General features: G+C 68.7%; 54 protein-coding genes (1 of these 54 only partly in view). 34 read left to right on the top strand and 20 right to left on the bottom strand.

The annotated features are described in order from the left end of the window. From recO to AAHM41_RS03325, 4 genes are all read left to right on the top strand, one after another. On the top strand, positions 1 to 258 hold the 3' end of the coding sequence (gene recO, locus AAHM41_RS03340; protein WP_342235085.1) for a DNA repair protein RecO. It extends 477 nt beyond the left edge of the window; the window shows 258 of its 735 coding nt (coding positions 478-735); its start codon lies off the left edge, out of view; its stop codon occupies positions 256 to 258. Between the two features lie 10 nt (positions 259 to 268). Beyond that, a complete protein-coding gene (gene parC / locus AAHM41_RS03335) occupies positions 269 to 2485 on the top strand; it encodes a DNA topoisomerase IV subunit A (protein WP_342235084.1) in 2217 nt (738 codons plus the stop codon). A 117-nt stretch (positions 2486 to 2602) separates the two neighbouring features. Further along, on the top strand, positions 2603 to 3184 hold the full coding sequence (locus AAHM41_RS03330; RefSeq protein WP_342235083.1) for a biotin transporter BioY: 582 nt from the start codon (positions 2603 to 2605) through the stop codon (positions 3182 to 3184). A gap of 138 nt (positions 3185 to 3322) precedes the next feature. Then, positions 3323 to 4414, top strand: a complete 1092-nt coding sequence (locus AAHM41_RS03325; RefSeq protein WP_342235082.1) for a TRAP transporter substrate-binding protein — start codon at positions 3323 to 3325, stop codon at positions 4412 to 4414. Between the two features lie 61 nt (positions 4415 to 4475). Here AAHM41_RS03325 and AAHM41_RS03320 read toward each other — a convergent pair whose 3' ends face one another. The 6 genes from AAHM41_RS03320 to AAHM41_RS03295 all read right to left on the bottom strand — a co-directional run bounded on the left by AAHM41_RS03320 (position 4476) and on the right by AAHM41_RS03295 (position 11811). Next, the gene (locus AAHM41_RS03320; protein ID WP_342235081.1) at positions 4476 to 6056 is read right to left on the bottom strand and encodes a TRAP transporter large permease; all 1581 of its coding nucleotides are present in this window, start codon (positions 6054 to 6056) and stop codon (positions 4476 to 4478) included. A 32-nt stretch (positions 6057 to 6088) separates the two neighbouring features. Next, entirely contained in the window at positions 6089 to 6637 is a 549-nt protein-coding gene (locus AAHM41_RS03315) for a TRAP transporter small permease subunit (RefSeq protein ID WP_342235080.1), read from the bottom strand. 167 nt (positions 6638 to 6804) lie between these two features. Next, complete coding sequence (locus AAHM41_RS03310; RefSeq protein WP_342235079.1) at positions 6805 to 7539, bottom strand: arginyltransferase; 735 nt, start codon at positions 7537 to 7539, stop codon at positions 6805 to 6807. A gap of 124 nt (positions 7540 to 7663) precedes the next feature. After that, a complete protein-coding gene (locus tag AAHM41_RS03305; protein WP_342235078.1) occupies positions 7664 to 8152 on the bottom strand; it encodes an AAA family ATPase in 489 nt (162 codons plus the stop codon). Between the two features lie 30 nt (positions 8153 to 8182). Further along, complete coding sequence (locus tag AAHM41_RS03300) at positions 8183 to 9415, bottom strand: threonine ammonia-lyase (RefSeq protein ID WP_342235077.1); 1233 nt, start codon at positions 9413 to 9415, stop codon at positions 8183 to 8185. An 11-nt stretch (positions 9416 to 9426) separates the two neighbouring features. Then, positions 9427 to 11811, bottom strand: coding sequence for a penicillin acylase family protein (locus AAHM41_RS03295; protein ID WP_342235076.1), 2385 nt, complete (start codon positions 11809 to 11811; stop codon positions 9427 to 9429). 218 nt (positions 11812 to 12029) lie between these two features. On the opposite strand from AAHM41_RS03295, the gene AAHM41_RS03290 reads away from it, so the two are divergent. Both AAHM41_RS03290 and AAHM41_RS03285 read left to right on the top strand, forming a co-directional pair. Further along, positions 12030 to 13181 carry a type III PLP-dependent enzyme gene (locus AAHM41_RS03290; protein WP_342235075.1) on the top strand — a complete coding sequence of 384 codons (1152 nt, stop codon included), beginning with the start codon at positions 12030 to 12032 and terminating at the stop codon, positions 13179 to 13181. Position 13182: 1 nt separating this feature from the next. Next, complete coding sequence (locus tag AAHM41_RS03285; protein ID WP_342235074.1) at positions 13183 to 14031, top strand: alpha/beta fold hydrolase; 849 nt, start codon at positions 13183 to 13185, stop codon at positions 14029 to 14031. On the opposite strand, the gene hemB is transcribed toward AAHM41_RS03285, so the two are convergent. Continuing rightward, positions 14028 to 15026 carry a porphobilinogen synthase gene (gene hemB, locus AAHM41_RS03280; protein WP_342235073.1) on the bottom strand — a complete coding sequence of 333 codons (999 nt, stop codon included), beginning with the start codon at positions 15024 to 15026 and terminating at the stop codon, positions 14028 to 14030. The two genes, AAHM41_RS03285 and hemB, sit on opposite strands and share 4 nt — an antisense overlap. Before the next feature lie 336 nt (positions 15027 to 15362). Here hemB and AAHM41_RS03275 point away from each other — a divergent pair, with 336 nt between their 5' ends. After that, positions 15363 to 15839, top strand: a complete 477-nt coding sequence (locus AAHM41_RS03275) for a MarR family winged helix-turn-helix transcriptional regulator (protein ID WP_342235072.1) — start codon at positions 15363 to 15365, stop codon at positions 15837 to 15839. A 76-nt stretch (positions 15840 to 15915) separates the two neighbouring features. On the opposite strand, the gene AAHM41_RS03270 is transcribed toward AAHM41_RS03275, so the two are convergent. Continuing rightward, a complete protein-coding gene (locus AAHM41_RS03270; protein WP_342235071.1) occupies positions 15916 to 17130 on the bottom strand; it encodes an acyl-CoA dehydrogenase in 1215 nt (404 codons plus the stop codon). A 102-nt stretch (positions 17131 to 17232) separates the two neighbouring features. Next, a complete protein-coding gene (locus tag AAHM41_RS03265) occupies positions 17233 to 17610 on the bottom strand; it encodes a MucR family transcriptional regulator (protein ID WP_342235070.1) in 378 nt (125 codons plus the stop codon). A 266-nt stretch (positions 17611 to 17876) separates the two neighbouring features. Between AAHM41_RS03265 and rpiB the strand changes: the two genes are divergently transcribed. The 9 genes from rpiB to AAHM41_RS03220 all read left to right on the top strand — a co-directional run bounded on the left by rpiB (position 17877) and on the right by AAHM41_RS03220 (position 26293). Further along, entirely contained in the window at positions 17877 to 18329 is a 453-nt protein-coding gene (gene rpiB / locus AAHM41_RS03260; protein ID WP_342235069.1) for a ribose 5-phosphate isomerase B, read from the top strand. A 43-nt stretch (positions 18330 to 18372) separates the two neighbouring features. Then, the gene (glyA, locus tag AAHM41_RS03255) at positions 18373 to 19656 is read left to right on the top strand and encodes a serine hydroxymethyltransferase (protein WP_342235109.1); all 1284 of its coding nucleotides are present in this window, start codon (positions 18373 to 18375) and stop codon (positions 19654 to 19656) included. Between the two features lie 107 nt (positions 19657 to 19763). Further along, positions 19764 to 20222 carry a transcriptional regulator NrdR gene (nrdR, locus tag AAHM41_RS03250; protein WP_342235068.1) on the top strand — a complete coding sequence of 153 codons (459 nt, stop codon included), beginning with the start codon at positions 19764 to 19766 and terminating at the stop codon, positions 20220 to 20222. A gap of 72 nt (positions 20223 to 20294) precedes the next feature. After that, on the top strand, positions 20295 to 20909 hold the full coding sequence (locus AAHM41_RS03245; RefSeq protein ID WP_342235067.1) for a riboflavin synthase: 615 nt from the start codon (positions 20295 to 20297) through the stop codon (positions 20907 to 20909). After that, the gene (gene ribB / locus AAHM41_RS03240; protein WP_342235108.1) at positions 20906 to 22039 is read left to right on the top strand and encodes a 3,4-dihydroxy-2-butanone-4-phosphate synthase; all 1134 of its coding nucleotides are present in this window, start codon (positions 20906 to 20908) and stop codon (positions 22037 to 22039) included. Before AAHM41_RS03245 ends, ribB begins: the two co-directional genes overlap by 4 nt. 1 nt (position 22040) lies before the next feature. After that, positions 22041 to 22523, top strand: a complete 483-nt coding sequence (locus AAHM41_RS03235) for a 6,7-dimethyl-8-ribityllumazine synthase (protein WP_342235066.1) — start codon at positions 22041 to 22043, stop codon at positions 22521 to 22523. A 3-nt stretch (positions 22524 to 22526) separates the two neighbouring features. Further along, positions 22527 to 23003, top strand: coding sequence for a transcription antitermination factor NusB (nusB, locus tag AAHM41_RS03230; protein WP_342235065.1), 477 nt, complete (start codon positions 22527 to 22529; stop codon positions 23001 to 23003). Between the two features lie 8 nt (positions 23004 to 23011). Next, the gene (gene thiL / locus AAHM41_RS03225) at positions 23012 to 23986 is read left to right on the top strand and encodes a thiamine-phosphate kinase (protein WP_342235064.1); all 975 of its coding nucleotides are present in this window, start codon (positions 23012 to 23014) and stop codon (positions 23984 to 23986) included. Positions 23987 to 24181: 195 nt separating this feature from the next. Continuing rightward, complete coding sequence (locus tag AAHM41_RS03220) at positions 24182 to 26293, top strand: sodium-translocating pyrophosphatase (RefSeq protein WP_342235107.1); 2112 nt, start codon at positions 24182 to 24184, stop codon at positions 26291 to 26293. A gap of 68 nt (positions 26294 to 26361) precedes the next feature. On the opposite strand, the gene AAHM41_RS03215 is transcribed toward AAHM41_RS03220, so the two are convergent. Next, positions 26362 to 26892, bottom strand: coding sequence for an outer membrane protein assembly factor BamE (locus tag AAHM41_RS03215; protein WP_342235063.1), 531 nt, complete (start codon positions 26890 to 26892; stop codon positions 26362 to 26364). A gap of 110 nt (positions 26893 to 27002) precedes the next feature. Between AAHM41_RS03215 and AAHM41_RS03210 the strand changes: the two genes are divergently transcribed. The 7 genes from AAHM41_RS03210 (at position 27003) to AAHM41_RS03180 (ending at position 31454) form a co-directional block, all read left to right on the top strand. Continuing rightward, a complete protein-coding gene (locus AAHM41_RS03210) occupies positions 27003 to 27554 on the top strand; it encodes a ubiquinol-cytochrome C chaperone family protein (RefSeq protein WP_342235062.1) in 552 nt (183 codons plus the stop codon). Beyond that, complete coding sequence (locus AAHM41_RS03205; protein WP_342235061.1) at positions 27554 to 28081, top strand: YceD family protein; 528 nt, start codon at positions 27554 to 27556, stop codon at positions 28079 to 28081. Before AAHM41_RS03210 ends, AAHM41_RS03205 begins: the two co-directional genes overlap by 1 nt. Before the next feature lie 108 nt (positions 28082 to 28189). Then, positions 28190 to 28378, top strand: a complete 189-nt coding sequence (rpmF, locus tag AAHM41_RS03200; RefSeq protein ID WP_342235060.1) for a 50S ribosomal protein L32 — start codon at positions 28190 to 28192, stop codon at positions 28376 to 28378. Positions 28379 to 28399: 21 nt separating this feature from the next. After that, positions 28400 to 29500, top strand: coding sequence for a phosphate acyltransferase PlsX (gene plsX / locus AAHM41_RS03195; RefSeq protein WP_342235059.1), 1101 nt, complete (start codon positions 28400 to 28402; stop codon positions 29498 to 29500). Continuing rightward, positions 29497 to 30474 (top strand): beta-ketoacyl-ACP synthase III, encoded by a 978-nt coding sequence (locus AAHM41_RS03190; RefSeq protein ID WP_342235058.1) that lies wholly within the window; start codon positions 29497 to 29499, stop codon positions 30472 to 30474. The genes plsX and AAHM41_RS03190 overlap by 4 nt, the downstream gene beginning before the upstream one ends. Before the next feature lie 140 nt (positions 30475 to 30614). Then, positions 30615 to 30929, top strand: coding sequence for an integration host factor subunit alpha (locus AAHM41_RS03185; RefSeq protein ID WP_342235057.1), 315 nt, complete (start codon positions 30615 to 30617; stop codon positions 30927 to 30929). Between the two features lie 3 nt (positions 30930 to 30932). Next, positions 30933 to 31454 (top strand): MerR family transcriptional regulator, encoded by a 522-nt coding sequence (locus AAHM41_RS03180; protein ID WP_342235056.1) that lies wholly within the window; start codon positions 30933 to 30935, stop codon positions 31452 to 31454. Positions 31455 to 31482: 28 nt separating this feature from the next. Here the strand turns inward: AAHM41_RS03180 and AAHM41_RS03175 are convergent, their stop codons facing one another. After that, a complete protein-coding gene (locus tag AAHM41_RS03175; RefSeq protein WP_342235055.1) occupies positions 31483 to 31881 on the bottom strand; it encodes a hypothetical protein in 399 nt (132 codons plus the stop codon). A gap of 234 nt (positions 31882 to 32115) precedes the next feature. After that, positions 32116 to 33624 carry a winged helix-turn-helix domain-containing tetratricopeptide repeat protein gene (locus AAHM41_RS03170; RefSeq protein ID WP_342235054.1) on the bottom strand — a complete coding sequence of 503 codons (1509 nt, stop codon included), beginning with the start codon at positions 33622 to 33624 and terminating at the stop codon, positions 32116 to 32118. Between the two features lie 137 nt (positions 33625 to 33761). Between AAHM41_RS03170 and AAHM41_RS03165 the strand changes: the two genes are divergently transcribed. Continuing rightward, positions 33762 to 34013, top strand: coding sequence for a DUF1127 domain-containing protein (locus tag AAHM41_RS03165; RefSeq protein ID WP_342235053.1), 252 nt, complete (start codon positions 33762 to 33764; stop codon positions 34011 to 34013). A gap of 75 nt (positions 34014 to 34088) precedes the next feature. Then, positions 34089 to 35027 carry a GNAT family N-acetyltransferase gene (locus AAHM41_RS03160; protein ID WP_342235052.1) on the top strand — a complete coding sequence of 313 codons (939 nt, stop codon included), beginning with the start codon at positions 34089 to 34091 and terminating at the stop codon, positions 35025 to 35027. Positions 35028 to 35088: 61 nt separating this feature from the next. Here AAHM41_RS03160 and rodA read toward each other — a convergent pair whose 3' ends face one another. Then, on the bottom strand, positions 35089 to 36240 hold the full coding sequence (rodA, locus tag AAHM41_RS03155) for a rod shape-determining protein RodA (protein WP_342235051.1): 1152 nt from the start codon (positions 36238 to 36240) through the stop codon (positions 35089 to 35091). A 220-nt stretch (positions 36241 to 36460) separates the two neighbouring features. Between rodA and AAHM41_RS03150 the strand changes: the two genes are divergently transcribed. Next, positions 36461 to 37381, top strand: a complete 921-nt coding sequence (locus AAHM41_RS03150; protein ID WP_342235050.1) for a glycosyltransferase family 2 protein — start codon at positions 36461 to 36463, stop codon at positions 37379 to 37381. Here AAHM41_RS03150 and betB read toward each other — a convergent pair. Both betB and betA read right to left on the bottom strand, forming a co-directional pair. Next, the gene (gene betB, locus AAHM41_RS03145; RefSeq protein ID WP_342235049.1) at positions 37345 to 38793 is read right to left on the bottom strand and encodes a betaine-aldehyde dehydrogenase; all 1449 of its coding nucleotides are present in this window, start codon (positions 38791 to 38793) and stop codon (positions 37345 to 37347) included. The genes AAHM41_RS03150 and betB overlap by 37 nt on opposite strands. 14 nt (positions 38794 to 38807) lie before the next feature. Continuing rightward, positions 38808 to 40460, bottom strand: coding sequence for a choline dehydrogenase (gene betA, locus AAHM41_RS03140; RefSeq protein WP_342235048.1), 1653 nt, complete (start codon positions 40458 to 40460; stop codon positions 38808 to 38810). A 212-nt stretch (positions 40461 to 40672) separates the two neighbouring features. Between betA and AAHM41_RS03135 the strand changes: the two genes are divergently transcribed. From AAHM41_RS03135 to dacB, 5 genes are all read left to right on the top strand, one after another. Beyond that, positions 40673 to 41611 carry a choline ABC transporter substrate-binding protein gene (locus tag AAHM41_RS03135; RefSeq protein WP_342235047.1) on the top strand — a complete coding sequence of 313 codons (939 nt, stop codon included), beginning with the start codon at positions 40673 to 40675 and terminating at the stop codon, positions 41609 to 41611. A gap of 70 nt (positions 41612 to 41681) precedes the next feature. Then, the gene (gene choW, locus AAHM41_RS03130; protein WP_342235046.1) at positions 41682 to 42539 is read left to right on the top strand and encodes a choline ABC transporter permease subunit; all 858 of its coding nucleotides are present in this window, start codon (positions 41682 to 41684) and stop codon (positions 42537 to 42539) included. Beyond that, positions 42539 to 43723 carry a choline ABC transporter ATP-binding protein gene (choV, locus tag AAHM41_RS03125; RefSeq protein ID WP_342235045.1) on the top strand — a complete coding sequence of 395 codons (1185 nt, stop codon included), beginning with the start codon at positions 42539 to 42541 and terminating at the stop codon, positions 43721 to 43723. The genes choW and choV overlap by 1 nt, the downstream gene beginning before the upstream one ends. A gap of 276 nt (positions 43724 to 43999) precedes the next feature. Next, the gene (locus AAHM41_RS03120) at positions 44000 to 44722 is read left to right on the top strand and encodes a sugar transferase (protein ID WP_342235044.1); all 723 of its coding nucleotides are present in this window, start codon (positions 44000 to 44002) and stop codon (positions 44720 to 44722) included. 157 nt (positions 44723 to 44879) lie between these two features. Then, positions 44880 to 46316, top strand: coding sequence for a D-alanyl-D-alanine carboxypeptidase/D-alanyl-D-alanine endopeptidase (gene dacB, locus AAHM41_RS03115; protein ID WP_342235106.1), 1437 nt, complete (start codon positions 44880 to 44882; stop codon positions 46314 to 46316). Positions 46317 to 46323: 7 nt separating this feature from the next. Here dacB and AAHM41_RS03110 read toward each other — a convergent pair whose 3' ends face one another. Continuing rightward, positions 46324 to 47613, bottom strand: a complete 1290-nt coding sequence (locus AAHM41_RS03110) for an NAD(P)/FAD-dependent oxidoreductase (RefSeq protein WP_342235043.1) — start codon at positions 47611 to 47613, stop codon at positions 46324 to 46326. Positions 47614 to 47821: 208 nt separating this feature from the next. On the opposite strand from AAHM41_RS03110, the gene AAHM41_RS03105 reads away from it, so the two are divergent. After that, entirely contained in the window at positions 47822 to 49597 is a 1776-nt protein-coding gene (locus AAHM41_RS03105; RefSeq protein ID WP_342235042.1) for a diguanylate cyclase domain-containing protein, read from the top strand. Between the two features lie 12 nt (positions 49598 to 49609). Here AAHM41_RS03105 and zigA read toward each other — a convergent pair whose 3' ends face one another. The 3 genes from zigA to AAHM41_RS03090 all read right to left on the bottom strand — a co-directional run bounded on the left by zigA (position 49610) and on the right by AAHM41_RS03090 (position 51468). Continuing rightward, positions 49610 to 50818 (bottom strand): zinc metallochaperone GTPase ZigA, encoded by a 1209-nt coding sequence (gene zigA, locus AAHM41_RS03100; RefSeq protein ID WP_342235105.1) that lies wholly within the window; start codon positions 50816 to 50818, stop codon positions 49610 to 49612. Positions 50819 to 50820: 2 nt separating this feature from the next. Beyond that, the gene (locus AAHM41_RS03095; protein WP_342235041.1) at positions 50821 to 51105 is read right to left on the bottom strand and encodes a hypothetical protein; all 285 of its coding nucleotides are present in this window, start codon (positions 51103 to 51105) and stop codon (positions 50821 to 50823) included. A gap of 114 nt (positions 51106 to 51219) precedes the next feature. After that, positions 51220 to 51468, bottom strand: a complete 249-nt coding sequence (locus AAHM41_RS03090; protein ID WP_342235040.1) for a DUF1272 domain-containing protein — start codon at positions 51466 to 51468, stop codon at positions 51220 to 51222. 188 nt (positions 51469 to 51656) lie between these two features. On the opposite strand from AAHM41_RS03090, the gene AAHM41_RS03085 reads away from it, so the two are divergent. After that, positions 51657 to 52187 carry an AP2/ERF family transcription factor gene (locus AAHM41_RS03085; protein WP_342235039.1) on the top strand — a complete coding sequence of 177 codons (531 nt, stop codon included), beginning with the start codon at positions 51657 to 51659 and terminating at the stop codon, positions 52185 to 52187. On the opposite strand, the gene AAHM41_RS03080 is transcribed toward AAHM41_RS03085, so the two are convergent. After that, on the bottom strand, positions 52184 to 53554 hold the full coding sequence (locus AAHM41_RS03080; protein WP_342235038.1) for a glutamine synthetase family protein: 1371 nt from the start codon (positions 53552 to 53554) through the stop codon (positions 52184 to 52186). The genes AAHM41_RS03085 and AAHM41_RS03080 overlap by 4 nt on opposite strands. A 183-nt stretch (positions 53555 to 53737) precedes the next feature. Here AAHM41_RS03080 and AAHM41_RS03075 point away from each other — a divergent pair, with 183 nt between their 5' ends. Beyond that, on the top strand, positions 53738 to 55078 hold the full coding sequence (locus AAHM41_RS03075; protein ID WP_342235037.1) for a glutamine synthetase family protein: 1341 nt from the start codon (positions 53738 to 53740) through the stop codon (positions 55076 to 55078). The last annotated feature ends 32 nt before the right edge of the window (positions 55079 to 55110 follow it).

The raw sequence follows: 55110 nt of genomic DNA, 5'->3' as shown, positions 1-55110 counted from the left end.
ATCAGCCCGCGGACGGGCAGGGCGGTGTCGCTCTCCGCCGCCGGGCCGTATCGCGACCGGCTGCTGCCGCTGCCCGGATTCCTGACCGGGCGCGAGCCGCCGACCCCCGCCGCGATGGCCGAGGGGTTGGCCCTGACCGGGCATTTCGTCGACCGCCACCTCTTCGCCCAGGCCGGGAAGGCGCCGCCCGAGGCGCGGACCCGGTTTGTCGAGGCGTACCGTCGAAGCGCGCTTCGGTCGGCCGCGCCGTTGCGCTAGAATCACGGACATGACCAGCAAGCCTTCCGAGTCGATCCTGCCGGTGCCGCTGCACGACGCGCTGAGCACCCGATATCTCAACTACGCGCTGTCGACCATCACCTCGCGCTCGCTGCCCGATGTCCGCGACGGGCTGAAGCCGGTGCACCGCCGGCTGCTCTACGCGATGCGGCAGCTGCGCCTGGCCTCGACCACGCCGCCGAAGAAATCGGCCCGTGTGGTCGGCGACGTCATCGGTCAGTACCACCCGCATGGCGACGCCTCGATCTACGACGCGCTGGTGCGCATGGCGCAGGACTTCGCCCAGCGCTACCGGCTGGTCGACGGCCAGGGCAATTTCGGCAACATCGACGGCGATAACGCCGCGGCGATGCGCTACACCGAGGCCCGGCTGACCGCCGTCGCCGAGGCGCTGCTGGAAGGGATCGACGACGACGCGGTCGATTTCCGCGAGACCTATGACGGCGAAGGGCGCGAGCCGGTGGTGCTGCCGGCCGCCTTCCCGAACCTGCTGGCCAATGGCAGCCAGGGCATCGCGGTCGGCATGGCGACCTCGATCCCGCCGCACAATGTCGGCGAGATCTGCGACGCGCTGCAGATTCTGATCAAGCGACCCGCGGCCACGGTCGACGACCTGCTGACCGTGGTCCAGGGCCCGGACTTCCCGACCGGCGGCGAGCTGGTCGAATCCGCCGCGGCGATCCGCGAGGCCTACGCCACCGGCCGCGGCGCCTTCCGCGTCCGGGCGCGCTGGGAGATCGAGAAGCAGCCGCTCGGCCTGTACCAGATCGTGGTCACCGAGATCCCGTACCAGGTGCAGAAGTCGCGGCTGATCGAGAAGCTGGCCGAGATCGTCACCGCCAAGAAGCTGTCGACCTTGGAGGATGTGCGCGACGAATCGGCCGAGGATGTCCGCATCATCCTGGTGCCGAAGAGCCGCAATGTCGAAGCCGACATGCTGATGGAGCAGCTGTTCCGGCTGACCGAGCTGGAGACCCGCTTCAGCCTGAACATGAATGTGCTGGACGCCGCCAACGTCCCGCGGGTCATGGGGTTGAAGGATGTCTGCCGCGCCTTCCTCGACCACCGGCACGAGGTGCTGGAGCGGCGGTCGCGCCACCGGCTGGCCAAGATCGAGCGGCGGCTGGAGATCCTGAGCGGCTACCTGATCGTCTTCCTCGACCTCGACGAGGTGATCCGCATCATCCGCGAGGAGGACGAGCCGAAGCAGGGGCTGATGGCGCGCTTCAGCCTGACCGAGCTGCAGGCCGACGCCATCCTCGACATGCGGCTGCGGTCCTTGCGCAAGCTCGAGGAGATGGAGATCCGGCGCGAGTTCGACGGCCTGTCGGGCGAGCGCGACGACCTGCTGGCGTTGCTGGCCGACGAGGGCAAGCGCTGGAAATCGATCGCGGCCGAGATCGGGCAGATCAAGAAGCGCTTCGGCCAGGACACCGAGCTCGGCCGCCGCCGCACCAAGATCGGCGAGCCGCCCTCGGCCGTGGTGGTCTCGATCGAGCCGCAGATCGAGCGCGAGCCGATCACCGTATTCCTGTCGGAGAAGGGCTGGATCCGGGCCCTGCGCGGCCACGGCCTCGAGCCGGCCGAGATCAAGTACAAGGACGGCGACGCCGAAGGCTTCGTGCTGCAGGCCGAGACCACCGACAAGATCCTGCTGTTCGGCAGCGACGGCCGTTTCTACACGCTGGGGGCCGACAAGCTGCCGCGCGGCCGCGGCTTCGGCGAGCCGGTGCGGATGATGGTCGACCTCGCCAACGATGCCGACATCGTCGCGCTGCTGGCCCATGTGCCGGGCCGCAAGCTGGTGCTGGCCTCGACCGACGGCCGCGGCTTCGTGGTGCCGGAGAGCGACGTGATCGCCCAGACCCGGGCCGGCAAGCAGGTGCTGAACCTGAACGACGGCGCCAAGGCGGCGGTCTGCCGCCCGATCACCGGCGACACCGTGGCGGTGGTCGGCACCAACCGGCGCCTGCTGTGCTTCCCGCTGTCCGAGCTGCCGGAGATGTCGCGCGGCAAGGGCGTGACGCTGCAGAAGTACCACGGCGCCGCGCTGTCGGACCTGACCACCTTCAAGCGCGAGGAGGGGCTGATCTGGCAGATGGGCGGCGGCCGCACCCGGACCGAGCCGGAGATCCCGGTCACCGCCCGCGGCCGCACCGGCAACCTGCCGCCGCGCGGCTTCCCGCAGAACAACAGGTTCTCATAAAACCAACCCCTCTATCGTCATTCCCGCGCAAGCGGGAATCTCTTCGGGTAGAACTGGCGAGAGATCCCCGCTTTCGCGGGGATGACGACTTCAGAAGAAGACAACCGGAGTCCTGACATGACCACCCGCACCCTTCCCCCGATGCTCTCGCTGTGGCGCGCCGACGGCCAGTCGGGCCTGCTGCGCTCTGCCGTGCTAGTGGTGCTGGGCACGGCGCTGATGGCGCTGTCGGCCAAGATCCAGGTGCCGTTCTACCCGGTGCCGATGACGATGCAGACCGCGGTGGTGCTGCTGATCGGCGGCGCCACTGGCTGGCGCCTCGGCGGCCTGACCATGCTGGCCTATCTGGCCGAGGGCCTCGCCGGCCTGCCGGTCTTCGCCGGCCTCGCCGCCGGCCCGGCCTATTTCGCCGGCCCGACCGCGGGCTACCTCGTCGGCTTCGTGGCCTCGGCCGCGCTGATGGGCCTGGCGGTGGAGCGCGGCTGGACCCGCAGCCTCGTCGGCATGGCCGCGGCCATCGCCGTCGCTTCGCTGATCCCCTTCATCACCGGCGTCGCTTGGCTCGCCGTGCTGGTCGGCCCGGCGGCGGCGATCTCTGCCGGCCTGGTGCCGTTCATCCCGGCGGCAATCCTCAAGGGCGCCCTGGCCGGCCTGCTGCTGGCCCAGATCGACGGCCTGGCCCAGCGCCGCGGCGCCTGAGACCAAAAGGACGCAACGCCGCTTCTGCGTCGTTGCGTCCCATCTCCGAGTTTCATTAGATGGCAGCAGCGCCGCGGCGGACGACCGCGGCGGCTTGCGGAAACCACGCTCGATGCGAACAGGGGGGAGAGCCCGTATATGAAGCGGCGGAATTTCATCGCGACCGCGGGGGTGGGCCTGGCGGCCGCGCCGCTGGCGGCGCCGGCGATCGCGCAGGACAAGCCCGAGGTCAAATGGCGTCTGGCGTCGAGCTTCCCGAAGTCGCTCGACACCATCTATGGCGGCGCCGACGTGCTGTCGAAGACGCTGTCCGACCTGACCGACGGCAAGTTCCAGACCCAGGTCTTCCCGGCGGGCGAGCTGGTGCCCGGCCTGCAGGCGCTGGACGCCACCCAGAACGGCACGGTCGAGGCGGCGCACACCGTGGCCTACTACTATGTCGGCAAGGACCCGACCTTCGCCATCGGCTCGGCGCTGCCCTTCGGACTGAACGCCCGCCAGCAGAACGCCTGGCTGTATCACGGCGGCGGCAACGAGCTGCTGAACACCTTCTTCGGCAATTACGGCGTGGTCGGCTTCCCCGGCGGCAACACCGGCACCCAGATGGGCGGCTGGTTCCGCAACGAGGTCAAGTCGCTGGCCGATGTGAAGGGCCTGAAGATGCGCATCGCCGGCCTCGCCGGCCGGGTGGTCGAGCGCATCGGCGTGGTGCCGCAGCAGATCGCCGGCGGCGACATCTACCCGGCGCTGGAGCGGGGCACGATCGACGCCACCGAATGGGTCGGCCCCTATGACGACGAGAAGCTCGGCTTCTACCAGGTCGCCAAGTTCTACTACTACCCGGCCTTCTGGGAAGGCGGCCCGACCGTGCATTTCCTGTTCAACAAGGAGAAGTACGAGGCCCTGCCGGACAGCTACAAGAAGGCGCTGGCGGTGGCCACCGAGATTGCCAACTTCAACATGCTGGCGCTGTACGACGTGAAGAACATCGCGGCGATCCGCAGCTTGGTCGGCAAGGGCGTGCAACTGCGCCCGCTGCCGCGCGACGTGCTCGACGCCGCCTATGTCGAGTCCTTCAAGCTCTATGACGAGCTGTCGGCCTCGAACGCCAATTGGAAGGCGATCTATGAGCCCTGGAAGAAGTTCCGCGGCGAGGCCTATCAGTGGTTCCGCGTCGCCGAATACACCTATGACAGCTACGTCTACGCCCAGCAGGCGGCCGGGAAGTAACCCGACCGTTCGCTGAACGGAAGAGGGGTCGGTCCTTTGCGGGACCGGCCCTTTCTCTTGGTTACTTGAAGTCGGGCGGGGGCAGCGGGTCGCCGGGCTGGGCTGGAGCTGGAGTGGGCGCGGGCTGGCCGCCGGGAGCCGGCGGGGCGCCGAAATCCGGCGGCGGCGGGGTGCCGAAATCGGGCGCGGCCGGGGCGCCGAACGGATTGGCGCCGTCGACGCCCGGCATCGGCACGTTGATGTTGATCGAGGTCGGATCGGCCTCGACCTGGCCCGACTTGTAGTGGGTCACCAGCCCCGGGAAGGCGATCACGATCGCGACCATCAGGACCTGGATCACCACGAAGGGAATGGCGCCCATATAGATCTGGCCCGTCGTCACCGGCGCGATCGTCCGCCCCGTGACCTTGTCGCGATAGGCCCGGTTCGGGGCCACCGAGCGCAGGTAGAACAGCGAGAAGCCGAAGGGCGGGTGCATGAAGGAGGTCTGCATGTTGACCGCCAGCAGCACGCCGAACCAGATCAGGTCGATGCCCAAGCTGGCGGCCGCGGCCCCCAGCAGCGGCACGATGATGAAGGCCAGCTCGAAATAGTCGAGAAAGAAGGCCAGCACGAAGACCAGGAGGTTGGCGACGATCAGGAAGCCGATGACGCCGCCCGGCACCGAGGTCATCAGGTGCTCGACCCAGAGATTGCCGCCGACGCCGTAGAAGGTCAGCGAGAAGACGCGGGCGCCGAGCAGGATGAACAGCACGAAGGCGGACAGCTTGGTCGTGGTGTCCAGCGCCTGGCGGATCATCGTCCAATTCAGGCGCCGGTTGAGCGCTGCCAGTACCAGCGACCCGACCGCACCCATGGCCCCGCCCTCGGTCGGCGTGGCAATGCCGAGGAAGATCGTGCCCAGCACCAGGAAGATCAGCACCAGGGGCGGAATCAGCGAGGTGACAACCCGGCCAGCCAGCGCCAGGCCTCGCAGCGTCCGCGCCTCGAGTGGCAGCGCCGGCGCGCTGTTCGGCCGGATGATCGTCATGATCAGGATGTAGCCGGTGTAGAGGCCGGTCAGGATGAGGCCCGGCAGCAGCGCGCCCTTATACATGTCGCCGACCGACTTTCCGAGCTGGTCGGCCATGATGATCAGCACCAGGCTGGGCGGGATGATCTGCGCCAGCGTGCCCGAGGCGGCGATGACGCCGGAGGCGAGCGACCGGTCATAGCCATAGCGCAGCATGATCGGCAGCGAGATCAGCCCCATCGAGATCACCGAGGCAGCGACCACGCCGGTGGTGGCGGCGAGAAGGGCGCCGACGAAGATCACCGCATAGGCCAGGCCGCCGCGGACCGGGCCGAACAGCTGGCCGATCGTGTCCAGCAGGTCCTCGGCCATGCCGCTGCGTTCGAGGATCAGCCCCATGAAGGTGAAGAACGGGATCGCCAGCAGCGTCTCGTTCTCCATCTGCTGGTAGAACCGGTCCGGGATCGCCCCGAGCAGGTTGAACTGCAGGACGCCGAGCTCGACGCCGACCAGATAGAACACGAAGCCGACGGCGGCCAGGGAGAAGGCGACCGAGTAGCCGAGCAGCAGCACGACCACCAGCGCGGCGAACATGAGCGGCGCCATGTTCTCGATCAGGAACTGCGACATGCGGACAAGCTTTCAGGTGCTGGTGGGCCGGCTCAGAGCGGGTCGGCCTCGTGGCCGTGCGCTTGGACGATGTCGGGAATGCGGCCCGACAGGATGGCGATCCGCTTGATCAGCTCCGACAGGCCCTGCAGCGTGAGCAGGATGAAGCCGGCCGGGATCAGGGCCCAGACCGGCCACCGGATCAGGCCATTGGCGTTGCCCGACGTCTCGCCGCTGGCGAACTTGTCCACCACAATCGGCCAGGAGTACAGGATGGCGACGACGCAGAAGGGCAGAAGGAAGAACAAGGTGCCGAAGATCTCGATCCAGATCTGGGTGTGGCGCGACCAGCGGCCGTAGAGGATGTCGACCTTGACGTGCTCGCCCTTCAGCAGCGTGTAGCCCGCGGCCAGCAGGAAGACCGCGGAGAACAGGTACCATTGCAGCTCCAGCCAGGCGTTGGAGCTGAGCGAGAAGGCCTTCCGCAGGATGGCGTTGCCGGCGCTGACCAGGATGGCGGCGAGCACGAGCCAGGATACGGTCCGTCCGACCCAGCCGTTCACCGCGTCGATGACGCGGCTGGCACCCAGCAAAGCCCCCATCTGACCTCCCCGTTTCTTGTACGCTTCAGCGCCGTTGATTGGATCGATGCAATTCGCTGCTGCGAAATATCAGCTTTCGCGCGCGAGACCAACCGGCGATTGGCATCGGCGGTGGCCCGAGCGTCGTCTCTACCGGCTTCTGCTGCGTCGCGGGGAAGGGCGGCGGCTCACACGTCCGGATCGAGCGTCATCCAGCCATTGTCAGTGAGGGCTTCCAGCGGCTGGAAGCGGGCCTTATAGGCCATCTTCTGGCTCTGCGCGATCCAGTAGCCGAGATAGACGTGGTCGAGGCCGGTCCGGCGCGCCTCCTCCACCAGGGCCAGGATCACATAGGTGCCGAGGCTGCGCTCCGGCACGTCCGGGTCGTAGAAGCTGTAGACGGCGGACAGACCGTCCTCCAGCACGTCGACCAGCGCTGCCGCGCGCAGGGCGCCGGTCGGGTCGCGGAACTCGATCAGCGCGGCGCTGCCGCTGCCTTCCTCGATCATGCTGCCGTAATCGGCCCGCGACATCCGCGCCATGTCGCTGTCGCCATGCCGGTGCCGCTGGTAGCGCAGGAACAGGGCGAACTGTTCGTCGCTGCCGATCGGCAGGGCCGAGCGGCGGCTGAGGTCGAGATTGGCGGTCCAGGCCCGGCGCATGCTGCGGCCGGGCGCGAAGCGCGCCACCGGGATGCGCACCGGCACGCAGGCGCGGCAGCCGGGGCAGACCGGCCGGTAGACGATGTCGTGGCTGCGCCGGAACCCGGCCTGCGACAGGGTGGTGTTCAGCGCCCGCGCGTCGCCGCCGTTCAGCCGGGTGAACAGCTTGCGCTCGACACGACCAGGGATATAGGGACAGGGCAGGGGGCCCGACCGGTAGAAATGCTGCAGACGACCGAGCTTGCCGTCGATGACGGACATCAAGCGCTCCTGGGCCGGGAGGCCAACCTCATGCCCCATACTGCACCACAGTGCCGGATCGTCGGCAAGCGACTCGGATGCCGGCCCGCCATGACAAGGCATGCGGACGGAATCCACCGCGGCCTCATGTCAGCCGCAGGATCTCGTCCACGGTGGCGGCGACCGGCCGGCGCGTGTCGATCTCGTGGTCGGCGGACTGGCGGAGCAGCGGCTCGATGGTCGCCACGAGTTCGACAACCTTCCGCCGGTCCTCCGCGGAATGGCCGTAGCCGTCGGGCCCGCGCGCAGCCAGCCGCTCGAGCAGCGTCGCGACCGGGGCGGAGAGCAGGATCACGACGTCGATCAGGGGTAGGAACCCGCCCATAGTCTCGCAGGTGCCGCTGATGAACAGCGGCCTGTCCCGCGGCGCGGACAAGAGGGCGCGGACGCGGTCCTCCCGCCAGACCCAGTCCTTGCCCTCGCCCGGCGTCAGCGTGTCGGCGGGGTCGGCATCGACCCATTCGGACCATTCCGGCGTGTCGAGGTCGCGGGCGTCATGCCCCCGCGCCACCAGCTCCCGGATCACCGCGGTCTTCCCGGTCCCGGACATGCCGGTGATCAGCACGCGCTTCATGCGTTCCCTGTTCCCGGCGCCGGCCGCCCCCTACGCCCCGACGTCGCTCAGCAGCGTCGCCGGATAGCCCCCCTCCATCAGCTTGCCGATGATGACGTCGACATGGGCCCGGTCGCGGGTCTCGACCACCACGTCGATGTCGGCCCGCTTCACCGGGATCTGGAAGAACAGCCGCTGGTGGTAGGTCTCGATGATGTTGCCGCCGGTGGCGCCGATGATGCCGGCGATCCGGCTCAGCACCCCTGGCGAGTCCTCGATCTCGATGCGCAGCCGGGCGATCTGCCCGTTGCGCACCAGGCCGCGCATCAGGATCGAGGCCAGGATGCGCGGGTCGATGTTCCCGCCGCAGACGACGACGCCGACCTTGCGCCCGGCGAAGCGCTCCGGATTCGCCAGCAGGCCGGCGATGCCGGCGGCGCCGGCGCCCTCGGCCACCAGCTTCTGCTGGGTCATCAGCTGGTGCACGCCCTGCTCCAGCACCGTCTCGTCGACCGTGACGATATCGTCGACCAGCGCCGCGATGATCTGCCGGGTCAGCACGCCCGGGCTCTTCACCGCAATGCCCTCGGCGATGGTGGCGCCGCCATAGACGCCGGTGCGGCCGGCCACCGCGTCGCTCATCGAGGCATAGAGCGCGGCCTCGACCCCGGTGATCCGGACCTGCGGCCTGATCGACCGGGCGGCGATGGCGATGCCGGAGATCAGTCCGCCACCGCCGATCGGCACCACCAGGTCGTCCAGGTCCGGCACGTCGGCCAGGATCTCCAGCCCGGCCGTGCCCTGGCCGGCGATGATGTAGGGGTCGTCATAGGGGTGGATCAGGGTCAGCCCTTCCGCGTCCACCAGCTTGCGGGCATGGCTCATGCTGTCGTCGAGGGTCTGGCCCACCAGCACCACCTTGGCGCCGTAGCCCTCGGTCTTCGCCACCTTGGTGAAGGGGGTGAAGGTCGGCATCACGATGGTCGACGGGATGCCCAGGCGGGTGGCGTGATAGGCGACGCCCTGGGCGTGGTTGCCGGCCGACATGGCGACCACGCCGCGCTTGCGCTGCGCCTTGTCGAGCGAGCGCAGCTTGTTGTAGGCGCCGCGGTCCTTGAACGAGCCGGTGCGCTGCAGCGTCTCCAGCTTCAGGAACAGCTCGCAGCCGAGGATGCCGGACAGTTGCGGCGCCGGGATGACCGGCGTCCGGGCCACCTGGCCCTCGAGGGCCGCGGCGGCGGCGCGGATGTCGTCGATGGTGACCGGCAGCGGGGCGGGGCTCATCTGAGGTCCTGTCATTGGCGCGGCTGCAGGGTCGTCAGCGACTCCCCGGCTGCGGCGAGATCAGCCTCGCCACCGGACAACGTCAAGTATCTTCCGTCTCGCCAATCCGCGACCAGGTCCCCCCAATGCGGCGACAGCGGGTTGCCGGACTGGCCTGTGGCGATCATGAAGCGCGACCGGCCGCGGTCGGCCAGGTCGTAGACGGCGCGGTAGCCGGCGCCATGCGTGTGGGCATAGGGCGCCTCCGGATTGGTGATCGTGGTGGCGCCCCGGTTCAGGGTATAGGGCCCGCCATCGGTCGGAATCGCCAGCGAGGTCAGGCCGCCGATCACCGGCACGCGCGACAGCACCTGGGCGCTCAGCGGCGCGATGTGCTCGGCGCCCCAGCGCCAGGCGGCGATGTCGGCGCCGTGGCGCTGCGCCAGCGCGGCCAGCGCCTCGCCCAGGGTCTGCCGCAGCAGGGCCGTGCAGTCTGCCGGCGGGGCCGAGGCCGCAGCGTCGCCGCACCAGGACGGGTCGCGGGTCAGGATCGTCGCCAGAACCGCCGGGTGGAGCCCGAAATAGTCCTCGGCCAGGGGGCCGAGCGGCGGGTCGAACACGGCATGGGCGAAGCGCCGCAGCCATTCCATGTAGACCAGCGGCTCCGGCCGGTTGCGGTCCATCCGCAGGTCCCAGCCGCGCAGCAGCGCCAGGGCCTTGGCCATGCGGTCGTCCGCGGGGGCGATCGCGGTCATCAGCGGCAGCAGGTCGCGCGCCTCGGTGGTCAGCGTGTCGGCCTGCATCGCCTGGCTGCGTGCGACCGTGTTCGGCCCGTCGGCGTCGAGCAGCTCGACGATGCGGCGGGCGCGGTAGGGCTCGTCATAGCCGTCGCCGAGGTAATGGGGATAGCCCGGCCCGGCCGGGGCATTGTTGGCGTTGGCGATGACGCCGCCGGGCGGGTTCAGCGCCTGGGGCAGGGCCTCGAACAGGATCGTGCCGGTCCAGTCCTGGGCACCCGACGCGCCGTCCGCCGGCAGCTTGCCGTTGCCGGAGCGGCGGATCGGGATCGCCCCCGGGACCAGGAAGCCGATGTTGCCGTCGCCATCGGCATAGATGACGTTCTGGATCGGGGCGCGGAAGTACCGCATCGCCGCCAGGAACTCCGGCCACGTGCCGGCGCGATTCAGCCGGTACAGCGCATCGGCGGAGGTGTCGCCGGGGGCCAGGGCGGCGAAGGCGAGAGCGACGACCTTGTCCTTGCCCGCCAGCTCGGCCATGCCGGGGTCGAGGTCGGACAGCACCGGCCCGTGCCGCGTGCCGCGGATGGTCAGCGTCACCGGGTCGCCGCCGGAGACGGCGATGGTCTCGCTCCGGGTCTCGAAGGCGGCGCTGCCCTCCGGCGTCCGGTAGCGGTTCGGGTCGGCCGGGTCGACCGTCTCCAGGAACAGGTCCTGCACATCCGCGCCGGTGGTGGTGAAGCCCCAGGCGATCCGCCGGTTCTGGCCCAGGATGGTCAGCGGCACGCCGGGCACGGTGGCGCCGGCGACCGACAGGGTCGGGGTCTCGATCCGCGCCATGTACCACAGGATCGGCGCGCTCAGCCCCAGATGCGGGTCGTTCGCCAGGATCGGCGCGCCGGTGTCGGTGCGGCTGGGCCCGACCACCCATTCATTCGATGCGGTGCGCGGCCCGAGCGGCGGCGGCAGCGCCTCGGCCAGCGCCGTCAGCATCGGCGCGGCCCGGTCGAGGGCGGAGAGGGTGGCGGGCGGCAGCGCGCCGAGATCCGGGAACAGGGTGTGGGCGCGCTCCGGCCCCAGCCTGGCGATTACCTGGGCGCGCAGGATCTCGTCGCGGTAATTGGCCGACAGCTGCAGCGTCATCAGCTTGCTCCAGACCAGCGAATCGGCTGGCCGCCACTGCTCCGGCCGGGTCCATAGCAGGGTGAATTCGGGTGGCAGCGCGCCGGGATGGCCGTCGATCCAGGCATTGACCCCGGCGGCGTAGCGGTCGAGGGCAGAGCGCATCTCCGGCGACTGGGCGGCGACATCCGCCTCCGCCAGGCGGTAGATGCCGAGTGTCCGCATCAGCTTGTCGAACCGCAGCCCGGCCCCGCCGATCAGTTCGGACAGCCGGCCGGCGCCGATCCGGCGCTGCATCTCCATCTGCCACAGCCGGTCACGGGCATGCAGATAGCCCAAGGCGAAATAGGCATCGCCGTCGCTCTGGGCGAAGATCGTCGGCACGCCGTGGCCGTCGCGGTAGATCCGGACCGGGCCGGACAGGCCGTCGAGCACGACGGTCCTCCCCGATTCGGCCGGCACCCCGGTGCGCAGCCACCACAGGCCGGCGCCGGCCAGCACCACGAGCAGCAGCAGGAGGCAGGCCAGCGCGATCGCGCCGCGGCGAAGCCATCTCATCGGTCATGTCTCCGTGCCGCCCGGGTCGGTCGCGGCGGTGCTGTGTTATAATAATCTGTCTGATTCGATGCGAGGCGCCATGGAGGCGCAGGGTCGAGCCGTGGCGCCGGATGCGCTTCGGTCTATTTTCGCGGGGGGCTAGCCAAGCGACCGGCGCTCCCCAGATGATGCAGTCGTGCCGCGCGTCCGGCGGCGGTCCAGCGTTCCAGGAGCGTTCGATGGAGTCCTTCGCCGACGCCCTCGCCATGGTCACGGCCCTTCGCCCGGAGGAGCCGGTCTACTGCCTGCGGCCCCGCGTGCTGCGGGAGTCGGCGGCGGAGTTCCAGCGCCAGTTCCCAGGCACGGTGATGTATGCGGTCAAGTGCAACGACCACCCGGCGGTGCTGGCCGGGCTGCACGCCGGCGGCCTGCGCCATTTCGACGTCGCCTCGCTGAGCGAGATCGAGGCTGCGGCGGCGCTGCCCGGCACCGTCTCGCACTACATGCATCCGGTGAAGAACCGCCAGGCGGTCGAGCTGGCCTATCGCCGCTACGGCATCCGCACCTTCTGCCTCGACCATGAGGAGGAGCTGGACAAGATCCTGGCCGTGACCGGCGGGGCGCGCGACCTGACCCTGGTGCTGCGGGTCGACATGCCGCGCTTCGATTCGGTCTGCGATCTCAGCGGCAAGTTCGGCGCCGAGGTCGAGGCCGCGCCGGCGCTGCTGCGCCGCGTCGCCGCCACCGGCAGCCGCGCCGGCCTGACCTTCCATGTCGGCTCGCAATGCCTCGACCCGGGCGCCTATGAGAGCGCGCTGACGATCTGCGCCGGCATCCTTGCCCGTGCCGGCGTGCCGGTGCCGGTGATCGATGTCGGAGGCGGCTTCCCGGCCGCCTATGTCGGCACCGAGGCGCCGCCACTCTCCGCCTTCGTCGCCGCCATCCGCGCCGGCCTGGCCCGGCTGCCGGCCGACCCCGACCGCGCCGTGTTCTGCGAGCCCGGCCGGGCCCTGGTGGCCGAGGCCTGCTCGCTGGTGGTGAAGGTCGAGTTCCGGCGCGGGCACCGCCTGTACCTGAACGACGGCGCCTATGGCAGCCTGGCCGACATGAAGCTGTTCCGCACCGTCTATCCGGTCCGCCTGCTGCGGCCGGGCGGTGCCGGCGGCAGGCTGGCCAGCTTCGCCCTGTTCGGCCCGACTTGCGACAGCTACGACAGCCTGCCCGGTACCTCGCCGCTGCCCGAGGACGTCCGCGAGGGCGACTGGATCGAATTCGGCCAGATCGGTGCCTATTCCAACGTGCTGCAGACCCGGTTCAACGGCTTCGAGGCCCGCCGCTTCGTCCAGGTCGAGGACGGCGCGCTGCGCCCGGCCGCGGCGCGGGCGGCCTGAGATGGAGCCGGTCGAGCATCAGTTCCTTGGGCTTGGCCTCGGCGGCTTCCACCGCCTGGCTTATGTTTCCTGGGGCGAGGATCGCGCGCAGCCGCCAGTGCTGTGCGTGCACGGGCTGACCCGTAACGGTCGCGACTTCGACAGGCTCGCGACGGACCTCGCCTGGTCCGGCCGCACCGTGGTCTGCCCGGACGTGGTCGGCCGCGGCCGCAGCAGCTGGCTCGCCAACCCCGCCCTCTACGGCTATCCGCAATATCTCGGCGACGCCGCGGCGCTGATCGCCCGGCTCGACGTGCCGGAGGTGGACTGGGTCGGCACCTCGATGGGCGGGCTGATCGGCATGATGCTGGCGGCCCAGCCGAACACGCCGATCCGCCGGTTGGTACTGAACGATGTCGGTCCGTTCATCCCGCAGGCGGCACTGCTGCGAATCGGGTCCTATGTCGGGCAGGACCCGGTCTTCGCCGATTCCGGCGAGCTCGAGGCCTATCTGCGGCGGGTGCACGCGCCCTTCGGGCCTCTGACCGACGGGCAGTGGCGGCACCTGGCCGAGCACAGCGCCCGGCGGCGGCAGGACGGCACGCTCGGCCTGGCCTATGATCCCGGCATCGCCGCCGCCTTCGCCGGCCCGGTCGCCGATGTCGATCTGTGGACGGTCTGGGACCAGATCCGCTGCCCGGTGCTGGTGGTCCGCGGCGCGGAGTCGGACCTGCTGACTTCGGAAACGGCCGAGCGCATGGCCGTGCGGCCGAACACCACGCTGCTCACCATTCCCGGCTGTGGCCACGCCCCGGCGCTGATGGCGGCCGACCAGACCGGTCCGATCCGCGACTGGCTGGCGGCCGGCTAGCCCAGCAGCTCCGCCGCCTCGATGGCGCCATAGGTCAGCACGCCCGAGGTTCCGGCGCGCTTGAACGCGGTCAGCACCTCGATCAGGGCCTTGTCGTAGTCGAGCCAGCCGTTCTGCGCCGCCGCCTTCATCATCGCGTATTCGCCGCTGACCTGGTAGGCGAAGACCGGCACGCCGAAGCCGTCATGCACCCGGCGGATGATGTCGAGATAGGGCAGGCCCGGCTTCACCATCACCATGTCGGCGCCCTCGCGCAGGTCGAGCTCGACCTCGCGCAGCGCCTCGTCGGTGTTGGCCGGGTTCATCTGGTAGGTCTTCTTGTCGCCGACCAGCACGCCGGTCGACCCGACCGCATCGCGGAACGGCCCGTAGAAGGCCGAGGCGTATTTCGCCGAATAGGCCATGATCTTGACGTCCTGCCGGCCGGCGCCGTCCAGCGCCGCGCGGATCGCGCCGATGCGGCCGTCCATCATGTCCGACGGCGCCACGATGTCGGCCCCGGCCTCGGCCTGGACCAGCGCCTGGCGGACCAGGATCTCGACCGTCTCGTCGTTCAGGACCCGGCCGTCGCGGATCAGCCCGTCATGGCCATGGCTGGTGAACGGGTCGAGGGCGACGTCGACGACGACACCCAGATCCGGCACCGCCGCCTTGATCGCGCCGATGGCGCGGCACACCAGGTTGCCGGCGCGGCAGGCCTCGGCGCCGTCCTCGCTGCGCAGGGCCCGGTCGATCATCGGGAACAGCGCCACCGCCGGGATGCCGAGGTCGCGGGCGTGGCGGCAGGCCTCGACCGCGCTGGCCAGGTCGAAGCGGGTAACGCCGGGCAGCGATTCGATCGGTTGCTTGCGATCGCCCTCGACCACGAAGATCGGCCAGATCAGATCGGACGGGCCCAGCCGGGTCTCGGCCACCAGCTCGCGGATCCAGCCGTCGGTGCGCAGGCGTCGCGTCCGGGTGGTCGGGTAGGCACCGGGGAAGGGCAGGCGGGACATCGGTCACTCGGCGGCTGGATCTGCGGGCGCACTCTAGGACGGAGCCTCGACCGGAAACAACTCCGTGCGGCGCGCCGCCACGCCACGCCGCATCCGGCGGGGAACGGAGTTTGCACGCTAAGGGTTGATAACTCCCCGCGAGAGGATCAAAAATGTCCTCTGTGGCAACCGGAAGCATCAATCTAGCGTGAATTCGTCCTGAATGCGGTGCAAATTGCAGTGAACACCTGTCCTGCTCACAACACTTTCGTTTTGGATGATTTTGTCTAAAGTGGCTTTATGAGTGGTAGAACGGCGGTCTAGATAGTACAAAGCGCCAGTGGGTCGGAGGTCTGAATGCATCATCCCTATTACCGCATGACCGCGCTCATTGAGCGGCTTCATCGCTGCTTTCTGGATGTGGTCAAGGTAGAGTTGGACCGCTTTGGCGTCCAAGACATCAACAACGTCCAAAGCCTGATTCTGTACAATATCGGCATGGACGAGCTGACGATCGGCGAGTTGACCGCCCGCGGCTACTATCTGGGCTCGAATGTCTCGTACAACGTCAAAAAAATGGTCGAGAACGGATATTTGGCGCAGGAGCGGTCGCAGCATGACCGACGCTCCACGCGGGTTCGTCTGACCAGCAAAGGACAGGCACTGCGGTCCAAGCTCGAGACCATGTTCAGCCGCCAGGCGGATGCGCTGGAAGGCACGGGCCTGCGCGGCGGCGACGTCGAGACGCTGAACGCCACGCTGCGGCGGCTCGAGGGCTTCTGGTCCGGCAACCTCGCCTATACCACCGACCAGCCGGTGACCAGCGCGGCCTGAGGCCGCCTGCCGTTTGGTTACGAAAAAGGCGCGTCCCGAGGGGCGCGCCTTTTGCTTGTCCGCGGCCTGACCGTGATCAGAAGGCGGCGAGGCCGGTCTGGGCCCGGCCGAGGATCAGGGCGTGCACGTCATGCGTGCCCTCATAGGTGTTGACCGCCTCCAGGTTCATCACATGGCGGATGACGTTGAACTCGTCGGCGATGCCGTTGCCGCCGAGCATGTCGCGGGCCTGGCGGGCGATGTCGAGCGACTTGCCGCAATTGTTGCGCTTCATCAGGCTGATCGCCTCCGGCGCCGCCTTGCCCTCATCCTTGAGCTGGCCCAGGCGATGCGCCGAGATCAGGCCGAGGGTGATCTCGGTCTGCATGTCGGCCAGCTTCTTCTGGATCAGCTGGGTGGCGGCGAGGGGGCGGCCGAACATCTTGCGGTCCATCGTGTACTGCCGGGCGGTGTGCCAGCAGAACTCGGCCGCGCCGATCGCGCCCCAGGCGATGCCGTAGCGGGCGTTGTTCAGGCAGCCGAACGGGCCCTTCAGCCCCTTGACGTTGGGCAGCAGATTCTCTTCCGGGACAAACACCTCGTCCATCACGATCTCGCCGGTGGTCGAGGCGCGCAGCGAGAACTTGCCCTCGATCTTCGGCGAGGACAGGCCCTTCATGCCGCGATCGAGGATAAAGCCGCGGATCTCGCCGCTGTCATCCTTGGCCCAGACCACGAAGACGTCGGCGATCGGCGAGTTGGTGATCCACATCTTGGCGCCGGACAGGCTGTAGCCGCCGGCGACGCTGCGCGCCCGGGTCTTCATCGAGCCGGGGTCGGAGCCGGCGTCGGGCTCGGTTAGGCCGAAGCAGCCGACGATCTCGCCGGTGGCCAGGCGCGGCAGATACTTCTGGCGCTGCTCCTCGGTGCCGTAGGCATAGATCGGATGCATCACCAGGCTCGACTGCACCGACATGGCCGAGCGGTAGCCGCTGTCGACGCGCTCGACCTCGCGCGCGATCAGGCCGTAGCAGACATAGTTCACGCCGGCGCAGCCATAGCCGTCGATGGTCGAGCCGAGGAAGCCCAGCTCGCCCATCTCGTTCATGATCTCGCGATGGAAGACCTCGTGCCGGTTGGCCTCGAGCACGCGCGGCAGCAGCTTTTCCTGGCAATAGGCGCGCGCCGCGTCGCGCACCATGCGCTCCTCCTCGGTCAGCAGCTCCTCGAGCAGGAGCGGGTCCTCCCAGGTAAAGGCGGCACGGCCGGTCTGTGCCGGCTTGGCGGCCGCAGTGGCGGCGGCGGAAGTCATAGGCGAACTCCGGAAACGATCAAAAGCGTGGGCGCATAACAGCACAGGGGCCGGGGCGCCGCCAGCCTTGCGCTGCGGCGTCCCGGCCCTGGGCGCGGACGATCAGCCGTGCCGGGCCTTGCCCAGGCCGATCTTCTTGGCGAAGGCGGAGCGCTGTTCCGCATAGTTCGGCGCGACCATAGGATAGTCGGCCGGCAGGCCCCACTTCGCCCGGTACTCCTCGGGCGACAGGTTGTAGGTCGTCCGCAGGTGCCGTTTCAGCATCTTCAGCTTCTTGCCGTCCTCCAGGCAGACAATGTAGTCCGGCTGGATCGATCGCCGGATCGGCACCGCCGGCTTGGCCGCAACCGTCGTCGGCGCGGCCGCCGGGGCGGATCCGACATTTCGCAATGCATCGTGAATGGTCTGGATCACCGTCCCGAGCTGGTCGGTCGGGATCGTATTGCGGGAAATATAGGATGTCACAATCTGGGTGGTCATTTGCACCAGATCGTCGGCGCTTCGACCGCTCATGCTTGCTTGATCCTCCATTGTTCAAATCCTTTTCTATCTGTCGTCAACAGCGACGCCGAGGTCGCATTTGATATGGCGCGTGTCAACGATAATGGGAAAATTGCTGACTATTCTACAACTGCAAGCTGTGGCTGGGCCCAACCGGCACGTGCGCCCGAATTGAGCCACGTTCCGGCTCACCCTCCAAAGGAAAATATGCGAAGGTCGCCCATGCCCCATCCGACCGGACCAAAATGACCGACGCCGCCAAGACTGTCGCCATCGCCGCCGACCATGCCGGCTACGCCCTCAAGGACCAGCTCCGGGCCGTGATCGAGGCGCAGGGGCTGGCGGTGCTCGACCTCGGCACCAACGGCCCGGACCGGGTCGATTATCCGGATTTCGGCCATGCCGTGGCGCAGGCGATCCGAGACGGCCGGGCGTCGCGCGGCCTCGTGGTCTGCGGCACCGGCATCGGCATCTCGATCGCGGTCAACCGCCATCGCGGCGCCCGTGCGGCGCTTTGCCACGACGTCACCACCGCCCGGCTGTCCCGCCAGCACAATGATGCGAACGTGCTCGCGCTCGGCGCCCGAATCATCGGCTTCGAGACCGCCCGGGATTGCCTTGCCGTGTTCCTGTCCACCGACTACGAAGGCGGTCGGCACGGCGACCGCATCGCCAAGCTCGACGCGTCTACCGCCTGACCAGGATGATTTGCCCATGAGCTCTCCCGACACCGCCGCCAAGATGACCGCCGCAAGCTCCCTCTTCACCGCCCGCCTGGAAGACACCGATCCGGCCGTGCTGCGCGGCATCCGGGACGAGCTGAAGCGCCAGCAGACGCAGATCGAGCTGATCGCCAGCGAGAACATCGTCTCTCGCGCCGTGCTCGAGGCCCAGGGCTCGGTCCTGACCAACAAATACGCCGAGGGCTATCCGAACCGCCGCTACTACGGCGGCTGCGAATTCGTCGACGTGGCCGAGATGCTGGCGATCGAGCGCGCCTGCAAGCTGTTCGACTGCGCCTACGCCAATGTCCAGCCGCATTCCGGCGCACAGGCCAACCAGGCGGTGTTCTTCGCGCTGCTGCAGCCGGGCGACACCGTGCTCGGCATGTCGCTTGCGGCCGGCGGCCATCTCACCCACGGCGCCGCCCCGAACCAGTCGGGCAAGTGGTTCAACGCGGTGCAGTACGGCGTCCGGCGCGACGACGCCCGGATCGACTATGACGAGCTGCAGCGCCTGGCCGAGGAGCACAAGCCGAAGCTGATCATCGCCGGCGGCTCGGCCTATCCGCGGATCATCGACTTCGCCCGCTTCCGCCAGATCGCGGATTCGGTCGGCGCCTATCTGATGGTCGACATGGCGCATTTCGCCGGCCTGGTCGCCGGCGGCGTGCATCCCAGCCCGCTGCCGCATGCGCACATCGTCACCACCACCACGCACAAGACCCTGCGCGGCCCGCGCGGCGGCATGGTGCTGTCGAACGACCCGGAGATCGGCAAGAAGATCAACTCCTCGGTCTTCCCGGGGTTGCAGGGCGGCCCGCTGATGCATGTCATCGCTGCCAAGGCGGTGGCCTTCGGCGAGGCGCTGCGGCCGGAGTTCAAGCTCTACGCCAAGGCGGTGGTCGACAACGCCAAGCTCTTGGCCGAGACGGTGCGCGCCGGCGGGCTCGATATCGTCTCCGGCGGCACCGACACGCATCTGATGCTGGTCGACCTGCGGCCGAAGAAGCTGACCGGCAAGGCGGCCGAGGCCAGCCTCGAGCATGCCGGCATGACCTGCAACAAGAACGGCGTGCCGTTCGACCCGGAGAAGCCGACCATCACCTCCGGCGTCCGCCTGGGCAGCCCGGCCGCGACCTCGCGCGGCTTCGGCCTGGCCGAGTTCCGCCAGATCGGCGAGATGGCGGTCGAGGTGCTGGACGGGCTGGCCGCCAACCCCGAGGACAACTCGGCGGTCGAGAAGGCGGTGCGGGCCCGAGTCGAGACGCTCTGCGCCCGGTTCCCGATCTATCCGGATCTCTGAGGCCGTCCAGGACTGGAATCCGTCCAGCCCGACACGCGATAGATTGTGGTTCGCCCACAACGGATGGTATCCATTCGCTGTGGGCGAAACCATTTCCGGGGGGACCGATGCGCTGCCCGTTCTGTGGCCACGACGACACCCAGGTGAAGGATTCGCGGCCCACGGAGGACAATTCCGCGATCCGGCGTCGGCGCTTCTGCCCGGCCTGCGGTGCCCGCTTCACCACCTTCGAACGGATCCAGCTGCGCGAGCTGACGGTGATCAAGTCGGGCGGGCAGCGCGAGCCCTTCGACCGCGAGAAGCTGCTGCGCTCGATGCGCATCGCCCTGCGCAAGCGCGATATCGACATTGAGCGGCTGGAGCGGATCGTCAATTCGCTGGTCCGCCAGCTCGAGAGCTCGGGCGAGAGCGAGATCCCGTCCAAGTCGATCGGCGAGATGGTGATGAAGGCGCTGAGCGGCGTCGACAAGGTCGCCTATATCCGCTACGCCTCGGTCTACCGCGACTTCCAGGAACCCGGCGCGTTCAGCGACTTCGTCGAGCAGCTGCGCGGCGAGCGACCCTGACCGGCGTCCGCTGCGTCTGGTTTCGTGTGGTTTCGCTGGAAACCACACCGCACTCGTCATAGGGTGCCCGCCATGTTCAGCGGCATCATCACCGATGTGGGGCGCGTCGCGGCGATCGAGCGGCGAGGCGACACCCGCTACATCATCGAGACGGCCTTCGACACGGCGACGATCGAGATCGGCGCGTCGGTCGCCCATAACGGCGTCTGCCTGACCGTGATCGAGACCGGACCTGGCCGCTTCGCGGTCGAGGCCTCGGCCGAGACCCTGTCGCGCAGCACGCTGGGCGACTGGGCGGTCGGCACCGAGGTCAACCTCGAGCGCTCGCTCAGGCTCGGCGACGAGATCGGCGGCCATCTGGTCTACGGCCATGTCGACGGCGTCGGCACCATCGTCGACCGCCGGCCCGAGGGCGGCAGCGTCCGCTTCACCATCGAGGCCCCGGCCGAGCTGGCGGACTACATCGCCTCCAAGGGCTCGGTCGCGATCGAAGGCGTCTCGCTGACCGTCAACGAGGTCGCCGACACCCCGTCCGGGACCTGCCGCTTCGGCGTCAACATCATTCCGCACACGCAGTCATGCACGACCTTTCGAAGCTTAAGCACGGATCGCCGCGTGAACTTGGAGATCGACATGCTGGCGCGGTACACGGCGCGCCTGCTGCGGGATCGCAAGACAGCCGGCTGAGTCCCGACGACCAGGCGCTGCTCTCGCCGATCGACGAGATCATCGAGGAGGCGCGCCAGGGCCGCATGTTCATCCTGGTCGACGACGAGGACCGGGAGAACGAGGGCGACCTGGTGATCCCGGCGCAGATGGCGGATGCCGAGGCGGTCAACTTCATGGCCCGCTACGGCCGCGGCCTGATCTGCCTGGCGATGGAGCACAAGCGGATCGATGAGCTGGGCCTGCAGCTCATGACCCGCAGCAACGCCTCGCGCCACCAGACCGCCTTCACCGTCTCGATCGAGGCGCGCGAGGGCGTGACCACTGGCATCTCGGCGGCCGACCGGGCGCGCACCATCGCGGTCGCGATCGACCCGGCCTGCGGCCCGGCCGACGTCGCCACGCCCGGCCACGTCTTCCCGCTGGTGGCGCGCGACGGCGGCGTGCTGGAGCGCACCGGCCACACCGAGGCGGCGGTCGACATCTCGCGCCTGGCCGGGCTGTACCCGGCGGGGGTGATCTGCGAGATCATGAACGACGACGGCACCATGGCGCGGCTGCCGGACCTGGTGAAGTTCGCCCAGTTCCACAACCTCAAGATCGGCACCATCGCCGACCTGATCGCCTATCGCCGCTGCCAGGAATCGCTGGTCGAGCGCAAGCTCGAGACCACGATCGAGAGCCGTTGGGGCGGCGACTGGCGGATGCTGGTCTATGTCAACAAGGCCCGCTACGCCGAGCATGTCGTGCTGGTGAAGGGCGACATCTCCGGCGACGAGCCGGTGCTGGTGAGGATGCATGCGCTGAACGTGCTGGACGACGTGCTCGGCGACGTCCATGGCGGCAATGCCGGCATCCTGCATGGGGCCATGGCGGAAATCGGCCGCGAGGGCAGGGGCGTCGTGGTGCTGATCCGCGAGCCGCAGCCCGATAGCCTGAGCGAGCGGCTGCTGCGGCGGCTGGAGGGCATGCCCTCGAAGGAGAGCGGACACGAGCTGCGCGACTACGGCGTCGGCGCCCAGATCCTGCTCGACCTCGGCGTGCGCAAGCTGATCGTGCTGTCCAACCACCCCCGCACCATCGTCGGCATCGACGGCTACGGGCTGACCGTGGTCGAGCAGCGCGCCATCGCCGGCATCCAGGAGGACTGAGATGGTCGCCAAGACCGAACAGCGGCCGGTGTCCTTTACGGGGCCGGCGCCGCACATCCTGATCGTCGAGGCCCGCTTCTACGAGGGCATCAGCGACGAGCTGGCGCGCGGAGCCGTCGCGGTGCTGGAGCAGATCGGCGCCAGCTATGAGCGTGTGGCCGTGCCGGGGGCGCTGGAGATCCCGGCCGCGGTGCAGATCGCTTCGACCTCGGCCCACCGCTTCGACGGCTATGTCGCGCTCGGCTGCGTCATCCGTGGCGAGACCTCGCATTACGACACGGTGTGCAACGAGAGCGCCCGCGGCCTGCAGGACCTCGCCCTGCGCCACGGCCTGGCCATCGGCAACGGCATCCTGACCGTGGAGACCGAGGCCCAGGCCTGGGCCCGCGCCAAGGTCGAGGAGATGGACAAGGGCGGCGGCGCCGCCCGGGCTGCGCTGGCGATGATCGAGCTCAAGCGGCATTTCAAGCAACTCACGGCCTGACCGATGGCGACTCCGAAACCCTCCGCCAAGGCCCGCCGCAGCGCCGCCCGCCTGGCCGCCGTCCAGGCGCTCTATCAGCTCGAGCAGTCGGGCACGCCGCTCGACAAGGTGATCGCCGAGTTCGTCCATCACCGCTTCGGCGAGCCGGTCGAGGGTGAGGCGATGGTCGAGCCCGACGCGCCGCTGTTCGGCGACATCGTGCGCGGCACCCGGGTGCGCAGCGAGGAGGTCGACGCCCTGGTCTCCGGCGCGCTCGACAGCCAGTTCTCGTTGGCCCGGCTCGACCTGCTGCTGCGCTGCGTGATGCGGGCCGGGGCCTGGGAATTGCTGGCCAACCTGCACGTGCCGGCGCCGATCGTGATCTCGGAATACGTCAACGTTACCCGCGCATTCTTCGGCGGCAAGGAGCCGGCGATGGTGAATGCGGTGCTCGACCGCATCGCCCGCGAGCAGCGGCCCGACGAACCCCGCGCCGGCTAGGAACCGCCATGGGGCTCGGCGAGTTCGAGCGCATCGACCGCTACTTCCGGCCGCTGGCCCGGGCGACGCCCGGCGCGCTCGGCCTGGCCGACGATGCGGCGCTGCTCGACCCTGGTCAGGGCCGCGACCTGGTGGTCACCACCGACGCCATGGTCGAGACCGTCCATTACCTGCCGGACGAGGATCCGCTGCGGGTGGCGCAGAAGCTGCTGCGTTCCAACCTGTCGGACCTGGCGGCCAAGGGCGCGGCGCCTCTCGCCTATACCCTGACGCTGGCCCTGCCGGCGCAGCCGGACGAGAGCTGGATCGAACGCTTCGTCGAAGGGCTGGCGGCCGACCAGGCCCTCTACGGCATCGGCCTGCTCGGCGGCGATTCGGTGCGGACCCCGGGCACCGCGGTGCTCTCGGTGACCGCCTTCGGCACGGTGCCGCGGGGTGCGATGCTGCGCCGCTCCGGCGCCCGGCCGGGCGACGACCTCTATGTCAGCGGCACGCTCGGCGACGCGGCGCTGGGCTTGCGCGTCATCCTCGGCCGGCTGCCCGGCCTGGCGCCCGACGCCGCCGAGGCGCTGGCGCAGCGCCATCGCGTGCCGGAGCCGCGGATGACGCTCGGCCTCGCCCTGGTCGGCCTGGCCAATGCGGCGATGGATGTGTCGGACGGGCTGCCCGGCGACCTGCCGCATCTCTGCGATGCGTCCGGCATGGCGGCGGAGGTCGAGCTGGCGTTGCTGCCGCTGTCCGCGGCCGCCCGCGCCGCCATCGCCCTCGATCCGGCCCTGCAGGACATCGCCTGGGGCGGCGGCGAAGATTACGAGCTGCTGTTCAGCGCCCCGGTCTCGGCCCGCGCCGCGATCGAGGCGGCGGCCGCGGCGGCGGGCACCGCGGTGACGCGGATCGGCCGGATCGCGGCGGGGCAGGGGGTGCTTTTGCTCGACCCGCAGGGCAGCCCCGTCGAGTCGCTGACGGGCTGGCGGCATTTCTGACCACGGCGCCGCTTCGAGGCGCCCTCAAACCGCCCGAATCGCTGCCTTCTGAGCCCTCCCGGCGGCCACAAAGCAAAGAAATTTCACGCTGATTGCCCTGACCTTCCTGCTCTGGCATCGTTTGCGCGCAAAAGAAGCGGAGCCGGCCTGAAGCGGGCCGGTGCGTCATCAACAGGGGCGAGGGACTCAAGAATGATGTCAGCGGTCCTTGTCTTCGTGCTGGCCTGCGGCCTCGGCGCGTTAGCCTATGGCGTATGGGCTTCACGGAGCGTGTTGTCGGCCAGTCCGGGCGATGCCCGAATGCAGGCAATCGCCGCCGCGATTCAGGAAGGCGCCGGCGCCTATCTGAACCGGCAGTATCTCACCATCGGCGTGGTCGGCGTGGTCATCGCCATCATCGTCTCGCTGCTTCTCGGCATCTCGGTCGGCATCGGCTTCATCATCGGCGCTGTGCTGTCCGGTGCCGCCGGATACGTCGGCATGAACATCTCGGTGCGCGCCAATGTCCGCACCGCCGAAGCGTCGCGGCAGGGCCTGGCCGCCGGCCTCGCCATTGCCTTCCGCTCCGGCGCCGTCACCGGCATGCTGGTGGCCGGCCTGGCCCTGATCGCGGTCGCCGGCTACTACACCATCCTGCTCGCCTCCGGCGCCACCGGCCGCGGCCTGATCGACCCGCTGGTGGCGCTCGGCTTCGGTGCCTCGCTGATCTCGATCTTCGCCCGTCTCGGCGGCGGCATCTTCACCAAGGGCGCCGATGTCGGCGCCGACCTGGTCGGCAAGGTCGAGGCCGGCATCCCCGAGGACGACCCGCGCAACCCGGCCGTGATCGCCGACAATGTCGGCGACAATGTCGGCGACTGCGCCGGCATGGCCGCCGACCTGTTCGAGACTTACGCCGTCACCACCGTCGCCACCATGGTCCTGGCCTCGATCTTCTTCGCCGGGGCCCCCGAGATGGCATTGATGATGGTCTATCCGCTGGCGATCGGCGCGGTCTGCATCCTGGCCTCGATCGCCGGGACCTTCTTCGTGAAACTTGGTGCCAACAACAACATCATGGGCGCGCTGTACCGTGGCTTCGTCGTCTCCGCGGGGCTGTCACTGGTCGGAATCGCCTTGGTGACCGTGGTGGTGATCGGCTTCGGCGGCAGCTACGCCGTCGGCGGCGGCACCTTCAGCGGCCTGTCGCTGTTCCTGTGCGGCATCGCCGGGCTGGTCGTCACCGGCCTGCTGATCTGGACCACGGAATACTACACCGGCACGAATTTCCGCCCGGTGCAGTCGGTCGCCCAGGCCTCGACCACCGGCCACGGCACCAACGTGATCCAAGGCCTCGCCATCTCGATGGAATCGACCGCGATCCCGGCGCTGATCATCTGCGTCGCCATCGTCGTCACCTACCTGCTGGCCGGCCTGTTCGGCATCGCCATCGCGGTCACCAGCATGCTGGCCCTCGCCGGCATGGTCGTGGCGCTCGACGCTTACGGCCCGGTCACCGACAATGCCGGCGGCATCGCCGAGATGGCCGACCTGCCGAAGGAGGTCCGGGTCACCACCGACGCGCTGGACGCGGTCGGCAACACCACCAAGGCGGTGACCAAGGGCTACGCCATCGGCTCGGCCGGCCTCGGCGCCCTGGTGCTGTTCTCGGCCTACACCTCGGACCTCAACTTCTTCTCGGCCAACGCTGCCCAATACCCGTATTTCCAGGGCATCGGGCCGATCGCCTTCTCGCTGACCGATCCCTTTGTCGTCGTCGGGCTGCTGATCGGCGGCCTGCTGCCCTACCTGTTCGGCGCGCTCGGCATGACCGCGGTCGGCCGCGCCGCCGGGGCCGTGGTGGAAGAGGTGCGCCGCCAGTTCCGCGAGGATTCCGGCATCATGGCCGGCACCAGCCGGCCCGACTACAAGCGCGCGGTCGACATGCTGACCAAGGCTGCGATCCGCGAGATGATCGTGCCGTCGCTGCTGCCGGTGCTGGCGCCGATCGTGCTGTACTTCGTGATCGAGGCGATCGCCGGCCGCTCCGCCGCCTTCTCGGCGCTCGGGGCGATGCTGCTCGGCGTCATCGTCACCGGGCTGTTCGTCGCCATCTCGATGACCTCGGGCGGTGGCGCCTGGGACAACGCCAAGAAGTACATCGAGGAGGGCAATCACGGCGGCAAGGGGTCGGACGCGCACAAGGCGGCCGTCACCGGCGACACCGTCGGCGACCCCTACAAGGATACCGCCGGCCCGGCGGTCAACCCGATGATCAAGATCACCAACATCGTCGCCCTGCTGCTGCTGGCGATCCTGGCCCACTGATCGCCGCGCTCACGACAGAAACCCCGGCGCCGGCGGCGCCGGGGTTTTCTCATGCCCTCGGCTGGCGGCTAGTAGTTGCCGCCGGCGACCGAGCTGGCGACGCCGCCGGAGCCGACCGGGCGGCCCCGGGCTGCGGTGGCGGTGCCGGTGCCGTCGCTGTTGAACCGGCCGATATTGCCCAGGAACTGCTCCAGGATGCCGATGCGGCGGCCCAGCGTCGGCGTCTCCCGCGACACCAGAGCCACCTGCTCGCCATCCTCCAGGTTCAGCTCCTTCAGCTCGGTCAGCGTGCTGGTGGTCGGGTCGAACTGCATGCGCAGGACCCGGCGCTTGGTCACTTCGGGGGCGAAGAAGGCCACCGTCTCGACCCGCTGGCCGATGTAGTACCAGGTGTTGTCGTCGAAGGTGGACACCGTGGTCGGTGTCCCCAGGATCGTCGCCACATCCGCCTTGGTGCTGGTGCCGGTGTGGACCTGCTCGAGCCGGTAATCCTCGACGAGGTTGCCGCGCGTCGCCACCCGCGGCGTGCAGGCGGTCAGCGCCGCCGCCACGAGCAGGCCGGCCGCCATGGTCCGGACGACCCTTGCTCTTTCCGTCATCGCCTCATGTCTCCGCGCCCCGGAGGGCTCCCAATTGAAGGCTTCCCTCTAGCACACCACGTGGAGTTCGACCAATATCGCCGTCCTTCGCGCAAAAACCGATCGATCCCGTGCTGTCCAAGCTGTTCACCCGCCACCGCCGCGAACGCGTCGCCGCCGAACTCTACGTCAAGCTGGTCGAGCAGGCGCGCAGCCCCGCTTTCTATACCGCCTGCGGCGTGCCGGACACGCTGGACGGCCGGTTCGAAGCGCTGGCCCTGCACGCTTTCCTGGTGCTGCACCGGCTGAAGCGCGAGGCGCCGCCGGCGCCCGGCTTTGCCCAGGCCCTGTTCGACCACATGGTCAGCGACATGGACCTCAGCCTGCGCGAGATCGGCGTCACCGATTTCAGCATCGGCAAGAAGGTGAAGGCGATGGGGCGCGGCTTCTACGGCCGCGTCGTCGCCTATGATCACGGCTTGGCCGCCGGCGATCCGGAGGCGCTGGAGGCGGCGTTGCGGCGCAACCTCTACGGTACGGTCGAGCCCGAGTCGGGGCAGGTGAGGGCGGTCGCCGCCTATCTGCGCCGCGAGGCGGCCGGCCTGGCGGCACAGCCGGTGGCGGCGTTCCTGGCCGGCGAGGTCCGGTTCGGCCCGGCGCCCGGGATGATGGAGGCAGCCTGATGACGACCCCCGAATTCAGCCGCGTGGTCGGCGTCAACACCCTGCCGCGCGGCGGCCGCACCGTCGCCATCGAGGCCGACGAGGCCGAGCGGGCCGCGCTCGCCCGCCGCTTCGACCTGCTGGCGCTGGACGAGCTGAAGGCCCGATTCACCCTGACGCCGGGGCGTGGCGACACCGTGGTGGTGACCGGCACGCTGACCGCCGCGGTGGTGCAGCGCTGCGTGGTGACGCTGGACCCGGTGCCCGCCGCGGTCGAGGACGAGATCGAGGCGGTTTTCGCCGAGGCGGCGGGGCGGAACGAGGCGGAGATCGAGGTCGACCCGCTGGCGGCGGAGGTCGAGCCGCTGGCCGACGGCCGCATCGATCTGGGCGAGCTGGCGGCCCAGCATCTGTCGCTCGCCCTCGACCCCTATCCGCGCTCGCCCGACGCGCCGGAGCCCGCGGCCGAGCCGCCGGAGGCCGGGACGGAGACGCGCCGCCCCTTCGCCGTGCTCAAGGGCGGCGGCGATGACAAGGCTGGTCAATGATGGGTAAGGGATCGCTTTTCCTTGCCCCGTTGCCCCTTTTCCATTAAGTAACGCCCGTCTGAGGCGGCTCCCCCCGGTGCCGCCTTTTCGTATCGAGAGTTCAAGCAAATGGCTGTTCCGAAGAAGAAGACGTCGAAGTCGCGGCGCGACATGCGGCGTTCGCACCACGCTCTGGCCGGCGCGTCCTATGTCGAATGCGCGAATTGCGGCGAGCTGGCCCGCCCGCACCATGTCTGCGACGCCTGCGGCCACTATCACGGCCGTGAGGTTGTCAGCGAGACGACGGCGACCGCCTGATCGACTGCGCCCGCATAGGGAATGTCCGACCCGGCGGCCTCTGGCCCAGTGACGATAGCGCTCGACGCCATGGGGGGCGATCGGGCGCCAGAGATGGTGCTCGAAGGGGCTGAGATCGCCCGCACGCACCATCCGGACGTGCACTTCCTGATCGTCGGTGACGAGGCGCGGATCGCGCCGCTTCTGGCGAAACGGCCGGCCTTGGCCGCGGTGTCGACGATTCGGCATGCCGCCGACGTCATCACCAACGAGGATAAACCCTCCGCCGCGCTGCGCAGCGGGCGCAACTCCAGCATGCGCCTGGCCATCGACGCCGTGGCCGCGGGTGAGGCGCAATGCGTCGTCTCCGCCGGCAACACCGGCGCGCTGATGGCGACGGCGAAGGTCGTGTTCAAGACGCTGCCGGGCATCGACCGGCCGGCGATCGCGTCGTTTTTTCCGACGCTGCGCGGCGAGAGCGTCATGCTCGACCTCGGCGCCAACATCGAATGCGACGCCGAGAACTTGGTCCAGTTCGCGATCATGGGCGCGGTCTTCGCCAAGGCGGTGCTCGGCCTGGTCGATCCGACGGTCGGCCTGCTCAATGTCGGGTCCGAGGCGCTGAAGGGGCCGGACGAGGTGCGGGATGCCGCAGCGCGGCTGCGCGAGCTGGAATTCCCCGGCCGGTTCGAGGGCTTCGTCGAAGGCGACGACATCCCGGCCGGGAAGGTCGACGTGGTCGTCACCGACGGCTTCTCCGGCAACATCGCGCTCAAGACCGCCGAGGGCACGGCCAAGCTCTATGCCACCTGGCTGCGCCACACCTTCCGGTCCTCCTGGCTCGCCTCGGTCGGCTACCTGCTGGCGCGCGGCGCCTTCCGCCGGCTGCGGCACCGGACCGACCCGCGCCAGTACAACGGGGCGCTGTTCCTCGGCCTCAACGGCATCTGCGTGAAAAGCCATGGCGGCACCGACGGCGAGGGCTTCGCCAACGCCATCGATGTCGGGGTCGATCTGGTCATCCACGGTTTCAATGATAAGGTGAAGCAGGAGTTCAGCCGTTTCGAAGGCAGTCGGAACGGCGACGACGCTGCTTCGACGGCTTCAACGACTGCTCCGATCGGGATCGAACAACCGCAATGACAGTCCGCCGCGCGCGCATCATTGGATGCGGTTCTGCCCTGCCTGACCGCGTCGTCACCAATGCCGAGCTGGCCCGCACAGTCGACACCTCGGACGAATGGATCGTCCAGCGCACCGGCATCAGCGTCCGCCACATCGCGGGGCCGGATGAGAAGACCTCCGACCTGGCGCTGGCCGCCGCCCGCAAGGCGCTGGCCATGGCCAAGGTCGAAGGCAGCGACCTCGACCTGATCGTGCTGGCCACGACCACTCCGGACCAGACCTTCCCGGCCACCGCGGTGCGGATCCAGGCCGCTCTCGGCATGACCCGCGGCGCCGCCTTCGACGTCCAGGCCGTCTGCTCCGGCTTCGTCTACGCCCTGGCGATCGCCGACAACATGATCCGCCTCGGCCAGGCGCGCACGGCGCTGGTGATCGGCGCCGAGACCTTCTCCCGCCTGCTCGACTGGACCGACCGCGGCACCTGCGTGCTGTTCGGCGACGGGGCCGGCGCCGTGGTGCTGCGCGCGGTCGAGGGCGGCGGCACCACCGACGACCCCGGCATCCTGTCGACCCATCTGCATTCCGACGGCCGCCACGAGGACAAGCTGTACGTCGATGGCGGGCCCTCCTCGACCGGCACTGTCGGCCATGTCCGGATGGAAGGCCGCGAGGTGTTCAAGCACGCGGTGATCAACCTGGCCGAGGTGGTGGAGGAGGCGCTGGCCGCCAACGGCCTGACCCCGGCCGACATCGATTGGCTGGTGCCGCACCAGGCCAACAAGCGCATCATCGACGCCACCGCCCGCAAGCTCGACCTGCCGGCGGAGAAGGTGGTGCTGACGGTGCAGAAGCACGCCAACACCTCCGCCGCCTCGATCCCGCTGGCGCTGGCCGAAGCGGTGTCCGACGGCCGCATCCAGCCCGGCGACCTCGTCCTGCTCGAGGCCATGGGCGGCGGCCTGACCTGGGGCGCCGCCCTGGTGCGCTGGTAGCCTGCTGCTAAGCAGTTAGCGGGCCTCGCCAGCGGGGGCCGTGAGGAAATTCGCCCAACGCTTTGGAATTGACGGATTATTTTGTGGAGGGTACCGTCCTTCGACGGTCTTCTTCGCAATTGCCCGTCGGGGGAGGCGGCATGGCGGAAACGGTGACACGAGCGCAGCTCAGCGAATCGCTCTATCAAGAAATCGGCTTGTCTCGCAATGAGTCTGCTGACCTTGTTGAGACGGTGCTTGAAGAAATCTCCGAGGCGCTCGAACGCGGCGAGACGGTGAAGATCTCGTCCTTCGGCACCTTTGGCGTGCGCCAGAAGGGCCAGCGAATCGGCCGCAATCCGAAGACCGGGCAGGAGGTGCCGATCCTGCCGCGTCGGGTGCTGGTGTTCCGCGCCTCGCATGTGCTGAAGGGGCGCATCAACGGCACCAATCCTCCCTTGGACGACGACGAGTAAGCCATGGCCGGAATGGGAGGATCGGAAGCGAAGCCCGCGCCGCTGCGCAAATCGGCGACGGCCTATCGCACGATCAGCGAGGTATCCGACGATCTCGCCGTGCCGCAGCATGTGCTGCGGTTCTGGGAGACCAAGTTCTCCCAGGTCCGCCCGCTCAAGCGCGGCGGCGGCCGCCGGTACTATCGCCCCGAGGATGTCCAGCTGCTGCGCCGGATCCAGCGCCTCCTCTATGAGGAGGGCTACACCATCAAGGGCGTGCAGCGCCTGCTGAAGGAAGGCAAATCGGCCGAGGCTGAAGCGCCGGCCGCAGCATCGGGCGAGGCGGCCCCTTCCGGGCCGGCCCATCCCCTCCCGGTCACCCGGACCAAGCCGGGCAAGCCGCGCGACGAGATGCAGCTCTCGCTCCTGGCCGGCGCCGGCCGCGAAGGCCGCGCCCAGGGCATCTCTGCCGAGTTGCGCGACGAGCTGACCGTGCTGCTGGCTGAGCTGAAGAGCCTGCAGGCCGCCCTGCGCGGTGACGCCTGAGAGCCCGGGCTCTCGCCCCCTCGGGCTCTCAGCCAGCCTTCCGCTCCAGCGCGTCGTCACGGATCAGAACCAGGGCCGCGACCGCCCCGAGACATTCCCCCAAGCCCCCGACCAGGAGGGTCGGCCCCAGGCCGGCGATCAGCCGGTCCGCGGGCGCGTTGACGTCGCCGCCATGCGCGCCGAGGACCGCGACGCCCAGGGTCGCGCCGACCATCCGCGCGGTGTTCACCAGCCCGGCCGCCGTGCCCGACCGCTTCTGCGGCACGCTCGACACCGTCACCGCCATCACCGGGCCGGTGTTGAGACCGAGCCCGACGCCGGTGATCAGCAGCGCCGTCTCGACATAGAACAGCCCGGTGCCGGCGGAGATCCAGGCGAGCAGCAGCAGCCCGGAGACCTGCGAGACGGCGAAGAAGATCACCGACATCGGCAGCAGCTCCAGCCCCGCCTCGACCGGCGTGGCGCCGCGAACGGCCTGCAGATAGACCGGGACCAGGCCGCGTCTGCGATCGGAGGGTGTCGATGGTGTCGGCTGAAGGCATGTCGGCTGCTCCCGCTTTGCACAGAGGGAACAGTCGCGGCCCGAAGGGGCTCCCCGGGAACACTTCGGTGCCGGTCGAAGCATCCGGGATCCGAGCCTGCCCGAGGCTGCGCCGGCGCGTCACTCGGGAAGACCGGCCTTGCGGCAGCCATCAACGAAATGCTCAAGCGTCGCAGCGTCTCGGAACGGCTCCGTCGCGGCCCAATGGCGGATCGTGAAATGCGGGTTGCCGACGAGGAACAGTTCGACCTCCGCGCGCGCCTCGTCGAGCCGGCCCAGCTGGGCAAGGCTTGCCGCCAGGAAACGGCGTGAGCTTGTGCGATACGTCTCGTCCCGGCGCAGCGTCTCGACAGCGGCTTCGTAGTCGCCGGCCGCATACTGCGCCTGGCCGAGCGCCAGATAGTACCAGCTTGCCGGAAGCGGGTTCAGCCGGAACGCCTTGCGGATGTGCTCGAGGCCCTCCGCGACCCGCCCGGCCAGAACCGCGATGTCGGACAATGCCGCCCAGGCATCGGCCTCGTTCGGGTCGAGCTCGATCGCCTTGGCGAATTCCGCATCTGCCTCGGCGAAGCTGCGGTCATAGGCCAGCAGGTAAGCCAGGACCCAGCGGCAGCCGGCATCGTCGGGGTCGATCGCGACAGCCTTGCGCGCCAGGTCCAAGGCAACGCTGCGGGACGATTCAGTCGGTCCGCCGGAATGCACCCATCCCATCCAGTGGTTCATGGCAAGCCAGCGATAGGGCTCGGCGTATCCCGGATCGAGCGAAACCGCGCGCGTCAGCATCAGATGCGCTTCCCGCGCCGTCTGCGGCGAATCATCCATCAGCCGGCGCGCCCGCACGCAGAGATCGTAGGCCTCGAGATTGCTGGGCCGATGGCGCGGCGGCGGCGCGCGCAGCCGGCCGAGCAACGCCTCCACGATCTTGCCGGTGACCTCGTCCTGAACCGCAAAGATATCGTCCAGGCTGCGATCGAAGCGTTCCGCCCAGAGATGATCGCCGCTCACCGCGTCGACCAGCTGGGCGTTGATGCGCACGCGCCCGGCGGCGCGTCTCGCGCTACCCTCCAGCAGGTAGCGCACGCCAAGATCCTGGGCGATGCCGCGCACATCCATCGCCTTACCTTTGTAGGCAAAGGCCGAGTTGCGGGCGATGACGAACAGGCCGGAGGTCCTGGACAGGTCGGTGATCAGGTCTTCGGTCAACCCATCCGTGAAGGAGTCCTGCTCGGGATCGTTGCTGACATTGACGAAGGGCAGCACGGCGATCGATGGCTTGCCGGGCAGCGGCAAAGGGTTTCGCCTCGCGTCCCCGAGCCGTTCGACGGCCCCCGTGAAGCGGTAGCCGACGCGCGGAACCGTGGCGATCCATTCACCGCCGTCGGCGGCCGGACCGAGCAGCTTCCGCAGCCGCGCGATCTGGACGGTGAGGTTGCCCTCCTCGACCGCCGTGCCCGGCCACGCCGCGTCCATCAGCTCGGCCTTGGCCAGGATCTCGCCGGGCCGTCCGACGAGCGCCGCGAGCAGCTTCAGCCCGCGGTGGCCAACGGCAACGGGGACATCGTTCCGAAGGAGCGTCCCCACACCTGGATCAAGCACGAACGGGCCAAAGGCAAAGCGCGATTCCTGCATGCGGCGCATCCTTAGGCCGTTCGGAAGTTTTTGGAAACGATTTGGGAGAGCTTAAGTACGACGCCGTTCGTGTCCTGCAGAATTCATCCTCTTTCAGGTCGAGGGCCCCAGGACCCTCGACCCATATGGAGGCTGCCATGAACGATATCCTCGGGTCGGCCCCGCATCAGGCAGCGTGGCCGGGAACGCCCGCGGGGGCGGCGGACATGTCGTGCCGGCGCTACAGCCTGGCGACCCTGCGAAGCCTTGTGGAGACCTGGCGCGAGCGGATATGCCTTCGCCGGAAACTCGCGCAGATGGCGAAGGCCAATCCCCATCTGATCGACGATATCGGCCTGACGAGACGACAGGTCGAGGCCGAGATTGCCAAGCCCTTCTGGCAGGACTAGGACGGCAGGACTCGGTCTGCGCCCTCCTGACCGCATGCCCTCGACAGGACGGTCCGGCCTTGCCAAGGTGCCCGCATGGACGATCTTGGCCCGACCGAACTCCGACTGATGCAGGGCCTGGCCCAGCAGGTGACCGCAACGCGGCCGGAGCTGCTGAACGGCGACGCGACCGTTGGCGAGCTGGCCTGGGTCTGGGCCAAGGATGTCGACGCGCTCGGCCGGTTCTGGCGGCACCGGTTGTGGTTCGTGGACGGCCGGCTGGCCGCGTGGGGGTGGGCGCATCTGCCTTACCGGGTCCCGCGCAGCGACGGGACGTACCGTGAGGCCAAGGCGGCCAACCTGATCTGGCAGGCGCATCCGGACCGGCCGGAGCTGCTGGCCGAGATCCTGGACTGGTACGACGATGCGGCTGGCGGCGTCGACCGGTTGCTGACGGTGCAGTCCGCGGATGTATCGGCGCAGGCCATCGTCGCCGCGCACGGATACGAGTTCGATGCGGAAGCCGGTTCGGACAACGGGTCCTGGGTGCAGTTCAATGGACGGGAGCTGACGGATTTGCCGGATCCGGTGCTGCCCGAGGGGTTCCGGTTTCTGGCGGCCGCGGACGTCTCGGTGGCGGACGCGGTCAAGGCGCATCGGGGCGCGTGGCATCCGGCCAGTCTCACCGAGGTGGCGTTCGAGCGGGTCCGGCGGACCTGGCCGTATCGGGCCGACCTGCATCCGCTGATCGCGGCACCGGACAGCACCTTGGCCGCGACCGCGATCATCTGGCTGGACGAGTCGTCGCGAACCGCCGAATTCGAGCCCGTCGGCACGCACCGGGACTTCCGGCGACGAGGGTTGGGCACCGCGTTGCAGCTGCACGGCATGCATCTGGCCAGGGCGGCCGGCGCCAGCCGCATGCTGGTCGCCTGTCTTGGCGCACCGGCGCACCCGGCCGCCCGGAGCCTGTACTACGGTGTCGGCTTTCGCCCGTTCACCCGGGACCTGCCGCAGATCAAGGTCGCGAGATAACGCCCGGGGCGGGCATTCGGGCCGGACCCGACGGGGTGCCGATCGTCACTCCGCTTTCTCCTCAGTAGTCGGTGATGCCGCTGCGCGGGACCCGCACCTCGCGGTGGATCCAGACGCTGAGCAGGATGCCGCAGCCCATCAGCAGGGTCAGCATGGCGGTGCCGCCATAGGAGACCAGGGGCAGCGGGATGCCCACCACCGGGATCAGCCCAGTGACCATCGCGACATTGACGAAGACGTAGAGGAAGAAGGTCGTGGTCAGGCCGATCCCGACCAGCCGGGCGAAATGGCTGCGGGCGCTGAGCGCGATCATCAGCCCGTAGACGAACAGCATGGTGTAGAGGAACAGCAGGATCAGCGCGCCCACCATGCCGAACTCCTCGGCCAGCACCACGAAGATGAAGTCGGTGTGCTTCTCCGGCAGGAACATCAGCTGGCTCTGCGTACCGGCGGTGAAGCCCTTGCCGAACAGGGCGCCGGAGCCGAGCGCGATCTTCGACTGCATGATGTTGTAGCCGGCGCCGAGCGGGTCGCGCTCCGGCTCCAGGAAGGTGTAGACGCGGTTCTTCTGGTAGTCGTGCAGGAACTCCCAGCCGATCGGGATCGCCGACAGGCCGAGCGTGATGGCCACGGCGAACTTCCACAGCCGCACGCCGGTGGCGAACAGCACCGCACCGCCGGTCAGGATCAGCAGCATGGCGGTGCCAAGATTCGGCTGCATCAGCACCAGCCCGACCGGCGCCAGGATCAGCAGCAGCGGCACGATCAGCACCAGCGGGTTGCGCACCTCGATCAGCGAGAAGCCGTGGAAGTAGCGGGCGAGGGCGAGGACCAGGGCGATCTTCATCAACTCGGAGGGCTGGATCACCAGGGGCCCGAGATTGATCCAGCGCTCGGCGCCCATGCCGACATGGCCCATCATCTCGACCACGATCAGCAGCGCGAAGACGATGGCGTAGATCGGGTAGGCGAGCTTCATCCATGTCCGGATGTCGACCAGCGCCAGCAGCAGCATGACGACGAAGCCGGTGGCGAAGCGGGTCAGCTGCCGGCTGGCCCAGGGCTCCCAGGACCCGCCGCCGGCGGAATACAACAGCATGACCCCGACCGCGGCGATGGCGCAGACCAGCACCACCAGGCCCCAGCTCATCAGCTGCAGCTTGGTCAGGATGGTGTAGTGCGGGGTGTCGTCGCGAATCCGGAAGCTGCTCATGAACCAGGGCTATCCGCCGTCACCGTGAGGCGGCCGGACTATGCTCCGGAGAGCCTGGACGGGCAAGGCCGGGGGCCGACACGGCGCGCGCGATGGGGCAACGAGGGACGCCTATCCGCCTGCCGCGTGCGGTTCGACGCATTTGACCGGCGATCTTCGGGCCTGCATCATTTGATAAATATGCAGAGGAACTTTTATGACGAAAATTTGTGGAATCTGCATGCTGAGAGACACCGTAGATCTGGTTCCATTTCTGGTCGGTCATTACTTGAGGATCGGGTTCGATCGAATTCACTTCGTTGACGACCAGTCGTCGGACGGAACGTTCGAGCTCCTGTGCTCCGTCGCCAAGTCGAATCCCAGGGTAACCGTGGAGCGCGTCGTTCATGACATCTTGAAGCAGGCAGAGGTCATGTCCGCCGCCGCAAACCAGGCGCTCGCTGCAGGATTCAACATCGTCTTTCCGTTTGACGCCGACGAGTTCTGGAGTATCGACGTCTCCCAGATTCGGGTCGCGGCGACCAGGCCCGGCCTGTTTGTCGGACGGTGGGTCCAGTTCGTGCAGGACCGGTCGGAGCGGCATCGTCGAGGGCGAGGGCTGTTCAGCGTCCGGTACCGTGCCCCGGTGCTGGCCGATACCGATCCCGCCACCGTCGAATCCTTCGATCGGTCATTCGTGTGCCTGACGGTGCCGAAGGTCGGGTTCGTCGCCGATTCCCCGGTGGCCCTGAGCAAGGGACAGCACGCGCTCACGCATGGTCCTTGCGAGATCCTGGCGCAGGATCTGGAGCTGTTTCATGTGCCGATCCGCTCGGCCCGCGAGATCAAGCTTCGGGCCGAACGAGCTGAACGGGTGTTGGCCAACACCCAGGGCGACGACCATTGGCAGACACGGTTCTTCCGCGCCGCCATGAAGGCAGGCCGTCTGGATGCCGTCTGGGCGGCGAACAGCGCCAGCGCCGATGGGTTTCTCGATCTGCCCAGCCAGCGGATCATGCTGATCCGGGACAGCCGCTTCCAGATGCTGATGGCCCGGGCCTGGCGGTACATGCTGGTCCGCCACCCCTCGGCGCTTCTCGGTCGGCGGCGGTGGCCGGCGACGGCTCAATACGGGCTGTCGACATTCCCGGTCTCGACATAGACGCTCTTCAGCTGGGTGTAGTGCTCCAGCGCGGCGAGGCCGTTCTCGCGGCCGAGGCCGGACTGCTTGTATCCGCCGAACGGGATCTCGACCGGGGTGATGTTGTAATTGTTGATCCAGCAGGTGCCGGCCTGCAGCCGGGCGACGACGCGGTGGCCGCGGGCCAGGTCGCGGGTGAAGACGCCGGCGGCCAGGCCGTACTCGGTGGCGTTGGCGCGGCGCACCGCCTCGTCCTCGTCGGCGAAGGTCAGCACCGTCATCACCGGGCCGAAGATCTCCTCCCGCACGATCGCCATGTCGTCATGGCAGGCGTCGAAGATCGCCGGCTCGACGAAATAGCCGCCGGCCAGGGCCGGGTCGGCCGGGGGCCGGCCGCCGCAGACCAGGCGGGCACCGGCCTTCACCCCGGCCTCGACATAGCCCAGCACCTTGGCCCGGTGGTCGGCCGAGATCAGGGCGCCGACCTGGGTCGCCGGGTCCATCGGGTCGCCGATCCGCATCTTCTCGGTGCGGGCCAGCAGGAGGTCCATGAAGCGGTTGTGCAGCGGCGCCTCGACGAACACCCGGGTGCCGTTCGAGCAGATCTCGCCCTGGGTGTAGAAATTGGCCATCATCGCCGCCTTCACCGCGTTCTCGACATCGGCGTCGGCGAAGATGATCAGCGGCGACTTGCCGCCCAGCTCCATGGTCACGTGCTTCATCGCCCCGGCAGCGGCCGCCGCGACCTTGCGGCCGGTCGGCACCGACCCGGTCAGCGACACCTTGGCGACGTCGGGATGGGTGACCAGCGCCTGGCCGACCTCGCCCTTGCCCTGGACCACGTTGAACACGCCCGGCGGCAGGCCGGCCTCGGCGAAGATTTCCGCCAGCGCCACCGCCGTCATCGGCGTCAGCTCGGACGGCTTGAACACCATGGTGTTGCCGCAGGCCAGCGCCGGGCCGGATTTCCAGCAGGCGATCTGGATCGGATAGTTCCAGGCGCCGATGCCGGCGACCACGCCCAGCGGCTCGCGCCGGGTGTAGGCGAAAGCGCGGCCGAAATCGTGATGGGTGCCGTGCAGCGACGGCGCCAGCCCGGCGAAATACTCGATCGCGTCGGCGCCGGAATCGATGTCGACCGACAGCGCCTCGGCGATCGGCTTGCCGGTGTCCTCGACCTCCATCCGCGCCAGCCGGTCGCGGTTGGCGCGCAGCAGGCGTACAGCCTCGCGCAGGATGCGGCCGCGCTGGGTGCCGGTCATGCCGGCCCAGCCGTCGAAGGCGGCCTTGGCGGCGGCCACGGCGCGGTCGACATCGGCGGGGGAGGCGGCGGCGACCCGGTCGATCACCCGGCCGGTCGCCGGGTTGATCGTGTCGAAGGGCGTGCCGCTGCCCGCGACCGCCTGTCCGCCGATATGCAGCCCGATGGCCATGGTTTTCTCCTGTTTCAGCGCTGCGCCGTCCGCCAGTTCGGCGCTTCGTAGACCGGGGCGTTCGACGGCGGCAAGGGCGTGCGGCCCAGGATGATGTCGGCCGCCTTCTCGCCGATCATGATGGTCGGGGCGTTCAGGTTGCCGCTGACGATCGAGGGCATGATCGAGGCGTCGACCACCCGCAGCCCCTCCAGCCCGCGCACCCGGGTCTCGGGGTCCACCACCGCCATCTCGTCGACGCCCATCTTGCAGGTGCAGGACGGGTGGTAGGCGCTGTCGGCCTTGGCCCGGACGAAGGCGTCGATCTCGTCATCGGTGCGCACCGAAGCGCCGGGCGCGATCTCGGGGCCGCGATAAGGGTCGAAGCCGCTCTGAGCGAAGATCTCGCGGGTCAGCCTGACGCAGGCCCGCATGTCGGTGCGGTCGTCCTCGGTGGTCAGGTAGTTCGGCTGCAGGATCGGCTTGGTCCGCGGGTCGGCCGAGCGCAGTTCGACCCAGCCGCGCGAGGTGGCGCGCATGGTGCCGGCGTGGGCCTGGAAGGCGTGCCGGTCGCCCGGCTTGCGGCCGTGGTCGTTCACCACCGACGGCAGGAAATGGTACTGGATGTCCGGGTGCCGGATGCCGGCGCGCGAGCGGATGAAGCCGCCGGCCTCGAGATGGGCCGAGCTGCAAAGACCGCTGCGGAACAGGAACCACTCCACCCCGACCTTCGCCTTGAACAGCGGATTTTCGACGCTGTAGAGGGTGATCGGCTGCTTGCACTCGTACTGGACGTACAGTTCCAGATGGTCTTGCAGGTTGCGGCCGACGCCCGGCAGGTCGTGCACCACGGCGATGCCGTGCCGGCGCAGCTGGTCGGCCGGGCCGACTCCGGACAGCATCAGGAGCTGCGGCGAGTTGATGGCGCCGCCGCACAGGATCACCTCGCGGGCGGCGCGGGCGGTGCGTACCTGGCCGGCCTGGGCGTATTCGACGCCGACGGCGCGGTTGCCCTCGAACAGGATCCGGGTGCTCAGCGCCCCGGTCTCGATGGTCAGGTTCGGCCGCGACCGGATCGGCTTCAGATAGGCCTTGGCGGCCGACCAGCGCTCGCCCTGATGGATCGTCATATCCATCTTGCCGAAGCCTTCCTGCTGGTAGCCGTTCATGTCCGCGGTGAACGGATACCCGGCCTGCTGCCCGGCCTGGATGAAGGCGTCGAACAGCGGGTTCGGCTGGCTGCCGGTCGACACGTTGAGCGGCCCGTCGGAGCCGCGATAGTCGTCGCCGCCCTTGGCCCGGGTCTCGGCGCGGCGGAAATAGGGCAGCACCTCGGCATAGGACCAGCCGGCGGCGCCTTCCTCGGCCCAGCGGTCGTAGTCATAGGCATGGCCGCGGACATAGACCATGGCGTTGAGCGAGGAGGAGCCGCCGAGCACCCGGCCGCGCGGCCAGTACATGCGGCGGTTGTCCATCGCCGGCTGCGGCTCGGTCTCGTAGTACCAGTTGTACTTGTCGTCGCCGAGATTGTAGGTCAGCGCTGCCGGCATGTGGATCTTCCAGGTCCGGTCCTCGGGCCCGGCCTCCAGCACCAGCACGCGGTTGCCGGGCTCGGCCGACAGCCGGTTGGCGAGGACGCAGCCGGCCGACCCGGCGCCGACGATCACATAGTCGAATTCTGTCGTCATGGCTTCCACTCCTCCGGCCGCGGCCGCATGCTAGCGGGGCCGCAGCGGGCAATGAGTCCGGTTTGCGTCATGCCATGCCGGAAATCGGCCAGCGGCGGCGCGCGGGCCATCGTTAGACTCGCGCGGAGGCGCTTTGTCGCTGGTCCGCGGCAGAAGTTGCCCCGCAACGAACGAAAATTGTCGAACAGGCGGGCAAACAGGAGAGTCGCATCATGATGTCGTGGCGTTTGAGCGGGCTGGTGCTGGGCCTGGCCCTGGCCACCGGGGCGGCCCAGGCGGCCGATCCGGCGAGCTGTCAGAAGGTGCGGTTCTCCGATGTCGGCTGGACCGATATCACCGCGACGACGGCGCTGACCTCGGCGGTGCTCAAGGGGCTGGGCTACGAGCCGTCGGCAGAGCTGCTGTCGGTGCCGGTGACCTATGTCTCGATGAAGAACAAGAACATCGACGTGTTCCTCGGCAACTGGATGCCGTCCATGGCCGCCGACGCCAAACCCTATTTCGACGACAAGTCGGTCGAGAGCCTCCGGGCCAATCTGGAAGGTGCGAAATACACCCTCGCGGTGCCCGACTACGTGTACCAGGGCGGGGTCAAGGACTTCGCCGACCTGGCCAAGAACGCCGACAAGTTCGGCGACAAGATTTACGGCATCGAGCCGGGCAATGACGGCAACCGCCTGGTCCAGAGCATGATCGACAAGGACGCCTTCGGCCTGAAGGGCTGGCAGCTGGTCGAATCGAGCGAGCAGGGCATGCTGTCCCAGGTCGACCGCGCCGTCCGCCGCAAGGAGTGGATCGTGTTTCTCGGCTGGGCGCCGCATCCGATGAACAAGAACTACCCGCTGCAGTACCTGACCGGCGGCGACGAATATTTCGGGCCGAACTTCGGCGGCGCCACAGTCTACACCAATGTCCGGGCCGGCTATCTGACCGAATGCCCCAACGTCGGCAAGCTGCTGCAGAACCTTGCCTTCACCCTCGACATGGAGGCGACGGTGATGGAGGCGATCGCCGGTGGCGAGGACCGTGACAAGGCGGCGACCGCCTATCTCAAGGCCAACCCTGATACGCTCACCCCCTGGCTCGCCGGCGTGACCACCTTCGACGGCAAGGACGGCCTCGCGGCGGTCAAGGCGTCGCTCGGCCTCTGAGACTCCTCGACAGGCGCGCCGCCGCCGAGGCGGCGCGTCGTCCAAAAGGCCGGAACAAGAAGGACGCCGCATGGACGAACTGAGCGCGCTGCTGTCCCAGAAGATTCCGCTCGGGCTGTGGATCAAGCACCTGACGGATTTCCTGACCGACAATTTCGCCAGCGTCTTCGATGCCATCTCGATCGGCCTCGGCACCGCCATCGAATGGCTGATCGACGTCTTCCTGTGGCCGCCGCCGCTGGTCTTCATCGCCATCGTCGCCGTCCTCGCCTGGGTGCTGCACCGGCGCTGGCAGCTGGTGGCGCTGGTGGTGATCGGCCTGCTGCTGATCCTCAATCTCGGCTACTGGACCGAGACCATGCAGACCCTGGCTCTGGTGATCAGCGCCACCTTCCTGTCGTTGGTAATCGGCATCCCGATCGGCATCCTCTGCGCCCACCGGCCGCTTGTCTACGCCGTGATCCGGCCGATCCTCGACCTGATGCAGACGCTGCCGACCTTCGTCTACCTGATCCCGACCCTGATCCTGTTCGGGCTGGGCGTCGCGCCGGGCCTGATCTCGACCGTGGTCTTTGCCGTGGCCGCGCCGATCCGCCTGACCTATCTCGGCATCCACGGCGTGCCCAGCCCGCTGCTCGAAGCCGGCGAGGCGTTCGGCGCAACCAAGCGGCAGCTGCTGTTCAAGGTGGAGCTGCCGCACGCCCTGCCGACGATCATGGCCGGGCTGACCCAATGCATCATGCTGTCGCTGTCGATGGTCGTCATCGCCGCGCTGGTCGGGGCCGACGGCCTGGGCAAGCCGGTGGTGCGCGCCCTCAACTCCGTGAATGTCCCCATGGGATTCGAAGCCGGCCTCTGCATCGTCATCCTGGCCGTGATCCTTGATCGTCTGGTGAAAAGCGAACGGCCCGTCGGAGGGGCGCATTGATGTCCGATACCCTTCCCGCGGTCCATTTCAACGCCATCGACGTGATCTTCGGGCCGACGCCGAAGCGGGCGCTGGCCCTGCTCGATCAGGGCCGTACGCGGGCCGAGATCCAGGCCGAGAGCGGCGACACCCTGGCGGTCGCCGGGGCCGAGCTGTCCGTTCCGCCGGGCGAGCTGTGCGTGCTGATGGGCCTGTCCGGCTCCGGCAAGTCGTCGCTGCTGCGCTGCGTCAACGGCCTGAACAAGGTCACCCGCGGCCGCATGGTCGTGCGTTGCGATGGCCAGGAGGTCGACGTCGCCAGCTGCGACGAGACCACCCTGCGCAAGCTCCGCGCCGACTGGGTGTCGATGGTGTTCCAGCAATTCGCGCTGATGCCGTGGCGCACCATCCGCGAGAATGTCGGCCTCGGGCTCGAGCTGCGCGGCGTGCCGAAGGCCGAGCGCGACCGGGTGGTCGACGAGAAGCTGGCCCTGGTCCATCTCGACAAATGGGCCGGTAAGTATCCGCGCGAGCTGTCGGGCGGCATGCAGCAGCGCGTCGGCCTGGCCCGCGCCTTCGCCACCGACGCCGACATCCTGCTGATGGACGAGCCGTTCTCGGCGCTCGATCCGCTGATCCGCACCCATCTGCAGGACGAGCTGCTGGAGCTGCAGCGCCGGCTGAAGAAGACCATCATCTTCGTCAGCCACGACCTCGACGAGGCGCTGAAGATCGGCAACCGGATCGTGATCATGGAATCCGGCCGCATCGTCCAGGTCGGCACGCCGGAGGAGATCGTCACCCGCCCGGCGGACGACTACGTCGCCAACTTCGTCGCCCATGTGAACCCGCTCAACGTGCTGCGGGCCGAGGCGCTGATGACGCCGCTCGACCTGCTGCCGCGCGACGGCGATTCGATCCTGGTCGACAAGGCCAAGACCTGCCGCTGCCGGGTCGACGATCTCGGCCGGCCGATCGCGGTGCTGCAAGACGACCGGCCGCTGGAGATCGCCGACGGCATCATCAACGGCGTGGCGCCGGGGCAGATCGCGACCATGCCGGTGCATGCCTCGATGCGCCGTTTCATCGCCGCGCATGAGGCCACGCGGCAGCCGATCCTGGTGCTGGACGATGACGGCCGGCTGATCGGCAAGGTCGGGGAAAGCGAGCTGGTGGCCCGGCTTCTTCGCGGGAAAGATGATTAGAAACAATGGATTGAATAACATAATTTTCGTATTAGTTTAATTTTCCTGTCTCTGCCCTTGATCTATCCACGCTCGTGGCGGCAACATACGGCAATAAATGGATTGTCTCCCCTGGCGGCATTCGATATACATAGAAGGCGCATTCAATGGCCGCCAGGCCACACTAAAAATTGCCATGTTTCAGGCAATTATAACGTGCGCGACCCTAGTGACTAGGGGGCGGGGAGTCAGACGAAATTTTAAGGTGGGGTGTTCTGCCGGTTGCGGCGGCGGGACATGTTCTGCTCCTTTGTTTCAGTTTTCTGGGGGTACAGGAATATGCAGTCCGACAGCCTCGTCGATACTGCCGCCGTAGACATTTCCGCGGAGGCGCCGATCCGGTCGGCGCGGGTGGGCATGGCGGCGAAGCGGTTGATGGATATCGTATTGTCGATCGTCTTTCTGATCCTGTTTTCGCCGTTGTTCCTGGTCTGCGCGGCGATGATCCGGCGTTCCGGCCGGGGGATCTTCTACAGCGACCGCCGCGTCGGTCGCCACGGCAAGATCTTCTACTGCCACAAGTTCAGGACGATGGTTCCCAACGCGAACAAGTTGTTGGCGGATCTTCTTCAGAAGAACCCTGAGATGCGGCGCGAGTGGGAATCCGGCTTCAAGCTGAAGAAGGACCCGCGGGTGACTGCGATCGGCCGCTTCCTGCGCAAGACCAGCCTCGACGAGTTGCCGCAGCTGCTGAACGTGCTGAAGGGCGATATGAGCTTGGTCGGCCCGCGGCCGATGTTCGAGGAGGAGCAGGAGCGCTGGGGCGCGGCGATCCGCTACTATCACAGCACCCGGCCCGGCATGACCGGCGTGTGGCAGATCTCCGGCCGCAACGACACCAGCTACGAGACCAAGATCCGGCTCAATGTCGACTATGTGCGGACCTGGACCCTGTGGCGGGACATCGTGATCCTGTTCAAGACCCCGAGAGTCTTCCTGCCCGGCACCGGCGCCTACTAGCCGAACCGGCCCGTCGTCCGGCGGCCGCCCCCGCCCAGCGACCGATACGGCCCCCTCGCGGGGCCGTGCTTGTTTCGGCCTCGCCACCGCTTCCGACTCGCCGCGCCTGGAGCTATAGGAGGGCGCGACCCGATGCGGAGGATGCCGGCCCGTGCCCATGATGAGACTGTTCCGCCTGTTCCTGCTGCTGGTGCTGGCGGCCGCCCTGCCGGTCGATGCGGCCCGGGCCCAGGCCGGGGCGGCGGCCACCCGCAGCGGCCTCCCCGCCGGGGACGTCGCCTACATCCTGTTCGACGCCCAGAGCGGCCAACTGATCGACGCGGCGCAGGCGACCCGGCCGATGATTCCGGCATCGACCATGAAGGTCGCGAGCATGCTGGCGGCAATCGAGATCCTCGGCGCCGACCATCGCTTCACCACCATCGTCACCGCGGGCGGCTCCATCGCGGGGGGCGTGCTGAACGGCGACCTGGCCCTGATCGGCGGCGGCGATCCCACCCTCGACATCAACGATCTGGCCGACCTCGTGCGCCAGGTCCGGCAGGCCGGCATCACCAGGGTGACCGGCCGCTTCATCGTCGACGACACGGCGCTGCAGGCCCTGCCGTTCCTCGACCCGCTGCAGCCCCTGGCGGCCTCCTACAATCCCGGCCTCACCGGCCTCGCCGTCAACTTCAACGCCTTGCGGGTGAGCTGGCAGACGCGGCAGGGGCGCTTCGACGCCCGTGCCGACGCGGTGGCGGAGGGGCGCAACGTCACGCTGCCCTGGGTCGATGTCAGCGAGGGCGCGGCCACGCCCTATCGCCCGGTCGAAGGCCATGAGGGCTGGATCCTGTCGTCGCGGCTGCCGGACAAGGGCTCCGACCTGCTGCCGATCCGCTACCCGTCGGCGACCGCGGCCGAGATCTTCCGGAGCTTTGCTCGCGACGCCGGGATCGCCCTGCCGGCCCCGGCGATCGGGCCGCGCACGGCCGAAGGGACCATCATCGCCCGGCACGACAGCGAGACGCTGCCGGTGATCGTCACCCGTGTCCTCAAATACAGCAACAACCTGTCGGCCGAGATGATCGGCATGATGGCGGCGCGGCAGGCGCTGGGCCGCAGCAGCATCACCCAGGGGGAGGCGGGCCGGACGCTGGCCGCCTGGTGGGCGCAGAAGCAGCCGCAGGTGGATTGGAGCGGGCTTTCGATCCCGGGAGCATCCGGCCTCAGCACCGCCGCCCGGATCTCGCCGGTGCAGATGGCCGCGGTGCTGATCGAGGGCAACCGGATCGGTCTGCCGGCGCTGATGCCGGAGCGGCCGGACGGCGGGGCCGAGGCCGGTGCCGGCGAGCCGGCGCCGCTGGCGGCCGGCCGGCTGCGGGCGAAGACCGGCACCATGGGCTATGTCCGCGGCCTGGCCGGCTATCTGTCGGCCAACAGCGGCCGGCAGCTCGGTTTCGCCATCTTCATCGTCGACGAGGCGCAGCGCGCCGCGGCCGACGCGGCGACCGATCCCCTGGTCCTTGCCGTGTCGCAGCCGGCCCGGCGCTGGCTCGGCCAGGCCCGGGCAACCGAGCGCGAGCTGCTGCGGCAGTGGGCCGCCGCTTACTGACGTCTGCCTAAAGCAGGTCGCGCAGCCGGTACCAGGTCATTGCCAGCACCAGGGCCGGCATGCGCAGCATCCGCCCGCCCGGGAAGGCTTGGTGCGGGATCCGGGCGAAGACGTCGAAGCGGTCGGCCTGGCCGCGGATCGCTTCGGCCATCACCCGCCCGGCCATGCCGGTCAGCAGCACGCCGTGGCCGGAGAAGCCCTGGGCGAAGAAGATGTGCGGCGCCAGCCGGCCGAAATGCGGCGTGCGGTTGAGGGTGATGCCGACACGGCCGCCCCAGCAGAACTCGACCTTCTTGTCGGCCAGGCGGGGCAGGGTGCGCGCCATGGTCCTGCGCATGGTCTCGGCCAGGCGCCGCGGCTCATAGCCGGAATAGCTGACGCCGCCGCCGAACAGCATCCGGGTGTCGTGCCCCAGCCGGTAGTAGTTCAGCACGAAGTTGATGTCGGCGACGGCGAAGCCCGACGGGATGGTCTGCTGCGCCAGCGCTTCGCCCAGCGGCTCGGTGGCGATGATGTAGGTGCCGACCGGCATGACCCGCGAGCGGATGGTGCGGTCGACATCGGCCGACAGCGCCGGCAGATAGGCGTTGCCGCAGAGCGCCACGAAATCGGCGGTGATCCGGCCCCTCGGCGTCGTCGCCACCGCCGGGCTGGCCTGGTCCAGCCGGGTGACCGGCGTGTCCTCGAAGATCCGCACGCCCAGCGAGCGGGCCGCGTCGGCCAGGCCCAGCGCATAGTTCAGCGGATGCAGCTGGCCGCTGCCGCTGTCGAGCAGCCCGCCGACATAGCCGGGCGCATCGACCAGCGCCCGGATCTCGGCCCGCGACAGCATCCGGCCCTGGTGGTAGCTGAGCCCGTCCCATTCGGCGACATGGGCCTCCAGCTCCTCCATGTGCCGGTGCTTCAGCGCGCCCAGCACATAGCCCCAGCGCAGGTCGCAATCGATGCCGTACTGCTCGACGCGCTGCCGCAGCAGCGTCTTGGCCTCCTCCGACATGTCCCACAGCTTGCGGGCGTCGTCGCGGCCGACCCAGCCGGCGATGGTGCCGATGGCCTTGTTGAAGCCGGTCACCGCCTGGCCGCCATTGCGGCCGGAGGCACCCCAGCCGACCCGCTGGGCCTCGACCAGCACCACGTCGAGGCCGCGTTCCCTCAGCTCGATCGCGGTGCTGAGGCCGGTATAGCCGCCGCCGACCACCAGCACATGGCAGCGCAGATCCCCGTCCAGCGAGGGGAAGCGGAGATCGCGGTTGGCGGTGGCGGCGTACCAGGAGCGGACATGGCCGGCTGCTTGCATGACACGGTTTTGATGGCCTCGGATGCCGCCTTCAATAGCCCGGTCCGGACCGGGGCGGCCAGCCGGGCGGACGCCCGGTCCGTCATGTCCTGCCCGCATGACGCCAGCCCAAGGCAGCACCGACGGCTGTTCGCTTGTCGTGGCCGGAGCGAAGGGTGAAAATAGGACCATATACCGTGACCCCGGGGTATGGCCCTTGCCGGTGCGCATGCAGATTCGCGAGGTGGTGGAGGCGGCGGTCCTGACCTTCGTCCTGGCGGTGCTCGGCATTGCCACCCGGGGGCTGGAACCGCTCGCCCTGTTCTGGCCGGCGAACGGCGCCCTGATCGCCTGGTTCCTGCGCCGCCCCACCCGCCGCAGCCCGCTCTGCTGGGCCGGGGTGGCCGTGGCGTTCGTCGCCGCCGACCTGTGCTATGGGCGCAGCATCGATTTCGCAGCAGTGCTGCTGCTGTCCAATCTCGCCGAGATCGCGGCGGGGCTGGTCGCGTTGGCGCCGCTGCGGCCGGAGGACCGGGATCTCGCCCATCCCACCGCGGTGCTGCGCGTCGGCGTCGCCTGCGTCCTGGCGGCCCTGGCCGGCGGCGTCGTCTCGGCGCTCGGCTTCGCCCTGCGCGGCGACCCGGAGATCCTGCTGAACACCGGGACCTGGTGGATGTCGGAGATCGCCGCCCTGGCGGCGGTGCTGCCGCTGGCGCTGACCCTGCCGTCGCGGCCATGGCCGGCCGGCTGGTTCGCCCGCGCCATCCGCGTGGATCTGCCGGAGCTGGCAGGTCCCCTGGCTTTGCTGGTCCTGATGGCGGCGCTGGGCGTGGCCACCGGCGGGATCGGCACCACCGGATATCTGCTGCTGCCGCTGATCTGGTCGGCAATGCGGGCCGGCATCTTCGCGACCACCGTCTTGGCGGCGCTGGTCGGGCTGTGGATCTTCGCTGCCCTGGGCCTCGGTCTCGACCGGCTGCCGTCACAGACGCTGGCCGAGGACCCGCTGCGGATCCTGCTGTCGACCCGGCTCTCCGTCGCCCTGATCTCCATGGCCGCCGTCATGGTGGCCAGCATCATGTCGACGCGCCGCCGGATCGAGCTGCGGCTGGCTGAGAGCGAGAATCGGCTGGCCCTGGCCTTCGAGGGCACCAATGACGGCATCTGGGACCTCGATCTGCCGTCCCGCCAGCTCTCCGCCTACGATGCCGACTTGCTGGCGGCGCGGACCGATGAGAAACCATGCCGGCCGCTCGACGACTGGCTGCCCAAGATCCATCCGGAGGACAAGGGGCGGGTCTTGATGGCGTTGGAGGAGCATCTCGCCGGCTGGACGCCGACCTGCGTCGCCGAATTTCGCTGGCCTGCCCCTGGCCGTGGCTGGGTCTGGCTTCTGGCGCGGGGGCGGACGGTCGAGCGCGACCATGCCGGGCGACCGCTGCGCATCGTCGGCTCCTTCATGGATGTCTCGGCCCGCAAGGCGCTGGAGCAGAAGATCGAATACATGGCCAATCACGACGCGCTGACCGGGCTGGCGAACCGGCACGCGCTCGACGCCGCACTGCGCGACCGGATCACGGATTACCGCCGCCGGTCGGCAGGCGCGGTGCTGATGGTGATCGATCTCGACGGCTTCAAGGCGGTCAATGACGGACACGGTCACCTGGCCGGTGACACCGTGCTGCGCGCCCTGTCGCAGCGCCTGACGGAGGTGCTGCCTGCGGGCATGACGGCGGCGCGGGTCGGCGGCGACGAATTCGCCGTGATCGGCGGCGAGCTGAAGGCCGGAGAGATCGAGGCCCTGGCCGAGCGGGTCGGGGCGGCTCTCGCGGTTCCGATCCCGGTGGGCACCGGCACCGTATCGGTCGGCGCCAGCATCGGCTGGGCTTTCCTGCCCCAGGATGCCGAGGACGAGCACGGGCTGGCCGCCGTGGCCGACGCCAGGCTCTATGCTGCGAAGCAACGGCTCCGGCAGGCGGAGCCGCCGTCGCGGGCCTCGGCTTAGCAGGCCCCCGGGCTATGCCGCGCGGCGCCAGGCCGGGAAGGGATCGGGCAGGTCGGCCCAGCCGGCCGGATCGAAGCCGGCCGGCGGGTCGAGCAGGCAGGCGTCGAGCTCGCGCCGGATCGCCGCCTGGTCCATGCCGATGCCGATGAACACCAGCTCCTGCCGCCGGTCGCCGAACACCGGGTCCCAGCGGGCCTCGATCATGCCGCGCATCTCCGGATCCTGGGGCCAGCGCTCCCGCGGCACCGCCGCCCACCAGAAGCCGATCGCTTCGTGCCGCAGGATGGCGCCGGCCTGGCTCATCTCGCCAACCCAGCCGGGCCGGGTCGCCAGCCAGAAATGCCCCTTGGAGCGGATCACCCCGGGCCAGGGCTGCTGGAAAGCGGCGTGCAGCCGGGCCGGGTGGAAGGGGCGGCGGGCCCGGTAGACGAAGCTCTCGACACCGTATTCCAGCGTCTCCGGCCGGTGGTCCGCGAACTGGTACAGCTCCTTGAACCACAGCGGATGCTCGCGGGCCTGGTCGAAGTCGAAGCGGCCGGTGCCGAGGATCGAGTCGAGCGCGACGGCGCCGAAATTCGCCTCGACGATCGCCGCCTCCGGATTCAGTCCGGCGACGATGCGGGGGACCATCTGCCGCTGCTCCGGCGTCGCCGCGTCGATCTTGTTGATCACCACCACATCGGCGAACTCGATCTGGTCGACCAGCAGGTCGACCAGGGTGCGGCCGTCGCCGTCGCCGGCGGTCTCGCCGCGGTCGCGCAGGAAGTCGGTCGAACCGAAATCGGCCAGCAGGTTGGCGGCGTCGACCACCGTCACCATGGTGTCGATGCGGGCGACGTCGCCCAGCGAGGCGCCGTCCTCGTCCCGAAAGTCGAAGGTCGCGGCCACCGGCAGCGGCTCGGAGATGCCGGTCGATTCGATCACCAGACAGTCGAAGCGGCCCTGCTCGGCCAGGTGGCGGACCTCGCGCAGCAGGTCGTCGCGCAGGGTGCAGCAGATGCAGCCATTGGTCATCTCGACCAGGGTCTCGCTGGTGCGGCTGAGATCGGCGCCGCCGGCGCGGACCAGCTCGGCGTCGATGTTCACCTCGCTCATGTCGTTGACGATGACGGCGACCCGGCGGCCCTCGCGGTTGCGCAGGATGTGGTTGAGCAGCGTCGTCTTGCCGGCGCCGAGGAAGCCGGAGAGGACGGTGACGGGGAGGCGGGCGTCCGGCCGCATGGTCACGACACCCACCGGCGCGGGGCAGGGGCGGCCGCGGCCTCGTCCAGCCGCAGCCCGAGCGCCAGCGAGCTGAGCAATTCGGCGCAGCGCGACGTGCCGTGCACCTCGGCCAGGCGCGGCATGGCCTCGGTCAGCAGCGCCGAGGCCAGGGCGGCCGGGGACAGGCCGACGGCCTCCAGCTCGGCCATCAGTCGGCGGATCTCGCCGGTGGCGCGGGTGAAGCCGGCCGGCGTGTGGACGCCGGGGGCGATCTGTTCGAGGGTCTGGTGCGGCTGGTCTGGCATGGCTCTCGTCCGGTGATTTTAATGTTATATCATAACAATTAAAATCCAGACGCAAGCCTCCTGTCGACCGGCGTGGTGATCGCCGTTGCCGCACCCCCGAAATCGATCCCGGACTCAGCCGGCCGGCCGGCATCCCTGCGGCTTGAACACGCGCACGGTCGAGGCGGGGTGGCGGAGCAGCGCCGCCGGCGGCCGGATCGGGCGCGGGGCGAATCCGCCGCCGCAATTCGGGCAGCGGCCGCCCAGGACCGTCTCGGCGCAGCTTGTGCAGAAGGTGCATTCGAAGCTGCAGATCATTGCCTCCCGCGAGCCGGGCGGCAGATCCTTGTCGCAGCATTCGCAGTTCGGTCGCAGCTCCAGCATTCGCTTGTCCTCAAAGGATTCCGGCCGGGGAGTCCCGCCCAGGCGGCGGATGCCGCGCCGCCGGAAATCATACAAATGGTTAATGCCTCGACAACTGCTGCAAAAGCGGAGCCCGCTGTGTCAGTATCCCCGTGACCAACATGGAGATCTCGATGCGCGTCAGCCGGATTGACAACCCCGCAAAGCGAATGCTCGGTTGGCTCGTGCGGTATTCGGTCGCCGGGCGGCACACGCGCAAATTTTTCTCAGATCTGGCCCATGGCGGGTCCTCGAAGAAGGCGAAGGCCGCCGCCGAGGCCTTCGCGCTGGAGCATCTGCCCGATCATCAGGAGATCCGGTCGCTGCGGACGCGGCTGCTGCCGCGCCGGAACACTCCGCACGGGATCCCGGGGGTCGCGCGCTATGTCCGCCCCGGCGGGACCTCCGCCTTCTGGACGGCCTATTGGACCCAGGACGGCGTGCGTCGGCAGAAGAAGTATTCGGTCACCCAGCTGGGCGAGCACGAGGCGCGCGAGCTGGCCTTCGCCACCCGCGAGGAGATGACCGCCGGCAATCAGGAGCGGCTGGCCGAGCTGCTCGATATCTATTTGAACGACCACAAGGCCAAGCGGCAGCGCCGCCGGGCCGAGCCGGCTGCCGCCGCGCCGCGGGAGGCGCCGAAGCGGCGGCCCCGGCCGGCGGTGGACGCGGCCGGCCAGGAACGCCGCAGCCGGGCCTAGACCTTGCTCAGGTACCAGTCGTATTCGAGCTGGCTGATCTGGGAGAAGAACTTGTCCCGCTCGGCCCATTTCAGGGCCAGGTAGATGTCGAGGAAGCGGCGGCCGAAATACTCGTTGAAGAAGGCCGAGCCGTCGAGCTGCTCCAGCGCCACGATCCAGGACGAGGTCAGGGTCGGCTCGATCTTGGCATAGGCGTTGCCCTGGATCGGCGGGCCCGGATCGATCTGCCGCTTGATGCCGTGATGCGCCCCGGCCAGCACCGCCGCGACCACCAGATAGGGGTTGCTGTCGGCGCCGGCGACGCGGTGCTCGACCCGGCGGTCCTTCGGCTTGCCCGGCGGGATGCGCAGCGACACGCTGCGGTTGTTGGCGGCCCAGGTCGGAGCGTGCGGCACGTAGGAGTTCGGCTGGAACCGGCGGAAGGCGTTCTGGTTCTGGGCGAACACCGCCATGCCCTCGGCCATGGTGGCGCCGAGGCCGCCGATGGCGTGGCGCAGCATCGGGGTGCCATGCGGGTCCTCCGCGGCGAACAGGCTGGCGCCGGCCGCGTCCAGCAGGCTCATATGGATGTGGAAGCCGCTGCCGGCCTGGTCCGGATAGGGCTTGGCCATGAAGGTAGCCTCGACCCCGTGCTTGGCCGCGACCGACTTGACCACGCGTTTGAACAGCACCGCGTCGTCGCAGGCCTCGAGCGGGTCGTCGACATGGCGCAGATTGATCTCGTACTGCCCCGGTGCGTATTCCGAGACCAGGCTGTCGACCGGGATGCCCTGCGCCACGCAGGTGTCGTAGATTTCGTGCAGCAGGTCGTTGAAGTCGTACAGCTCGTCGATGCCGTAGACCTGGGTGGTGTCCTGCCGCTTGCCGCTGATCGGCGACACCGGCGGCCGCGGCCGCCCGTCCTCGCCGCGCTTGCGGTCGACCAGGTAGAATTCCAGCTCCACCGCCACCACCGGGTGCAGCCCGTCGTCGCGCAGGCGCTGGACGATGTTGGCCAGGACGGTGCGCGGATCGGCGAAGAAGGGGGAGCCGTCGAGGTCCTGCATCGCCAGCAGCACCTGTCCGGTCGGGCGCGACAGCCAGGGCACCGGGTCGAGCGTGTGCGGGACGGGGAAGCAGTCGCGGTCCGCGTCGCCATCGGCGAAGCCGAGGCCGGTCTCTTCGACCGTTTCGCCGGTGATGTCGGTGGCGAAGAGAGAGCCGGGGAAGGTCAGGCCGTCGCGGAAGATCTTGTCCAGCGCGGTGACGGGGACCTTCTTGCCGCGCAGGACGCCGCACATGTCGCAGACCAGGGCGTCGATGTGGGTGATGTCAGGAAATTGCGCGCGGAAATTCCTTACGATGTCGTTCGATGTGCGTTCATGCATTTGGTCACGCAATTGTTGCCGAGAGGCCTTCATCCTCGCAGCCGGCCTGGAACTGTCAAGCCGGGCCGAGTCGGAGCGGCCATGCGACGCCCGTTTCCGCTTCCCACCCCCCCGGGGGGCTCGGCTATGGTGACCCGGCTGAAACGAGAAGCGGGGTCCGCCTAAAGGGGCTGGCCAGATTTTATGCAAAAGATGGTGGACTTCATTCACGACCATGGCGTGACCGAAGTCGAGTGCCTGGTCCCGGACATCAACGGGATCGCCCGGGGCAAGATTCTGCCCGACGACAAGTTCATCAAGGGCCTGAAGACCCGCGGGATGCGGATCCCGGAATCGATCTTCATGCAGACGGTGACCGGGGAATACCCCGATGACGACGTCACCAACGCCGCCGACATCGACATCTACATGGTGCCCGACCGGGAGACGATCCGGATCGTGCCGTGGTACGAGGAGCCGACGGCGCAGGTGATCTGCGACGCGGAATATGTCGACGGCAGCCCCTGCGAGCTGTCCTGCCGCCACGTGCTGCGGCGGGTGCTGAAGCTGTACGAGGCGAAGGGCTGGAAGCCCCTGGTGGCGCCCGAGCTCGAATTCTACCTGGTCAAGAAGAACATCGACCCGGACTATCCGCTGGAGCCGCCGATCGGCCGGTCCGGCCGCCCGGAGACCGGGCGCCAGTCCTACGGCATCGACGCAGTCAACGAATTCGACCCGATCTTCGAGGAGATCTACGATCACTGCGAGGCGATGGGCCTCGACGTCGACACCCTGGCGCATGAGGCCGGGGCGGCGCAGATCGAGATCAACTTCAACCATGGCGACCCGCTCGACCTCGCCGACCAGGTGCTGATCTTCAAGCGCACGGTGCGTGAGACGGCGATGCGCCACGACGTCTACGCCACCTTCATGGCCAAGCCGCTGCAGAACGAGCCCGGCAGCGCCATGCATCTGCACCAGAGCGTGAACGACGCCAAGACCGGCCGGAACCTGTTCGCCACCAAGGACGGCGGGAACAGCGACCTGTTCCTGTCCTATATCGCCGGGCTGCAGAAATTCGTGCCGGCGGCGATGCCGCTGTTCGCCCCGAACGTGAACTCCTACCGCCGCCTCGACCCCGAGAGCGACGCGCCGATCAACGTCCATTGGGGCATGGACAACCGCACCGTCGGCTTCCGCGTGCCGATCGACGAGCCGCAGGCCAAGCGGGTCGAGAACCGGGTCGCCGGCGCCGACTGCAACCCGTATCTGATGTTCGCGGCCTCGCTGGCCTGCGGCTATCTCGGCATCGTCAACGAGATGCAGCCATCGAACCCGGTCGAGGGCTCGGCCAAGCGCCTGGCCTTCACCCTGCCGCGCCACCTCTATGACAGCCTCAACAAGTTCTCCGCCTCGCGCCCGCTGCGCGAGGTGCTGGGCGAGAAGCTGGTCGACGCGGTGTGGTGGGTGAAGAACAAGGAGTACGACGCCTATCACCGCGTCATCAGCTCCTGGGAACGCGAGAACCTGCTGCTGAACGTCTGAGCCGGACCGGGGCCCGGCGCCGGCGGGGGGGG

It is taken from the genome of Inquilinus sp. OTU3971 (assembly GCF_038440215.1).
Note: the sequence above shows the minus strand (reverse complement) of the source record. Positions and strands in the feature narration are given on the sequence as shown.

Bases quoted from the DNA above. Each gene is read 5' to 3' on its own strand.
- AAHM41_RS03170 (WP_342235054.1), bottom strand. From the start codon at position 33,624: ATGCAGGAATCGCGCTTTGCCTTTGGCCCGTTCGTGCTTGATCCAGGT.
- AAHM41_RS03220 (WP_342235107.1), top strand. From the start codon at position 24,182: ATGTCAGCGGTCCTTGTCTTCGTGCTGGCCTGCGGCCTCGGCGCGTTA.
- hemB (WP_342235073.1), bottom strand. From the start codon at position 15,026: ATGTCCCGCCTGCCCTTCCCCGGTGCCTACCCGACCACCCGGACGCGA.
- AAHM41_RS03090 (WP_342235040.1), bottom strand. From the start codon at position 51,468: ATGCTGGAGCTGCGACCGAACTGCGAATGCTGCGACAAGGATCTGCCG.
- rpmF (WP_342235060.1), top strand. From the start codon at position 28,190: ATGGCTGTTCCGAAGAAGAAGACGTCGAAGTCGCGGCGCGACATGCGG.
- AAHM41_RS03135 (WP_342235047.1), top strand. From the start codon at position 40,673: ATGATGTCGTGGCGTTTGAGCGGGCTGGTGCTGGGCCTGGCCCTGGCC.
- rpiB (WP_342235069.1), top strand. From the start codon at position 17,877: ATGACCGACGCCGCCAAGACTGTCGCCATCGCCGCCGACCATGCCGGC.
- AAHM41_RS03095 (WP_342235041.1), bottom strand. From the start codon at position 51,105: ATGCCAGACCAGCCGCACCAGACCCTCGAACAGATCGCCCCCGGCGTC.
- AAHM41_RS03205 (WP_342235061.1), top strand. From the start codon at position 27,554: ATGACGACCCCCGAATTCAGCCGCGTGGTCGGCGTCAACACCCTGCCG.
- parC (WP_342235084.1), top strand. From the start codon at position 269: ATGACCAGCAAGCCTTCCGAGTCGATCCTGCCGGTGCCGCTGCACGAC.
- AAHM41_RS03285 (WP_342235074.1), top strand. From the start codon at position 13,183: ATGGAGCCGGTCGAGCATCAGTTCCTTGGGCTTGGCCTCGGCGGCTTC.
- rodA (WP_342235051.1), bottom strand. From the start codon at position 36,240: ATGAGCAGCTTCCGGATTCGCGACGACACCCCGCACTACACCATCCTG.
- zigA (WP_342235105.1), bottom strand. From the start codon at position 50,818: ATGCGGCCGGACGCCCGCCTCCCCGTCACCGTCCTCTCCGGCTTCCTC.
- AAHM41_RS03180 (WP_342235056.1), top strand. From the start codon at position 30,933: ATGGCCGGAATGGGAGGATCGGAAGCGAAGCCCGCGCCGCTGCGCAAA.
- AAHM41_RS03310 (WP_342235079.1), bottom strand. From the start codon at position 7,539: ATGTCCGTCATCGACGGCAAGCTCGGTCGTCTGCAGCATTTCTACCGG.
- AAHM41_RS03185 (WP_342235057.1), top strand. From the start codon at position 30,615: ATGGCGGAAACGGTGACACGAGCGCAGCTCAGCGAATCGCTCTATCAA.
- AAHM41_RS03245 (WP_342235067.1), top strand. From the start codon at position 20,295: ATGTTCAGCGGCATCATCACCGATGTGGGGCGCGTCGCGGCGATCGAG.
- AAHM41_RS03325 (WP_342235082.1), top strand. From the start codon at position 3,323: ATGAAGCGGCGGAATTTCATCGCGACCGCGGGGGTGGGCCTGGCGGCC.
- choW (WP_342235046.1), top strand. From the start codon at position 41,682: ATGGACGAACTGAGCGCGCTGCTGTCCCAGAAGATTCCGCTCGGGCTG.
- plsX (WP_342235059.1), top strand. From the start codon at position 28,400: ATGTCCGACCCGGCGGCCTCTGGCCCAGTGACGATAGCGCTCGACGCC.
- AAHM41_RS03105 (WP_342235042.1), top strand. From the start codon at position 47,822: ATGCAGATTCGCGAGGTGGTGGAGGCGGCGGTCCTGACCTTCGTCCTG.
- dacB (WP_342235106.1), top strand. From the start codon at position 44,880: ATGATGAGACTGTTCCGCCTGTTCCTGCTGCTGGTGCTGGCGGCCGCC.
- nrdR (WP_342235068.1), top strand. From the start codon at position 19,764: ATGCGCTGCCCGTTCTGTGGCCACGACGACACCCAGGTGAAGGATTCG.
- thiL (WP_342235064.1), top strand. From the start codon at position 23,012: ATGGGGCTCGGCGAGTTCGAGCGCATCGACCGCTACTTCCGGCCGCTG.
- AAHM41_RS03175 (WP_342235055.1), bottom strand. From the start codon at position 31,881: ATGTCGGTGATCTTCTTCGCCGTCTCGCAGGTCTCCGGGCTGCTGCTG.
- AAHM41_RS03270 (WP_342235071.1), bottom strand. From the start codon at position 17,130: ATGACTTCCGCCGCCGCCACTGCGGCCGCCAAGCCGGCACAGACCGGC.
- betA (WP_342235048.1), bottom strand. From the start codon at position 40,460: ATGACGACAGAATTCGACTATGTGATCGTCGGCGCCGGGTCGGCCGGC.
- AAHM41_RS03235 (WP_342235066.1), top strand. From the start codon at position 22,041: ATGGTCGCCAAGACCGAACAGCGGCCGGTGTCCTTTACGGGGCCGGCG.
- AAHM41_RS03215 (WP_342235063.1), bottom strand. From the start codon at position 26,892: ATGACGGAAAGAGCAAGGGTCGTCCGGACCATGGCGGCCGGCCTGCTC.
- AAHM41_RS03295 (WP_342235076.1), bottom strand. From the start codon at position 11,811: ATGAGATGGCTTCGCCGCGGCGCGATCGCGCTGGCCTGCCTCCTGCTG.
- AAHM41_RS03305 (WP_342235078.1), bottom strand. From the start codon at position 8,152: ATGAAGCGCGTGCTGATCACCGGCATGTCCGGGACCGGGAAGACCGCG.
- AAHM41_RS03150 (WP_342235050.1), top strand. From the start codon at position 36,461: ATGCTGAGAGACACCGTAGATCTGGTTCCATTTCTGGTCGGTCATTAC.
- betB (WP_342235049.1), bottom strand. From the start codon at position 38,793: ATGGCCATCGGGCTGCATATCGGCGGACAGGCGGTCGCGGGCAGCGGC.
- nusB (WP_342235065.1), top strand. From the start codon at position 22,527: ATGGCGACTCCGAAACCCTCCGCCAAGGCCCGCCGCAGCGCCGCCCGC.
- AAHM41_RS03110 (WP_342235043.1), bottom strand. From the start codon at position 47,613: ATGCAAGCAGCCGGCCATGTCCGCTCCTGGTACGCCGCCACCGCCAAC.
- AAHM41_RS03120 (WP_342235044.1), top strand. From the start codon at position 44,000: ATGTTCTGCTCCTTTGTTTCAGTTTTCTGGGGGTACAGGAATATGCAG.
- AAHM41_RS03085 (WP_342235039.1), top strand. From the start codon at position 51,657: ATGCTCGGTTGGCTCGTGCGGTATTCGGTCGCCGGGCGGCACACGCGC.
- glyA (WP_342235109.1), top strand. From the start codon at position 18,373: ATGACCGCCGCAAGCTCCCTCTTCACCGCCCGCCTGGAAGACACCGAT.
- AAHM41_RS03320 (WP_342235081.1), bottom strand. From the start codon at position 6,056: ATGTCGCAGTTCCTGATCGAGAACATGGCGCCGCTCATGTTCGCCGCG.
- choV (WP_342235045.1), top strand. From the start codon at position 42,539: ATGTCCGATACCCTTCCCGCGGTCCATTTCAACGCCATCGACGTGATC.
- AAHM41_RS03165 (WP_342235053.1), top strand. From the start codon at position 33,762: ATGAACGATATCCTCGGGTCGGCCCCGCATCAGGCAGCGTGGCCGGGA.
- AAHM41_RS03315 (WP_342235080.1), bottom strand. From the start codon at position 6,637: ATGGGGGCTTTGCTGGGTGCCAGCCGCGTCATCGACGCGGTGAACGGC.
- AAHM41_RS03080 (WP_342235038.1), bottom strand. From the start codon at position 53,554: ATGCATGAACGCACATCGAACGACATCGTAAGGAATTTCCGCGCGCAA.
- AAHM41_RS03275 (WP_342235072.1), top strand. From the start codon at position 15,363: ATGCATCATCCCTATTACCGCATGACCGCGCTCATTGAGCGGCTTCAT.
- AAHM41_RS03265 (WP_342235070.1), bottom strand. From the start codon at position 17,610: ATGACCACCCAGATTGTGACATCCTATATTTCCCGCAATACGATCCCG.
- AAHM41_RS03300 (WP_342235077.1), bottom strand. From the start codon at position 9,415: ATGAGCCCCGCCCCGCTGCCGGTCACCATCGACGACATCCGCGCCGCC.
- AAHM41_RS03160 (WP_342235052.1), top strand. From the start codon at position 34,089: ATGGACGATCTTGGCCCGACCGAACTCCGACTGATGCAGGGCCTGGCC.
- AAHM41_RS03075 (WP_342235037.1), top strand. From the start codon at position 53,738: ATGCAAAAGATGGTGGACTTCATTCACGACCATGGCGTGACCGAAGTC.
- AAHM41_RS03190 (WP_342235058.1), top strand. From the start codon at position 29,497: ATGACAGTCCGCCGCGCGCGCATCATTGGATGCGGTTCTGCCCTGCCT.
- AAHM41_RS03290 (WP_342235075.1), top strand. From the start codon at position 12,030: ATGGAGTCCTTCGCCGACGCCCTCGCCATGGTCACGGCCCTTCGCCCG.
- AAHM41_RS03330 (WP_342235083.1), top strand. From the start codon at position 2,603: ATGACCACCCGCACCCTTCCCCCGATGCTCTCGCTGTGGCGCGCCGAC.